Source organism: Algoriphagus faecimaris (assembly GCF_900101705.1).
GTDB lineage: Bacteria > Bacteroidota > Bacteroidia > Cytophagales > Cyclobacteriaceae > Algoriphagus > Algoriphagus faecimaris.
The window spans coordinates 1-57,671 of the sequence record NZ_FNAC01000009.1; the positions used below are offsets into that span (position 1 = coordinate 1).

At 41.7% G+C, this 57,671-nt stretch carries 53 protein-coding genes (1 of these 53 running past the window's edge); 32 read left to right on the forward strand and 21 right to left on the reverse strand.

Annotation, left to right across the window (positions count from 1 at the left end):
* Positions 1-289, reverse strand: a 289-nt coding sequence (locus tag BLQ57_RS06205) for a transposase family protein (protein WP_175444650.1), incomplete at its 3' end; no start/stop codon positions are given.
* 537 nt (positions 290-826) lie between these two features.
* Between BLQ57_RS06205 and BLQ57_RS06210 the strand changes: the two genes are divergently transcribed.
* From BLQ57_RS06210 to BLQ57_RS06245, 8 genes are all read left to right on the forward strand, one after another.
* Positions 827-2,569, forward strand: a complete 1,743-nt coding sequence (locus BLQ57_RS06210; protein WP_087938471.1) for a GMC family oxidoreductase — start codon at positions 827-829, stop codon at positions 2,567-2,569.
* A 3-nt stretch (positions 2,570-2,572) separates the two neighbouring features.
* Entirely contained in the window at positions 2,573-3,277 is a 705-nt protein-coding gene (locus BLQ57_RS06215) for a gluconate 2-dehydrogenase subunit 3 family protein (RefSeq protein WP_087938472.1), read from the forward strand.
* A gap of 75 nt (positions 3,278-3,352) precedes the next feature.
* A complete protein-coding gene (locus BLQ57_RS06220) occupies positions 3,353-4,408 on the forward strand; it encodes a DUF6340 family protein (RefSeq protein ID WP_240507756.1) in 1,056 nt (351 codons plus the stop codon).
* Between the two features lie 15 nt (positions 4,409-4,423).
* Positions 4,424-5,626 carry a DUF4221 family protein gene (locus BLQ57_RS06225; protein WP_087938473.1) on the forward strand — a complete coding sequence of 401 codons (1,203 nt, stop codon included), beginning with the start codon at positions 4,424-4,426 and terminating at the stop codon, positions 5,624-5,626.
* Positions 5,623-6,759 (forward strand): NHL repeat-containing protein, encoded by a 1,137-nt coding sequence (locus BLQ57_RS06230; RefSeq protein WP_087938474.1) that lies wholly within the window; start codon positions 5,623-5,625, stop codon positions 6,757-6,759. The genes BLQ57_RS06225 and BLQ57_RS06230 overlap by 4 nt, the downstream gene beginning before the upstream one ends.
* Positions 6,756-7,919, forward strand: coding sequence for a hypothetical protein (locus BLQ57_RS06235; protein WP_087938475.1), 1,164 nt, complete (start codon positions 6,756-6,758; stop codon positions 7,917-7,919). The genes BLQ57_RS06230 and BLQ57_RS06235 overlap by 4 nt, the downstream gene beginning before the upstream one ends.
* Positions 7,916-9,091, forward strand: a complete 1,176-nt coding sequence (locus BLQ57_RS06240) for a hypothetical protein (protein WP_087938476.1) — start codon at positions 7,916-7,918, stop codon at positions 9,089-9,091. The genes BLQ57_RS06235 and BLQ57_RS06240 overlap by 4 nt, the downstream gene beginning before the upstream one ends.
* A gap of 94 nt (positions 9,092-9,185) precedes the next feature.
* Complete coding sequence (locus BLQ57_RS06245; protein ID WP_087938575.1) at positions 9,186-11,690, forward strand: WD40/YVTN/BNR-like repeat-containing protein; 2,505 nt, start codon at positions 9,186-9,188, stop codon at positions 11,688-11,690.
* A gap of 66 nt (positions 11,691-11,756) precedes the next feature.
* Here the strand turns inward: BLQ57_RS06245 and BLQ57_RS06250 are convergent, their stop codons facing one another.
* The 11 genes from BLQ57_RS06250 to BLQ57_RS06300 all read right to left on the reverse strand — a co-directional run bounded on the left by BLQ57_RS06250 (position 11,757) and on the right by BLQ57_RS06300 (position 21,099).
* A complete protein-coding gene (locus BLQ57_RS06250; RefSeq protein WP_087938477.1) occupies positions 11,757-12,350 on the reverse strand; it encodes a porin family protein in 594 nt (197 codons plus the stop codon).
* Positions 12,351-12,426: 76 nt separating this feature from the next.
* On the reverse strand, positions 12,427-12,798 hold the full coding sequence (locus BLQ57_RS06255) for a response regulator (RefSeq protein WP_087938478.1): 372 nt from the start codon (positions 12,796-12,798) through the stop codon (positions 12,427-12,429).
* Positions 12,799-12,987: 189 nt separating this feature from the next.
* Positions 12,988-14,376, reverse strand: a complete 1,389-nt coding sequence (locus BLQ57_RS06260) for a sodium-dependent transporter (protein ID WP_087938479.1) — start codon at positions 14,374-14,376, stop codon at positions 12,988-12,990.
* A 39-nt stretch (positions 14,377-14,415) separates the two neighbouring features.
* Positions 14,416-15,333 carry an SDR family oxidoreductase gene (locus BLQ57_RS06265; protein ID WP_087938480.1) on the reverse strand — a complete coding sequence of 306 codons (918 nt, stop codon included), beginning with the start codon at positions 15,331-15,333 and terminating at the stop codon, positions 14,416-14,418.
* Entirely contained in the window at positions 15,323-16,168 is an 846-nt protein-coding gene (locus BLQ57_RS06270) for a peptidylprolyl isomerase (protein WP_087938481.1), read from the reverse strand. The genes BLQ57_RS06265 and BLQ57_RS06270 overlap by 11 nt, the downstream gene beginning before the upstream one ends.
* Positions 16,165-17,100, reverse strand: a complete 936-nt coding sequence (gene hemC, locus BLQ57_RS06275) for a hydroxymethylbilane synthase (RefSeq protein WP_087938482.1) — start codon at positions 17,098-17,100, stop codon at positions 16,165-16,167. Before hemC ends, BLQ57_RS06270 begins: the two co-directional genes overlap by 4 nt.
* Positions 17,097-18,005: a 30S ribosomal protein S6--L-glutamate ligase gene (gene rimK, locus BLQ57_RS06280; RefSeq protein ID WP_087938483.1), complete on the reverse strand. Its 909-nt coding sequence runs from the start codon at positions 18,003-18,005 to the stop codon at positions 17,097-17,099. Before rimK ends, hemC begins: the two co-directional genes overlap by 4 nt.
* A gap of 1 nt (position 18,006) precedes the next feature.
* The gene (locus tag BLQ57_RS06285) at positions 18,007-18,441 is read right to left on the reverse strand and encodes an ATP-dependent zinc protease family protein (RefSeq protein ID WP_087938484.1); all 435 of its coding nucleotides are present in this window, start codon (positions 18,439-18,441) and stop codon (positions 18,007-18,009) included.
* A complete protein-coding gene (locus BLQ57_RS06290; protein WP_087938485.1) occupies positions 18,434-19,582 on the reverse strand; it encodes a DNA polymerase III subunit in 1,149 nt (382 codons plus the stop codon). Before BLQ57_RS06290 ends, BLQ57_RS06285 begins: the two co-directional genes overlap by 8 nt.
* Positions 19,583-19,593: 11 nt before the next feature.
* Positions 19,594-20,787, reverse strand: coding sequence for a GlmU family protein (locus tag BLQ57_RS06295; protein ID WP_087938576.1), 1,194 nt, complete (start codon positions 20,785-20,787; stop codon positions 19,594-19,596).
* Between the two features lie 69 nt (positions 20,788-20,856).
* Positions 20,857-21,099, reverse strand: coding sequence for a type B 50S ribosomal protein L31 (locus BLQ57_RS06300; protein WP_087938486.1), 243 nt, complete (start codon positions 21,097-21,099; stop codon positions 20,857-20,859).
* A gap of 248 nt (positions 21,100-21,347) precedes the next feature.
* Here BLQ57_RS06300 and BLQ57_RS06305 point away from each other — a divergent pair, with 248 nt between their 5' ends.
* The 8 genes from BLQ57_RS06305 (at position 21,348) to BLQ57_RS06335 (ending at position 29,674) form a co-directional block, all read left to right on the forward strand.
* Positions 21,348-23,045 carry a hypothetical protein gene (locus tag BLQ57_RS06305; RefSeq protein ID WP_240507757.1) on the forward strand — a complete coding sequence of 566 codons (1,698 nt, stop codon included), beginning with the start codon at positions 21,348-21,350 and terminating at the stop codon, positions 23,043-23,045.
* A gap of 51 nt (positions 23,046-23,096) precedes the next feature.
* On the forward strand, positions 23,097-24,929 hold the full coding sequence (locus BLQ57_RS06310; RefSeq protein ID WP_087938487.1) for an ABC transporter ATP-binding protein: 1,833 nt from the start codon (positions 23,097-23,099) through the stop codon (positions 24,927-24,929).
* A 29-nt stretch (positions 24,930-24,958) separates the two neighbouring features.
* Positions 24,959-25,327, forward strand: a complete 369-nt coding sequence (locus tag BLQ57_RS06315; protein ID WP_087938488.1) for a SoxR reducing system RseC family protein — start codon at positions 24,959-24,961, stop codon at positions 25,325-25,327.
* A 59-nt stretch (positions 25,328-25,386) separates the two neighbouring features.
* Complete coding sequence (locus BLQ57_RS06320) at positions 25,387-26,925, forward strand: YifB family Mg chelatase-like AAA ATPase (protein WP_087938489.1); 1,539 nt, start codon at positions 25,387-25,389, stop codon at positions 26,923-26,925.
* A 17-nt stretch (positions 26,926-26,942) separates the two neighbouring features.
* Positions 26,943-27,836 carry an ORF6N domain-containing protein gene (locus BLQ57_RS06325; protein ID WP_087938490.1) on the forward strand — a complete coding sequence of 298 codons (894 nt, stop codon included), beginning with the start codon at positions 26,943-26,945 and terminating at the stop codon, positions 27,834-27,836.
* An 83-nt stretch (positions 27,837-27,919) separates the two neighbouring features.
* On the forward strand, positions 27,920-28,789 hold the full coding sequence (locus tag BLQ57_RS06330; RefSeq protein WP_175444651.1) for a restriction endonuclease: 870 nt from the start codon (positions 27,920-27,922) through the stop codon (positions 28,787-28,789).
* 13 nt (positions 28,790-28,802) lie between these two features.
* Complete coding sequence (locus BLQ57_RS21105; protein WP_169712722.1) at positions 28,803-28,958, forward strand: hypothetical protein; 156 nt, start codon at positions 28,803-28,805, stop codon at positions 28,956-28,958.
* Positions 28,959-28,966: 8 nt separating this feature from the next.
* Complete coding sequence (locus tag BLQ57_RS06335) at positions 28,967-29,674, forward strand: tetratricopeptide repeat protein (protein WP_087938492.1); 708 nt, start codon at positions 28,967-28,969, stop codon at positions 29,672-29,674.
* Positions 29,675-29,724: 50 nt separating this feature from the next.
* On the opposite strand, the gene BLQ57_RS06340 is transcribed toward BLQ57_RS06335, so the two are convergent.
* On the reverse strand, positions 29,725-30,138 hold the full coding sequence (locus BLQ57_RS06340) for a DUF2784 domain-containing protein (protein ID WP_240507758.1): 414 nt from the start codon (positions 30,136-30,138) through the stop codon (positions 29,725-29,727).
* A gap of 218 nt (positions 30,139-30,356) precedes the next feature.
* Between BLQ57_RS06340 and BLQ57_RS06345 the strand changes: the two genes are divergently transcribed.
* On the forward strand, positions 30,357-30,794 hold the full coding sequence (locus BLQ57_RS06345) for a DUF2214 family protein (RefSeq protein WP_087938493.1): 438 nt from the start codon (positions 30,357-30,359) through the stop codon (positions 30,792-30,794).
* Here the strand turns inward: BLQ57_RS06345 and BLQ57_RS06350 are convergent.
* On the reverse strand, positions 30,791-31,882 hold the full coding sequence (locus BLQ57_RS06350; RefSeq protein ID WP_087938494.1) for a 6-phosphofructokinase: 1,092 nt from the start codon (positions 31,880-31,882) through the stop codon (positions 30,791-30,793). The genes BLQ57_RS06345 and BLQ57_RS06350 overlap by 4 nt on opposite strands.
* Positions 31,883-31,997: 115 nt before the next feature.
* Here BLQ57_RS06350 and BLQ57_RS06355 point away from each other — a divergent pair, with 115 nt between their 5' ends.
* Positions 31,998-32,738 (forward strand): MBL fold metallo-hydrolase, encoded by a 741-nt coding sequence (locus BLQ57_RS06355; RefSeq protein ID WP_087938495.1) that lies wholly within the window; start codon positions 31,998-32,000, stop codon positions 32,736-32,738.
* A 158-nt stretch (positions 32,739-32,896) separates the two neighbouring features.
* Positions 32,897-33,331, forward strand: coding sequence for a rhodanese-like domain-containing protein (locus BLQ57_RS06360; RefSeq protein WP_087938496.1), 435 nt, complete (start codon positions 32,897-32,899; stop codon positions 33,329-33,331).
* Here BLQ57_RS06360 and BLQ57_RS06365 read toward each other — a convergent pair.
* Positions 33,328-34,437 carry a trans-sulfuration enzyme family protein gene (locus BLQ57_RS06365; protein WP_087938497.1) on the reverse strand — a complete coding sequence of 370 codons (1,110 nt, stop codon included), beginning with the start codon at positions 34,435-34,437 and terminating at the stop codon, positions 33,328-33,330. The genes BLQ57_RS06360 and BLQ57_RS06365 overlap by 4 nt on opposite strands.
* A gap of 126 nt (positions 34,438-34,563) precedes the next feature.
* Here BLQ57_RS06365 and BLQ57_RS06370 point away from each other — a divergent pair, with 126 nt between their 5' ends.
* From BLQ57_RS06370 to BLQ57_RS06380, 3 genes are read left to right on the forward strand one after another with little or no spacing between them, the layout of a single operon-like run.
* On the forward strand, positions 34,564-35,094 hold the full coding sequence (locus BLQ57_RS06370) for an RNA polymerase sigma factor (protein ID WP_087938498.1): 531 nt from the start codon (positions 34,564-34,566) through the stop codon (positions 35,092-35,094).
* On the forward strand, positions 35,091-35,783 hold the full coding sequence (locus BLQ57_RS06375) for a hypothetical protein (RefSeq protein WP_087938499.1): 693 nt from the start codon (positions 35,091-35,093) through the stop codon (positions 35,781-35,783). Before BLQ57_RS06370 ends, BLQ57_RS06375 begins: the two co-directional genes overlap by 4 nt.
* Before the next feature lie 23 nt (positions 35,784-35,806).
* Positions 35,807-36,565, forward strand: coding sequence for a hypothetical protein (locus tag BLQ57_RS06380; protein ID WP_087938500.1), 759 nt, complete (start codon positions 35,807-35,809; stop codon positions 36,563-36,565).
* Positions 36,566-36,614: 49 nt separating this feature from the next.
* Here the strand turns inward: BLQ57_RS06380 and BLQ57_RS06385 are convergent, their stop codons facing one another.
* A complete protein-coding gene (locus BLQ57_RS06385) occupies positions 36,615-37,097 on the reverse strand; it encodes a DUF4293 domain-containing protein (protein ID WP_087938501.1) in 483 nt (160 codons plus the stop codon).
* 117 nt (positions 37,098-37,214) lie between these two features.
* Here BLQ57_RS06385 and truA point away from each other — a divergent pair, with 117 nt between their 5' ends.
* The 7 genes from truA (at position 37,215) to BLQ57_RS06420 (ending at position 43,647) form a co-directional block, all read left to right on the forward strand.
* The gene (truA, locus tag BLQ57_RS06390) at positions 37,215-37,949 is read left to right on the forward strand and encodes a tRNA pseudouridine(38-40) synthase TruA (RefSeq protein ID WP_240507759.1); all 735 of its coding nucleotides are present in this window, start codon (positions 37,215-37,217) and stop codon (positions 37,947-37,949) included.
* A 6-nt stretch (positions 37,950-37,955) separates the two neighbouring features.
* Positions 37,956-39,728: an ABC transporter ATP-binding protein gene (locus BLQ57_RS06395; protein WP_087938502.1), complete on the forward strand. Its 1,773-nt coding sequence runs from the start codon at positions 37,956-37,958 to the stop codon at positions 39,726-39,728.
* Between the two features lie 45 nt (positions 39,729-39,773).
* Positions 39,774-40,361, forward strand: coding sequence for a hypothetical protein (locus BLQ57_RS06400; protein ID WP_087938503.1), 588 nt, complete (start codon positions 39,774-39,776; stop codon positions 40,359-40,361).
* Between the two features lie 2 nt (positions 40,362-40,363).
* A complete protein-coding gene (locus BLQ57_RS06405; protein WP_087938504.1) occupies positions 40,364-40,882 on the forward strand; it encodes a hypothetical protein in 519 nt (172 codons plus the stop codon).
* A 75-nt stretch (positions 40,883-40,957) separates the two neighbouring features.
* A complete protein-coding gene (locus BLQ57_RS06410; RefSeq protein WP_087938505.1) occupies positions 40,958-41,503 on the forward strand; it encodes a hypothetical protein in 546 nt (181 codons plus the stop codon).
* A 98-nt stretch (positions 41,504-41,601) separates the two neighbouring features.
* The gene (gene hemE / locus BLQ57_RS06415; RefSeq protein WP_087938506.1) at positions 41,602-42,624 is read left to right on the forward strand and encodes a uroporphyrinogen decarboxylase; all 1,023 of its coding nucleotides are present in this window, start codon (positions 41,602-41,604) and stop codon (positions 42,622-42,624) included.
* Between the two features lie 285 nt (positions 42,625-42,909).
* Positions 42,910-43,647, forward strand: coding sequence for a DUF6733 family protein (locus BLQ57_RS06420; protein ID WP_240507760.1), 738 nt, complete (start codon positions 42,910-42,912; stop codon positions 43,645-43,647).
* A gap of 48 nt (positions 43,648-43,695) precedes the next feature.
* Here BLQ57_RS06420 and BLQ57_RS06425 read toward each other — a convergent pair whose 3' ends face one another.
* Both BLQ57_RS06425 and BLQ57_RS06430 read right to left on the reverse strand, forming a co-directional pair.
* The gene (locus BLQ57_RS06425) at positions 43,696-44,514 is read right to left on the reverse strand and encodes an MOSC domain-containing protein (protein ID WP_087938581.1); all 819 of its coding nucleotides are present in this window, start codon (positions 44,512-44,514) and stop codon (positions 43,696-43,698) included.
* Between the two features lie 23 nt (positions 44,515-44,537).
* On the reverse strand, positions 44,538-44,858 hold the full coding sequence (locus BLQ57_RS06430; RefSeq protein WP_139162675.1) for a hypothetical protein: 321 nt from the start codon (positions 44,856-44,858) through the stop codon (positions 44,538-44,540).
* An 81-nt stretch (positions 44,859-44,939) separates the two neighbouring features.
* On the opposite strand from BLQ57_RS06430, the gene dnaK reads away from it, so the two are divergent.
* Together dnaK and BLQ57_RS06440 are read left to right on the forward strand one after the other, a co-directional pair.
* Positions 44,940-46,859: a molecular chaperone DnaK gene (dnaK, locus tag BLQ57_RS06435; RefSeq protein ID WP_087938508.1), complete on the forward strand. Its 1,920-nt coding sequence runs from the start codon at positions 44,940-44,942 to the stop codon at positions 46,857-46,859.
* Positions 46,860-46,982: 123 nt separating this feature from the next.
* Positions 46,983-47,357 carry a co-chaperone GroES gene (locus tag BLQ57_RS06440; RefSeq protein ID WP_087938509.1) on the forward strand — a complete coding sequence of 125 codons (375 nt, stop codon included), beginning with the start codon at positions 46,983-46,985 and terminating at the stop codon, positions 47,355-47,357.
* 36 nt (positions 47,358-47,393) lie between these two features.
* Here BLQ57_RS06440 and hemB read toward each other — a convergent pair whose 3' ends face one another.
* On the reverse strand, positions 47,394-48,368 hold the full coding sequence (gene hemB / locus BLQ57_RS06445; protein ID WP_087938510.1) for a porphobilinogen synthase: 975 nt from the start codon (positions 48,366-48,368) through the stop codon (positions 47,394-47,396).
* Positions 48,369-48,681: 313 nt separating this feature from the next.
* Between hemB and BLQ57_RS06450 the strand changes: the two genes are divergently transcribed.
* Positions 48,682-49,479, forward strand: coding sequence for a tRNA 2-selenouridine(34) synthase MnmH (locus BLQ57_RS06450; RefSeq protein ID WP_139162676.1), 798 nt, complete (start codon positions 48,682-48,684; stop codon positions 49,477-49,479).
* A gap of 187 nt (positions 49,480-49,666) precedes the next feature.
* On the opposite strand, the gene BLQ57_RS06455 is transcribed toward BLQ57_RS06450, so the two are convergent.
* Both BLQ57_RS06455 and BLQ57_RS06460 read right to left on the reverse strand, forming a co-directional pair.
* Positions 49,667-51,592: a hypothetical protein gene (locus BLQ57_RS06455; protein ID WP_087938512.1), complete on the reverse strand. Its 1,926-nt coding sequence runs from the start codon at positions 51,590-51,592 to the stop codon at positions 49,667-49,669.
* Positions 51,589-57,671: the 3' portion of a coiled-coil domain-containing protein gene (locus tag BLQ57_RS06460; RefSeq protein ID WP_139162677.1), read on the reverse strand. The gene runs 430 nt beyond the window's last position; only the last 6,083 of its 6,513 coding nucleotides appear in the window; the start codon falls outside the window, past its right edge; the stop codon is at positions 51,589-51,591. Before BLQ57_RS06460 ends, BLQ57_RS06455 begins: the two co-directional genes overlap by 4 nt.

Here is a 57,671-nt window from a genome sequence, read left to right on the forward strand (position 1 = left end):
CGGGCCTTGCCCAGGGGACTTTTACAGTTTCGGTCTTGCCATCAGCTGTTTGTACTCTGGGAACCCGTGCATGAAGGAAACATTTATGTTGGAAAAAATTGAGATGCTGCCAGGTCCTTTCGACCGTATCATGGGTCTTCCCGTTCGGGAATTTAAAACCCTTCTCGAAGTCAAGATATATATCGATCTGGCCGTGGTGCCCAGCCTCAGGCTTTGTCATTATTATCTCCTTTACATGCCATGGCTTCTCTAGACCTAGGGCCATCTCAAAAATCTGATTGCTGTTCATGAAACTAAAATAGATACTTTCCCTAAATCAGTTTCCAGTTACCCACTATAAATCATCTAGAGCCATATTCTATTTATTAGTGGAAAAACAAAAAGTTTTTTGGAGAGAATATTTTGAAAAACAGTTAATTTTTGGATTTAACTCTCTTTGGTAAAAACTAGAATTAATCAATGGAATTGATTCCCCCCTAAATCAAGTAAAAAGTAAGCTTATGAAGGGAAAGCCTTAGATGATAGCGGATGAAGCTCTCAAATTAATGATAATTGGATAACAAAGAGAAATGGACCGTTGTATATAGGCTGATTTTCATATTTAAAAAGTTAGTAATTCCTCTAAGACGTCAGAGTATGTCTCCATTAATATTGCTTTTCTCTCCTTTACAAACAGAACCACCCTAAAACTATCACTTAAAGAAAGTCTAAACCTGATCCCATTGAGTCACATTTTCAAAAACAAAAAAAATTAAGATGAATTACAAAGATTCCTTAATTTAAAAAAACCGTGTTATATTTTCGACTTCATTAAAATTTTTAAAAAATGAGCTTTCAAATCAAAGAAACTCCTGATAGCTATGACGTCATCATCGTAGGCTCAGGAGCAGGAGGTGGAATGGCCTCAAAAGTGCTTTCAGAAGCAGGTCTTTCTGTGGCTGTGGTTGAAGCAGGTGGGGATTTCGATCCTGCCAAAGAAGAAGATAGAACCCAGTTAAGACCACCTTGGGAATCCCCTAGAAGAGGCGCAGGCACCAGAATACGCCCCTTTGGGGATTTTGATGCTGCGATTGGGGGGTGGGATATCGAAGGTGAACCTTACACCCGAAAGAATGGGACTCAATTTGACTGGTTTAGGTCTAGAATGGTGGGTGGACGAACCAATCACTGGGGCAGAATTTCACTGCGCTTTGGCCCTAATGATTTCAAACGGGCAAGTATAGATGGCATGGGAGACGACTGGCCTATTGGCTACGATGATTTGAAGCCTTACTATGACCGAGTAGACAAATTAATCGGTGTATTTGGAACCAAAGAAGGTATTTATAACGAACCCGACGGTTTCTTCCTTCCTCCTCCGAAGCCTCGACTTCATGAACTTTTTATCAAAAAAGGGGCAGATAAGGCAGCCATTCCGATGATCCCCTCCCGCCTTTCAATGCTGACTAGACCGATCAACAACGAGCGTGGCGTCTGCTTTTTCTGTAATCAATGTAATCGAGCCTGTCAAGCCTATGCAGATTTCTCAGCGGGTACTTGCCTCGTACATCCTGCAATGAAAAAAGGGAAAGTGGACCTTTTCACACATTCTATGGTGCGCAAAGTTACTACCGACGATAAAGGGAAAGCCACGGGTGTATCTTTTGTCTCAAAAGTGGATATGAAGGAATATAAACTCCGGTCAAGAGTTGTCGTCTTAGGGGCCTCGGCATGTGAGTCTGCACGAATCATGATGAATTCCAAATCAAAGTCCCACCCCAATGGAATTGGCGGAGATTCAGACGCACTAGGAAGATATCTACATGATTCTACCGGAGCCGACCGGATGGGAATCATGCCAGATCTAATCGATCGGGAGCGATACAATGAAGACGGTGTAGGCGGAATGCATATGTACACGCCTTGGTGGTTGGACAACAAAAAGCTGGACTTTGCCCGAGGCTATCATATCGAATATTGGGGGGGAATGGGTCAGCCTGCATACGGCACAGGAATGAGTATGGATAGCATGCGGAAATACATCAAAGATGAATTTGGCACCCCTAGTCCTAATGGAGGCTATGGCGAAGGCTTGAAAAAAGACATTCGGAGAATTTACGGCTCTACACTGGGGATGTCTGGTCGAGGAGAAAGTATTCCTCGCCATGAAAATTATTGCGAGATCGACCCCAATGTCGTCGATAAATATGGAATACCGGTGCTTCGCTTTAATTACAACTGGAGCGATCAGGAAATCAAGCAGGCCAAGCACATGCAGGATACTTTCGAGGAGATCCTGACCAATGCCGGAGCTATTCTACTTGGAAGCAAGCCTGGGCCCGAGTCCAAATATGGTCTAGCTGCTCCAGGCCGAATTATCCACGAAGTAGGTACCACCCGGATGGGAAAGGACCCCAAATCCTCCGTGGTCAATTCCAACTGCCAAGCTCACGACTGTGACAATCTTTTCGTGGTAGATGCAGGACCATTTGTATCTCAAGCAGACAAAAATCCTACATGGACCATTTTGGCCTTATCTTGGAGAACATCAGATTACATCGTAGATCAATTGAAACAAAAAAACATTTAAGCCATGAACAGAAGAGAAAACCTCAAACTGCTATTCACTGGCTCAATTGGAGCAGGTTTACTACTCACTGGTTGTGAACCTGAGGAGCAAATAGTGACCGGTCAAGTCTTTGATGGAGGCACAAAAGGTGGCCGTACCGAGGAAGAGAAAATCAGAGATGCCAAGCTCCTTTCGGAAAGCTTTTTTACCGATGAGGAGCGAAAAAAACTGGACACCTTGGCGAATATCATTATGCCAGCCGATGGGGAATCTCCGGCTGCAACCGAGCTCAAGGTGACTGATTTTATCGATTTTATGATGGTGGACCAGCCTAGCTATCAGACTCCCATGCGGGGTGGATTGATGTGGCTAGACTTTGAAGCGGATGAGAAGTTTGGCAAACCATTCAATGATCTTTCCAAAGACCAAGTCATCGAAATCGTGGAATTAGTAGCCTGGCCAGACAAAGCCGAACCCGCCTACGAAGGGGGAGTCAAATGGTTTAATTTACTCAGAAACCTTACCTGCACAGGATACTTCACAACCGAAGCCGGCTGGAAATACATGGGATATCAAGGCAACAGACCCAATGTCTGGGATGGAATCCCTCAAGAAGTATTAGATAAGCATGGCTTGGCCAATCCAAGCCAATACGCAGACTTATACCTCAAACCGGAAGACCGGGCAAAAGTCGTCCAATGGGATGAAGAAGGAAATATTATCGGGTAAATTGTTCAAAAAAACCGCGGAAATCGAACCGCGGTTTTTTTATTTCGTAGTATTTTTCCTGTCTAAATCCACACTATGAAGAATCATTTATTAAAATCTCTTTTCCTTTTTGGAATACTATCTCTCACAGTAGCCTGCTCTAAAAATGTAACCATGACCCGGTTGATGCCCGCTGCGGTGACTGTACCCTCGGAAATTCAAAAAATAGTCATCCTGGATCGAACCAAACCTCAAAATGAAATGGTAAGCGTCATAGAAGGGTTAATTACTGGTGAGCTCCCTTTTGAAGTACGCAACGCTATAGAGGCGACACTTTCTTCCCTTCAGCAAACCCTAAATACCAGCCCAAGATATGAGGTAGTTCGAGCCAATCAACGCCTAACGGGTGGTATGTTTGGGCAAATTTTTCCAAGCCCCCTAGACTGGTATACTGTGGAGAGAATATGTCAAGAATACCAAGCAGATGCTGTTTTGGTTTTAGAAAACTTCAATTCTGATTTCGTCACCACTGACCGGGTTCAGATGATTAAAAAGACCGTAGGAGAAGGAAAAGAAGCCCGTACTGTAGAAGTAAAAGGAGTTTATATGGAAGGTTTGGCAGATGTTTCTGCAGGATTTCGACTTTATGACCCTATCGGAAAAAACATCATAGATCAACAGCGCTTCCAAAAAACCAATACCTGGTCCGCTGAAGCGGAAACCAAAACCCAAGCTTTGGCTCTACTCATCGCCAAAGCAGATGCAACCCGAATAGTGGGAGAATTGGCAGGCGCTGGTTATGCTGCTAAAATTGCTCCTATGTATGTCAATATCGACAGAGGCTTTTTTCCCAAATCGAAGACCCATCCAGCTGTGGCCGAAGGGGCTCGCTATGCCGAGGTGGACCAATGGGAGCAAGCCATCGAAACATGGGAATCTGCGATACCTGAGGCTGATCAAAAAACCGGGGGAATGCTTCTTTACAATATTGCTGTAGGGTATGAATTACTGGGAAGCCTAGACTTAGCCAAGGATTGGGCTGGCAAAGCCTACACCCAGTACGGGTTAAAAAAAGCAAAAAACTACGTGCGCACTTTGGATCAAGAAATTCAAAATGCGAATTTGTTGAATCATCAGATGACAAATAATTAATCTAAATCTATCCTTATGAAGCATTCTTTTTACAGCTTTTTATTGGTCATCCTATTTTCCTGCGGAAATGAAAAGTCTAATGAAGCTAATCAAAGCCTCGGAAACTCATCTTCTGAGACAAATCTTATCCTTCAGAAAGTGGATTCTGTAGATTACCAGATACTGGGTGACCCCATTCTTTCTGATGTAAGCGAAGAGGGTTCTCACATTCTATTTTACGATTATGCATCCAGCGAAATTATATCCATCGATCAAGATGGCCAGCTTTTAGGGAGATTTTCAAAGAAAGAAGATACTCCCGATGCCTATGGTTTTATGATGGAATTGCCCGGTTTCTTAGGGAATAATCAGGTAGCTTTAGCTGGGATGCGAGGAGTATTCATTTACAACCTTGAGGGAGATCTGGTGAAAAAAATCGATCATCCGGAGTCTGTAGGAGGAGCGGCCTTCATGCCGATTGCTGGGAAATCGATCGAAACTGTCCGCTGGAATGGGAAGGATTATTTATTACCAAAATCTGTCAGAGGTAGGGACACTTATCCGGGTGAGCAAGCATTTTACGACCGATTCAGAGCACTGGAATGGGTCGATGTAGCATCCGGAGAATCCCAGGAGATCATTCCTTTTGAGGAAGGGAGTTTGTTCAAAAACGGTTATGGCTACATCGTAAGTGACTACACCCCGGCTTTTGAATGGGTAGATGAGCGGCTTTATATTAGTTTGGGAGCAGATCCAAAGCTACATATTTATCAGTTTTCTGAAAATGAATTTAAGCGAGATACGACTATCCTCATGGATATACCGGGGTTTCAGGAATTAGTCCTCACAGAACGGAGCGAATTCCAAGAAGGGACAGTTTCACTTAATGGAAGCACGCCCGCCATCCGAAATATCCATCGAATTAATGATCTATTGGTCATTCATTACTTTGGCGGGTTGGATCCTGCCGCCACGGAAGAAGCCGAGCAGCTTTGGATGTCTGGAAATGAAGAAGAAGCAGAGTTGTTATTTGAAAAACTGGAGCGAGAAGCTTCCAAAGGTTTGTTGATTTTTGATCCTGAAACCCAAAAATTTCTAGCAAATCTACCTTTTCCACTAGGAGTAGATGAAGGGGGACTATCAGCGGGCGGAAATTTCCTTTGGTTTCAAAAAGCTCCTTCCGAGGAGGAGGAAGAAGACTTTGTACGATTTTATAAATACAAACTGGAGGGAATATGAGATTTACAATTACGTTTTTTCTTTGTTCAATTTTATTTTTTGGATGCAAGGATGATAGTGGGGAGTCAGAAAGCGATGAAAGCCTAAGTAATGAATGGGAGTTGGAGATTTTAGATTCGATTCAGGTGGATTACATGGGGAATATTTGGGATGCAACTTTTAAAAATGGGCATGGTTATCTAAGAGATATTTCAAGTAATTCTTTGGTGAAGTTTGATACCACGGGAGGAGTTGTGACTCAAAAAACCTATCCTAAGGAGGGGCCTGGCGCTGTGGATTGGTTTTCAAGTCTAGTAATTTCTGAAAAAGATGAATTATATGCTTCCACCTACGGTCAGAAAATCCATCACTTTGACAAAAATTTGAATTTGATCGAAAACTTAGAAATGCCTTTTATCTCCGAATCCAGAGGTGGGAGAAGAAATGCGAAGAATATTAGTTTTTGGCAGGATAAACTTTTACTCTGGTATCCAGGTAGAGATGGAATCAGCCCATACATTAATCACTTTTTTAGAGATCACCCCATTTTAGAGCTATTTGACCCTGAAAGTCAAAATTCCACAGCTATGATCCGAATCCCAGAAACTTCAAAATTTAATTCAGAATTATTCTTTGACCGACCCAATGTTCAGTTTTCCATTTCAGATGACACTTTATATTTTGCACTTTCTAATGAGGAGCTTATTCATATTTACTCCTTAGCGGATAGTGGAAAATGGGTGAGAAGTATCAATTTTGACCCTTCGGTTTTCCACCTTATCCCGGGTCAAAAAGAACCGGTTGGATATGTATCAGGGAATACTATGTATGAAGCAGAAATAGAAGGTATATATGCTTCAAAAGCAGGAGTAGTTATTAATTATCAAAGTGGAATACCCGAGGATATTTTTACCCAGTTTGAATTGAATAAACCCGAAAACTATTACCGATACCCTGAATTCAGAAAAAGCTTTTTACGGATCTACAATGAGGAAGAAGGACTTTCAAACGAACTGACTATTCCTGCCAAGATCGATTTTATTTTAAACATTGAGTCTCCCGAAAAGCCCTTTTACGCCCTCCGGAATGACGAATATCTAGGCGAAGAAAAAGAATTCTTGACCTTTTATAAACTCCAATTAAAGCGTAAATGAAAACCAAACTCATCCTTTTTTCAATCCTTTTAGCTGTGCTAGCTAGCTGTGGCAAAACCGAAAAGCCATTAGCACCACTAAGCGAACAGCATTTTAATTTTGAAATCTATGACTCGCTCGTGGTAGATTATTTAGGGAATTTATTTTTGGCAGACATTTCCGAAGATGAAAAGAAGTTTCTTTTGATTGATCAGCAGACCGATACAATATTTGTCACCAATGATGAGGGTAAAATCCTACACAAATACACACGAAAAGGGGATGGACCAGGCTACTATCAGCAGACAAGATTAGGCCCTCCTCAATTTTTAACTGATTCTGAAATCATCTTTCCTGCCTATGATGGTTTTCATGTTTATTCTTTGTCAGGTGAACCTGTAAAAACCTATTCTCCGGATTTCGATATTAGAGTTTCACTAATCAATCTATTCAAGAATAATTTGATCATTCAAGAGGAGCAAATTATTTTCCCTTTTGAGGGAAGAATAGCCGATGAGTATGGCGTGGAAGGAAGGGAATTCCAACAGAAAGTTAAAAAACTGGAAGTTGCGAATCTTATCTCTGGAGATTTTACTCCTGCACTCCCTTTTCCAAAAGCTTCTAAATTTAGCAGCGCTGAGAAAAGCCACCTTAATATCAATTACGCTTTAGCACTTTCAAAAAAAGATGACAGTTTATACGTGGCATTTCGAAATGAACCAGTTATTTACTCCTATCACCTTTCGGATTTAGACAGTCCAGCATCGATTTATAAAATCTCATTTCCCGAGTTCATTGAAAAAGAGCCAAAGGACGCAGATAAATTTGGGCAGTATGAAATGAAGGATGTCTATACAGGATCTTTGAATCAAGTATTCGCATTGGACAATAATCAATTCTTGGCAAACTACGCCAGAGGTTTGACTGATGAAGAATTTGAGCAGATCAGTTCAGAATTTTCAGATGACAACTCAAAACTTTTTGAAGAGTTAAGAAAGAAAAATACCACTGGCTGGGTACTTTATGATGGAAGCTCCGTTTCTAGAATAATCGAAGAACATCCCAATCTTGGCTTTATGGGGAAATTCATTTCCAAAGATAAAATCTGGTTTTCGCTTGATTTTCAAGAAGTGGAAAAAGACTATTCAATTTTTTATAAAACTAAAATACTATCCAAATGAAAAAAGTATCTCGATTCTACCTTATCGGTTTTATACTTTTCCTAGTATCCTGCTCAGGCGATAAGGAAGAAGCTAGATCGGCTGCACCACTTAGCGAACAAGCTTTAAAGTTCGAGATCTACGATTCTTTGGTCGTGGATTATTTGGGAAATTTACTATTGATGGACATCAGTCCTGATGGGGAAAATTACCTGATGATCGATCAAAATACAGACACCATTTTTGTAACGAATCCAGAAGGTGAAATTCAGGAAAAACTATTTTTGAAAGGAGAAGGACCTGGATTGTACAAAGATTCTCGATGGGGGCTTGCCAAGTATATCTCAAATCAGGAATTTATTTTATCTACAGGATCTTCTTTTTTTCGATTTACAAACACGGGAGAATTACAAGAGAAATATGAATTGGGTTTTTCGGTCTACTCTACCTTACAAATACCAAACGGAGATAATATTAAGGTTCAAGGAAACCAAATTTATGCAAATATTTCTGGTAGAGATATCGATGAGTGGGGAGCTGGTGGCACTGATTTTCAGCAAAATGCTCGACAAGTTGAAGTTTTAGATTTGACAACAGGTAAATTTGAACCAGCAATCAAATTTCCTAAATCATCAAAATTCAGCAGCACTGAAAAAGCCTATTTTGACCTTCTTTATTTTCGGCAATTAACGGTGACAAAAGATAGCCTTTTTTTGATATTCAGAAACGAGCCGAAAATTTTTGGCTACCCAATAAATGACCTAGGACAAGCTCCATCTGTAAAAACAATCCCCTTTAAAAATTTTATAGAAAATGAACCTAAAAGCGATAAAGTATCGGATTCATTTAATATAAGAGATCTTTTTGTAGGCACCATCAATGGGATTCACTACACAGAAGATCGGGATTTTTTAATTGATTATTTGTCTGGTTTAAGCGAAGAAGAATTCCAAAAAGCAAACTCAGAAACTGGCGGGAATTTCAGTAAGATTTTTGAAATCGCAGAAAAATTCAACGAAGGAGGCTTTGTGCTTTTTGATGGCTCCCAACTCAGCCCTATCATCGACAAACCGGAGATTATTGGGAACTTAACCAAGTACATATCCAAGGACGAGATCTGGTTTTCGCTTAATTTTTCTGAGGCTGAAAATGACTATTCAGTCATCTATAAGACCAAGCTAGTCAGACAATAAATACCATTTATCTACTTCCCCTTCCACTTGCGGGCAATTCCAATTCGGTTTTGCCCGCTTATGCTTATATTCCATCGTGATCAAATTAATCGATATGAAAAAATCATCTACCTACCTGATTTTGGCTGCTGCGGGAATGCTCTTGATGAGTACAGCTTCCGCTCAGCAAATCAAACCCACCACTGAAAAAGAACTGGTGGAAGCGGTCGAAAAACATCGGCAACTCTACGCCTCCACCCCACTCAAAGACTTCAAAGCGAGGAATATCGGCCCCACCAATATGTCAGGTCGTATCGTAGACCTTGAAGTAGCCCAAAATCCAAACACCTTTTACATTGCTGCCGCATCAGGTGGGGTATGGAAGACAGAGGATAATGGACAGTCATTCACCCCAATTTTTGATCATCAGAGTGCTTTAGGCATTGGTGATATGGCCTTATCTCCCTCGGACAACAATATCCTTTGGGTGGGGACAGGAGAAAATAACTCCAGTCGATCCACTTATGCAGGATCAGGTGTATACAAATCCACTGACGCCGGAGAAACTTGGCAATTCATGGGTTTACCCCATACTCAGCATATCGGCCAAATCCAAATTCACCCTACCAATCCTGAAATCGTTTGGGTTGGAGCGATGGGCGGACTCTATTCTCAAAATAAGGAACGAGGCCTTTACATGACCACCGACGGAGGAGCTTCTTGGAAGAAGGTACTTTACATCGATGACAATACAGGAATCATCGATATCAAAATTCATCCGAAAAACCCTGACATTCTCCTAGCTGCCTCGTGGGAGCGATTCCGCCAAGCTCACGATTTTATCGGAAACGGAAAAGGTTCTGCCATTTGGAGATCAGAGGATGGTGGGAAATCTTGGAAAAAAGCTGTAGAAGGATTCCCTCAAAATGAATTTGTAGGCCGGATAGGTTTCGATTTTGCACAAAGCAATCCCAATGTAGTTTATGCCCTTCACGACAATCAAGGCCCATCAGATAAGGAACCTCAGCAACCAAGAAGAAGAGGGCAAGAAGAGGAAAATCCTTTGACTTTTGAAGATTTTAAGTCCATGTCGATTGGGGACGCTTTAGGCTTAGAGGAAAAAAGGCTGAATACTTTCTTGCGAAGAAATCAATTTGCAAGTCACTACACTGCCGAAGAAATCAAACGTCAGCTTCGTACCGGTAAAATCACTACTTTACAGATTGCAGATTACAATAAGGATGCGAATGACGCCAACGCCGCACTGACTAATACCTCTATCATAGGAGCGGAAGTCTTTCGCTCTGAGGACGCTGGAAAATCCTGGAAAAAAGTATCAGAATCAGACTTAAGCAGATTATACAATACCTATGGCTATTATTTTGGTGAAGTCCGGGTCGGTACCGAAAATGAAGATGAAGTATTCGTTTTAGGAGTTCCGCTTTTGGTCTCGCGAGATGGGGGCAAAAACTTCACGCGTACCGACTCCATCGGCAGACCACACTCCGACCATCAATCCATGTGGATCAATCCAAAAGATGGCAAACACATTCTCCTCGGAAATGATGGTGGCCTATACCGCAGCTATGGCGGAGGCGCTCGTTGGGATCACTTGAATACACAGATGCCTATCTCCCAATTTTACTCTATCATGACTGATGATGCCACGCCTTACCATGTCTATGGAGGCATGCAGGATAATGGGGTCTGGTTTGGTAGCTCCAAAAATGATCCTGCTGATCGATGGGAGTCTCTCATGGGCGGTGATGGAATGGTGGTAGCTGTCGATACGAGAGACAATGACATTGTATACACGGGCTTTCAGTTTGGCAACTATTTCCGTATCGATAAGGCCTCAGGAGATCGAAGAAGAATCACTCCTGGTCATGAAATAGGAAATGATCCCAATCGCTGGAATTGGCGTACGCCTGCCCGGCTGAGCCATCACAATCAGGACATTATTTACATGGGTTCGCAGTACGTGTACCAAAGCCTGGATCAGGGAAGTACTTGGAGGACTATTTCTCCAGACTTGACCAAAAATGAAAAAAGTGGAAATGTTCCTTTCGCAACTTTGACGGTGGTTGAAGAATCTCCGTTTGAGTTCGGAACTTTATATGCAGGATCGGACGATGGAAACGTCTGGATCACCAGAAACAATGGAGGCAACTGGGAATCATTAAATGAAGGTTTACCCCAAAATCGATGGGTGAGTTCAATTGCTCCTTCCAAACATCAAGAAGGGCTTGTATACGTCACTTTAAATGGCTACAGAAATGACGATTTTAAAACCTACGTCTACATGAGTCTTGATTATGGTAAAAGCTGGAAGTCCATCAAAGCAAACTTACCTGAAGAATCCACGAATATCATTCTAGAAGATCACAGCAACCCTAGTATCCTATATCTAGGCACCGATCATGGACTTTACGTCACAATGGATGGGGGAAATACTTGGAATCTTTTCCAAGGAGAATTACCCAACGTAGCTATCTATGACATGGTCATCCAAGAGCGAGAAAATGACTTGGTCATTGGTACGCATGGACGAAGTGTTTATATCATAGAGCTTGAGCCAATCCATGAATTGGCAAAGCCAAATCAAAAAGTAATGGATTAATCAAAAGTATTTAATCTCAAAATTAAAGCCCGACTCCAAGAGTCGGGCTTTTTGTATTTCCGTCGCTTAAAAGATTCTAAAACCAACCGATAAGATCCACTGATTGATGCGATTATCGGTAGAGAATGACCGAACATTTTCAGTTACCTTACTCAAGCCACCTTCATACTTGGCATCTATAATCAAGTTCCCTATATCAAGTCCAATCCCCGCTTGGTAGCCTATTGTCGCTTGATTAAAATCTACATCACTTACCTCGCCCACCGGATCATCGAGGGTAGAATTAATATCAATACTGGCAATCGGTCCGGCCTGAATTCTCAAAAGCTTAAACATCTTAAATCCTAGCATCACAGGGATGTCTAGTCGGTTAAAATTAGCATCAAATCGAGTACCTTCATCCGGATTGGCTCCTGAAAAGGTAAATGACCCCGAAGTCTGTGTATAAAGCAACTCAGGCTGAACAAAAAAGCCTCCGGCATCGATTCGAGCAAACAACCCAACGTGGTACCCAAACTCCCCACTCCCCGATTCTACACTGTTATTTTTAAAATCAAGTTCTGTTTGACTTAAGCCTACTTTAGGGCCTATTCCAAATTTTTGTGCTTGACTAGCGTAAGCCAAGGTCAAAAGTGTAATTAAAAGAATTGTCTTTCTCATGGCAGTAAATTTTTAAAGTTGAATTACTATAACGAAGCTACTTCGATAAAATTTAGCAATTCTACTGCCAGAAAGATTAATTCAAGGTAGTATGGGCTTTTGCTTTTGCTAAATTATACAATTCCCAAAAATCAATAGGCTTAGGCACCAAAGTATCAAAAGGCACAGGAGTATGCTGACGATAGTAATCTACATCACCTGCGGTAAAACCAATTACCGGAATTTTATTGGTTGAAGTATCTTGTTTCACTTGACTCAAAAGCTCAATCCCGTCCATCTCCGGCATCATGATATCAGTCAAGATCACATGAAAAGCAGGATCCTTTTTCAATTCATCCAGTGCCTCTTTTCCATTATTGGCAATAACAACCGTAGCAGAGGATTTTTCAAAAATCTTCCGCAAAATCAATAAGTGAAGGGCATTGTCATCGACTACAAGTACTCTCATAATAGTATCAAAAACAGTTTAGAAAATCTGAAAAACATATAAATATACGTAAATGACTGAAAAATAGTTAACTAATCATGAAAATAAGATCAAAATCTACCCAGAATGAAAGTGTTGACTTTTTTAGTAAAAAAGAAAAAAAGACCGCCCCAAATCCAGAACGGTCTTTTTTTTAATCAGACTCGGCTATCAACCTCCTTCCATAGGATCTCCAAAGAGCCCTACAAGGTCAAGAACAACCAAACCAATGACAATAGGACAGACCCATTTAATGAAGAATATCCAAGCTTTTCTGGTAATTCCCTTAAACGCAGGAGACCCTTCAGCCAATTCATCAGCATAATCGGATATTTTACTTCCCCATCCTGTGTATAATGATAGCATTAAGCAAATAATAACCACTGCAAAGGTTCCGAATGTAAAATCCATAATGTCAAAGAAACCTACTTTAGTATTCCCTAACATTGACAATTCAATAGTTTTGAAAACAGAGCCGTCTATAAATGAAAGAGTGGAAGGTACAGAGAGAGCCATAGCAGCCAAACCAATCGTCCACGTTGCTCTTTTTCTTTTCCATTTCTTCTCATCAATCAGATATGAAACTGGCACTTCAAGCATGGAAATAGTGGAAGTCAATGCCGCTACCATCAACAGTACAAAGAACATGGCTCCTATAAAATTTCCGCCTGGCATAGCGTCAAAAACTTTTGGAAGCACATCGAAAACTAAAGCAGGACCTCCTGCTGGGTCTTTACCAGGGAGAAGGGCAAATAGCGCAGGAAACACCATCAAACCTCCCAAAAGTGCTACAATCGTATCCATACCGGCTATGAATCCCGAGGAACGGACAATGTTGGCATTTTTAGGAAGATAAGAACCAAAGGTGATCATCAATCCCCATCCTACTGACATAGAGAAGAAAGCCTGGCCCAAAGCAGCTAATGCTACTTTTGTATTAATTTTTGAAAAATCCGGGGAAAGGTAATATTCAATACCTGCCTGAGCCCCTTCCAAAGTAACCGAACGCCCGGCTATGAAGATAATGATGATGAATAAAATAGGCATCAAGAATTTAGCAGCCTTCTCTATACCCCCAGAAATACCCCCTAGGACAATCAAAATTGTCAATAAAATAAATGCAAAAGTAAGAGGGATGATATATTGTGGCGTTTGAACAAAAACTTCAAAATCTACTGGAATATTAATCAACTCAGTAAAAATGTATCCTAGCGTCCAACCAGCAATTACCGAATAGTAGCTAAACACACAAAAACAAACTAAAATACACAACACTCCGGCTATCTGCCAAAACTTATTTCCTCCAGTATCTCGAACTGCCCCAACGGGGTTTTTGCCTGATTTTCTTCCTAGCGCTATTTCATTCAATAACAAGGGGAGGCCAATCAAAAGCACACAGATCAAATACACGAAAACAAAGGCACCTCCTCCATTTTCTCCAGTGAGATAAGGGAATCTCCAAATATTTCCCAAGCCGACTGCAGAACCTGCTGCAGCCATAATGAAGCCGAGACTAGATCCCCATTGGCCTCTTTCTTCGGGGTTTGCGCTTACTGCCATAGATAATACTAAAGTTAATTAAAGGGTATAAACTGCTTTTTAAGAGCGGGCTAAGATAATTTGTTTTGACAAAATACCAATTGCCGTTCGGAAAGTTTTGGGATCGAAACCCAGCTCTTTTCGTGCTTTTTCTATATTAAAACCTGTTTTTAATGGTCTTTTTGCCGGTTGGGTAAACTTAAATGAATCCGTCTTTTTGATTAAGGATAGATCCAAGCCAAAAAACTCTGCCGTTATCACAGCCATCTGATAGGGTGTTAAAAAATCAGGACCTGAAATATTAAAGATTCCTTCTGCCCCCTTCTTGGCAATCAAAATACAGCCTTCTGCCAAATCCTCCGCCAATGTCGGCGTACGAAACTGATCATCCACCACTTGAATTTCTTTCCCTGACTCTAGGCTTTCTTTAACCCACAGCACAATATTACTTCTGCTTAGATCATGCGCTATTCCAAATACCAAAACAGTCCTCGCAATCGCCCATTTAAGTTTTGAACCCATCACTAGCTTTTCTGCTTCCAGCTTCGTTTGTCCGTAGTAGTTGACAGGATTGGGTAAAGCCTCCTCATCAAGCGGCCCCTCATTTCCTTTGAAAATAAAATCCGTTGACACAAAAATAAAATGAGCACCAATGGATTCTGAGGCTTTTATCAAGTAGGAAGTTGCCAGTACATTTGCGCTGTAGCAAGCCTCTTGATTGAGTTCGCAGGTATCTACATTGGTCATCGCAGCGCCATGAATCAGAGTATGAGGTCTCTCCTCGAGTAAAACCTTTTCAACAGCAGCTGCATTCTCCAAGTCTAGGGAAATGTATTTGAATCCCTTTCCAGGCAACCGGCAACTTCCTCTTCCAGTAGCGATTACTTCATATTCGCCTTCTCTTACCAACTGCTGGACGATTTTTTGTCCAAGTAGTCCATTGGCTCCCGTGATTAATATCTTTTTTTTATTTTCCATCAGGGTACTGATATCCAAATTGCTTTTCGATTTTGCTTTTGGCCATGTTTTCAACACTCACCTTCATGACTACTGGATTAACAGGCTTGTCTCTCGGACCTCGCTGCTCTTGGGCAATACGTTCAGCCACCTCTAGCCCCTGAATCACTTCTCCAAAAACCGTGTATTCATCATCCAAATGGGGCGTACCCCCAATAGACGTGTAAGCCTCCACTCGCTCATCAGAAATATCTTTGGTAAGTTTCATATTGAGCGATTGCTCTATCTCATCTCGCTTAGAAAGCACAAAACTGTTTAGAGAATCGTACTCACCAGCCTCATAAAGGCGAGAATAAGTATCTCTTAATTCCTTTTGACTTTCCAGCTGTACATATTGCATAAATGCCGCTTGAAGCTTGGGCACATCAGTGGTCAGCTCGAGTTCAGAATACACTTTTCCCAGCACGATATAAAACTGCGAACCACTGGACCTTCGTTCTGGATTGATATTGTTTCCTTGACGTGCGGCGGCTATCATTCCCTTTTTATGAAAAAACTGAGGCAAAATCTCTGCTGGTAAAGTGGGCCATTCCTCCGATGGCATCTCTTCCTTACCAAACACATCTCCGCCCTGCACCATAAAATCAGGGATCACACGATGAAACTCAGTGGAATCAAAACGACCTGACTCTACCAAATCAATGAAATTTGATTTGTGCACAGGGGTGTCATCAAACAGCACCGCTACAATTTGCCCATGCTTGGTGTCAATTTTCACCAATTGATCCTTTTGCCCGGCACAGGCAAAGAAAAGTAGTGCAAAAGCACCAGCTAACATCTGATTGACTATTTTCATTTATTTAAGGTGGATTTTATCTCGTCCAAAATTACTTTTCCTCCAGCAGCAAATACCTCCATGGCCAATCGCTGTCCTAGGAGTTCGGGTTGGTCGATCTCCCCATCAACTTGTAGGGAAATTCGTTCTTTGCCATTCAAGCTTACAATCCCTCCCTTCAAGCAGAGCATATTTTCTTCTAGCCTTCCCAAGGCAAATACTGGTATGCTACAGCCTCCTTCCAAAACTCTCAAGTAAGCCCGCTCTGCTCTTAGCTTTACCGAAGTTTCTTCATGGTTCAAGGCTTTGATCAATTCCTTCTTTAAGTCTTTATCCATCTGAGAGGCTACTTCTATTGCTACCGAGCCTTGTCCCACGGCAGGAGTAAACTCCTCTAAAGAAAGCTCTTGGACGATCATCTCATCATAACCCATCCGATGAACTCCGGCATAGGCTAAAAGTAAGGCATCGCATAGCCCTTCTTCCATTTTTCTAATTCGAGTTTGGAGATTTCCTCTGACTTCTACGGTTTTGACATGGGGATAAAAGTGACGAAGCGTAGCTACTCTCCTAGTGGAAGAAGTCCCTAAAAGAAGTGGCTTCGTTGTATCCGCTAACTCAATTGTGCCTTTATGAGAAAGAATCACGTCATTCTCTTTTTCTCGCTCAGTGAAGGCGATGATTTCAAAACCCTCTGGAAGATTAGACTGCATATCTTTTGCAGAATGCACCGCAATATCAATCCGACCATCCAAAAGCTGATCTTCCAGTTCTTGGGTAAATACTCCTTTACTCCCAATTTTAGCTATGGAAACATCTAAAATTTGATCCCCCTTGGTATCAATAATAACGATTTCAGCCTCTATCCCTGCTTTTTCAAGCAAAGCCTCTACATGATAAGCTTGCCAGAGCGCTAATTTACTCCCTCTAGTGCCAATCTTGATTTTTTTCATTGTTCTGCAGCTCGTTTTGGAGATTTCTTCTGTACTCCTTCTTCTATAAATTTGATAATTTCTGCCGCGATATCGATTCCTGTAGCCTTCTCAATCCCCTCTAATCCAGGAGAACTATTCACCTCTAAAATTAAGGGGCCTCGAGCAGATTGCAGCATATCCACACCGGCGATGTCCAGTCCCAGTGCCTTGGCTGCACCTAATGCCGCCTGACGCTCGGCTCGACTTAATTTAATGATGGTTGCTTTTCCACCTCGATGAAGATTAGAGCGAAACTCTCCCTCAGCTCCCTGACGCTTCATGGCGCCGACTACTTTTCCATTGACCACGAAGGCACGGATATCAGCCCCTTTGGCTTCTTTGATGAATTCCTGTACTATTATTCTGGCCCTCAATCCATGAAAAGCCTCAATTACCGATTGCCCTGCTTTTTTAGTTTCTGCCAACACAACTCCCAGTCCTTGTGTACCCTCGAGTAACTTAATGATCAGCGGAGCTCCACCTACATGCTCTATTAATTGCTTTTCACCACCTTTAGAAAAATTGGTGAATGCAGTTTTAGGCATTCCAAGACCTGCTTTTGATAGAATCTGAAGACTTCTCAACTTATCTCTACTTCTGACAATAGCCTGGGAGTTGACAGCAGAAAATGTCCCCATCAATTCAAATTGCCTCACCACCGCAGTGCCATAGAAGGTGACAGAGGCGCCTACTCTAGGAATGATGGCATCGACATTGGTCAGCTTTTCACCTTTATAAATGATGGACGGACCCTCCTGCTCGATGATCAAGTCACAGACACTATGATTGACAATCAAGGCCTCGTGACCTGCAGCCTGAATGGCTTGATACAATCTCTTGGTAGAATATAAATTGGGGTTCCTCGAAAGGATAGCTATTTTCATTTTACTTACGGTATGCTTTGGCAAGATTGATTCCTGATACATCCACCAGAAATCGGTTCCTGAGGATTTTCCTACCTAATAGGATTGCATTTTTCATGCTAGACCTATCGGTTAATGTGATTTCGGCGGTAAACTTCTCACCCGCCAATTCCATGATTGTTTCTATCAAATAACGCACTTCTGCTTGTCCAAAAGAATTTTTTACTTTCTTTTCTCTGTAGTTTTCAAAAACCACTTGCCTACCGGTAAAACCTTTATGGCCTGGGAGTAGAGCTTCGAAAACCAGCACTTTTTTTCCTTCTCGGACCTCTTCTCTTATGTTTTCGGCATGTACAGAACTGGTATAAGCCCCTGTGTCCACTTTGGCCCAAATCAATTTTAGACCTAGTTCGGGAAGGGAAATACGTTCCTTTCTTCCTATGATTTTCTTATCCATTTCTATCTATCTTGGCCATTAAAACGGCTATTTCCATTGATAAATCCGTAAAAATCAACTTTGCATTCCCATTCCTTTCCAAATGATAATGGGCTTTGTTAAAGAGTTCGTAAAGAATAGGCACATGGTCTTCCTGAAGAATCTTACCGCTGATTTTATTAATAAATTCTCGGTCCTCTCCTTTAGTCCGCAGAAGCGTATCCACGGATACATTTCTAAGCAAAATCTCACGTAAAACATTCATGCCTGTCTGCAAAATAGATTTTTGAGCTTCCTTATCGTATTTATGATAGGCATCAGAGAGCGTAAAAAGGTCCTTGAAATTTCTCCCATGGCAAAGTCGAAACCATTTTCTAATCCAAGCCACTTGCTGATCTTCCATCTGATTGACGAGACGTACCGCCTCTCGGAGATCTCCGTCAGCGATCATGGAAATTTGCTCGGCCGTCTGATCATCAGAAAGTCCGGCATTTACCAGGTAATCGCGAACCTCTTGATCTGAGAAAGCCCGAATCATGACCTTTTGGGTACGTGAAAGAATGGTAGTCAAGAGTTGCTCAGGCTGGGAGGTGATCAGTATGAAGATGGTCTTAGGCTGAGGCTCTTCTAAAATCTTCAGCAGGGCATTTGCTGCTTGCTGATTAAGAAATTCCGCCCCCCAAATCATCATGATTTTATATCCTCCTTCGAAGGAAACGAGGGAAAGCGTCTGAATAATCTGACGAGCAGCTCCTACCGAAATATTAAGCTGTTTTTTTTCAAAACCATTATGATAGATGTAGTCATGAACATTACCATAGGGCTGCTCGAGAGCAAATTTTCGGAAATTCGCTAAATGATCTACCTTATCTTCCTTTTCCTCTTTTTTATCTTCTTTATTCTTGGAGACTAGGGGAAAAGCAAAATTCAAATCAGGCATTACCAATTTGGCCATGCGCTGACAAGGAGCGCAGGTACCACAGGAATCTTCCTCTCCGGGATTTTGGCAATACAGATAGGTGGTTAGGGCTAAGGCCATAGTCAAACTGGCGGAACCCTCGGGCCCATGGAATAATAAAGCATGCGCCAGGTGATTATTTTTCACCGCATTGATCAGGTGCTTTTTAGTCTCGGGCAAACCCGGTATTTCGGCAAATTGCATGTGTCAGAGGATCAGGCGTGTTTTTCCCAGATTCGATAATTCTTCGTCAATTCAAAGATTTTTTTGTAAAGCTCAGACTCCGATTGGGACCATTCCATTTTTCTTCTAGAAAGGACCACTTTGGCTGTCTCTTCAAATTTTGGGAACTGAAAGGTAGAAAAACCAGCCGCTCCCCCCCAAGCAAATGAGGGAATAAAGTTGCGAGGAAACCCATCCCCAAAAATATTGGCTCCTACACCTACTACCGTCCCGGTATTAAACATGGTATTGATGCCGCATTTGGAGTGGTCTCCCATCATCAGCCCACAAAATTGCAGTCCTGTGGAGACAAAACCTCCTTTGACATAGCTCCAAAGTTTTACTGGAGCATAATTATTTTTCAAATTAGAAGTATTGGTATCTGCTCCTAGATTACACCATTCTCCGATGACGGAGTTTCCAAGGAATCCATCATGACCTTTATTGGAGTAGCCAAAAAACACAGAGTTTGAGATTTCACCCCCGACTTTGGATTGTGGTCCTACTGTGATATCCCCCCGCATTTTTGCTCCCATATTTACAGTAGACCCTTCACACAGCGCAAAGGGCCCTCGTATCAAGGCTCCTTCCTGAATCTCTGTATTTTTACCTATATAAATCGGCCCATTTTCAGCATTTAATACGGCTGCTTTGATGACAGCTCCTTCTTCGATGAAAATATCCTGACCATAGGTTTGAGTATAAGGGTCTGTGAGGGTCTGACTTTTCCGCCCAGCCGTGATCCGCTCAAAGTCACTGATGATCTCCTCTCCGTTTAGGGAGAAAATATCCCATGGGTTTTGCAAAAGTTGGGGTTCTTTGGGGATTTGTACAATTTCTTTGGAGGATGCTTTGCTGAGGTTTTTCTCCGTCTCACCGATATAGGTTGCTATCAGGGTCTTTCCGTGGTATAGGGACTGGTCTTTTTTCAGCTTTTTCAGAAAAAGAATCGTTTCGCCAGTCGGAAGCAGGGAAGCGTTGACCGCAAGGTGAACCCCTTTATTTCTCGGGAATCTATCTTGTAGGTAGTCTTGAGTCAAAAATGAAACAGGTTTTCCGCTGATTAATTCCCACTTTTCGGAAATTTTCAAGATACCCACCCGAATGTCTCCTACAGGCCTGGTAAAGGTAAATGGCAATAAAGCGCCTCTGATAGAGGGATCGTCAAACAATAGTAGCTGCTCCATAGGGCAAAAATAAAAAAGTCTCCCGGAATCCATGCTCCGGAAGACTTTTTCGCTGAAAGTACTGGAATATTACTTCTTGTATCTTCTGTTGAATTTCTCCACTCGACCAGCTGTATCGAGCAACATTTTCTTACCTGTGTAGAAAGGATGAGACTCAGAGCTCACTTCTATTTTGTATACAGGGTATTGCTTGCCATCTTCCCACTCGATTGTCTCGGAGGTTTCGATGGTAGATTTGGTCATAAATTTAAACTCAGAAGATGTGTCATAAAATACGACGTCTCTGTAGTTTGGATGAATATCAGCTTTCATATCACTAGTATTTTTGGAGTACCTTTTTCAAATGAGGCACAAAGTTATTCTTTTTCACAAAAACCACCAAATCTTTACTCAAAATTTCCTTGAGTTAACCTGGATTCAACTCTACTTCAAAGGTAATGAGTCTTAGGATTTTCCGGCCAGGTCCAATAAAAATTTGATAAAAATATCAGGATCTCTCCGAAAACTGTATTTTCGGGTTGAAAAGCATCCATTTTTATGCATTTCCCAAATCTTATTCCATGCAAAACTCCCTTCTTTCACCAGTGAGCTACAGTCTGCTTCTTGGAGTGGCCTTACTTCTAGTTTCTTCTTCACTTTTTGCGCAAGGTAGCTACATCCCCTATGAGCGAGACTACTATCACAAGATCGAGCGATATGAAATCTTACAAGGTGCGAATAACCCCTTTTTTCAGACAGGATTCAAACCTTTCAGAAGAGACATCTTAGGACATTATCTAGATAGTCTGCAGAATGACCCCGTCATCCGCTCGTCCTCGGATCGATTTAACCTAGCTTATCTAGCGCAGGATAATTGGGAGTTTGTCCAGCAGGAAACCCCGGAATCAGAAAACCCTTTTCTAAAAAAAATTTACCGCAGACCCGGTGATTTTGCCCACTACTACGATGAAGATTTTGACATTCATCTCAGTCCTGTGATTTACCTGAGCGGAGCCCTAGAAAGCGATCAAGACCGGAAGCCTGCCCAATTGAGCCGCGGTGTTGTCGTCCGAGGCGCCATTGACAAAAAAGTGAGTTTCTATACTTATCTGACTACCTCGGAGGTTTTTCTTCCCTCTTGGACAAAGGCCTACGCCTCAAATAATCTTGCCGTACCGGGTGAAGGGTTTTGGAAAGAATATCAAGGTGATGGGTATAGCTATTTTTCAGCTCGGGGGCATGTCAATTTTCACCTGACCAAAAGTATCCAAGCCCAAGTAGGACATGATCGGAATTTTGTCGGAGAGGGCTACCGATCTTTTCTTCTTTCAGATTTTTCAAACCCCTACATGTTTGTCAAGCTGAATACTAAAGTCTGGAAGTTTCAACTCACCAACCTCTGGACTCAAATGACCGCGGATGTCTTTTATAATAGAAGAAGGCCCACAGACGGTCGCTATACCCAGAAGTTTTTCTCCATGCACCGACTCAGTTTCAATGTGGGTAAAAAGCTCAATCTTGGATTTTTTGAATCCGTAATGACTGATCAGATCAATTTTAATTATTTCAATCCCGTGGTGTTTTTCCGCTGGGTAGAGCAGCAGCTAGGCACTCCGGACAAAGTCATGCTGGGCATGGATGCCAAATGGAATTTTCGGCCGGGCATGCAGCTTTATGGGCAATTTGCATTGGATGAATTTGTGTTTGGAGAGTTTTTTGGAATTGATGGCAAAGGCTCAAAGCGTAATAAATACGGCGTGCAAGCAGGCTATAAATACATCGATGCCTTTGAGGTGTCAAATTTAGACTTGCAGATCGAGTTTAATACAGCACGGCCTTACACCTTTCAAGAAAAAATCGATTACCAATCCTACTCCAATTGGCGAACTCCACTCACCCATCCCCTAGGGGCTAATTTTCGAGAATTTATCGGGATTTTGCGCTATCAGCCGCTTCCAAGGTTAAATGTCACTGCTTTGGGTATGTATCAATTTTTTGGATCTGACCCGGATCCAGAGACCAATTGGGGTGGAAATGTATTGAAAAATCGATTGGATGGAAGTCCAACTGGACTATTTGGAAATACTATAGGTCAAGGCATCGAAAATACCGTTTTTCAATCTAATCTGACTGCGAGCTACATGCTGAAGCATAATTTCTTCATTGATGCATCCCATACCTTCAGACATCAGCGGATCGAAGGCTCTGATCATCAGCGATCACAAATGCTGCAAGTAGGGATTAGATGGAACTTTATCCGTCCCGAATTCAATTTCTAGTCAGAATGCTATTTTCCGTAACTTGCGGGCTCAATTGCTGAACCAATTTTCATGAAGACTTATTTGCGGATTCTCTCTTATGCCAGACCCTATGGCAAGTTTGTTCCGACATATATATTATACACCCTCTTTTCTATCATTTTTGGATTGATCAATTTCACCCTGCTCAAGCCCCTATTTGATGTGATTTTCGAGCAAGTCGATCCAGAGACGTTGAAGCAATACGAAGAACTTCCCCCTTTCAATCCCTCTATCGACTACTTCACCGGGCTTTTCAATCATTATTTTCTCAGTGTAGAGGCTGATTATGGCAAGGTTGGCACTTTGATGTTTGTCTGCATTATCATCGTGATATCAGTCTTCCTTTCCAATTTATTCACCTACCTCTCTGGAGTAGTCTTGGCTAAAGTTCGCGCCGTTGTCATCAAACGGATGAGGATGGATATTTTTGGAAAAGTAAGTAGCCTGCACATCGGCTATTTCTCCGATGAGCGCAAAGGCGACCTCATGTCCAAAATGACCAATGATGTACAAGAGGTAGAAAACACCATCGTCCAATCATTACGAGTAGTCTTTCGAGAGCCAGCGACAATCATTCTATATTTTGCGGTCTTGTTTTTTATGTCGGTCAAGCTGACTCTGTTTACGATTCTAATCATTCCTATATCAGGTGCTATCATTGGAGGAATCACCCGTAGATTAAAAAAACGAGCCGTACAGAGCCAGCAATCCTTGGGTAGAATTGTTAATATTCTCGATGAAACTCTGAGCGGAATGCGCGTCATCAAGGCCTTCAATGCGGAGCGGTTCATGTTTAGAAAATTTGATACTGAAACAGACCACTATGCTGCGGTCAATGTTAATATGGCCCGTAAGAATGAATTAGCTTCACCAATTTCCCAATTTTTGGGAGTCAGCGTAGTCGCCGGAATATTGGTCTATGGCGGAAGCCTGGTCCTAAGCGGAAATTCAGACCTGAGTGCCTCGGATTTCATCACATACATCATCATCTTCACTCAAGTACTCAATCCTGCCAAAGAGATTTCAAGAGCAGTTTCTAGCATTCAACGGGGAATTGCCTCTGCTGAGCGGATTTTTGAAGTGGTAGACACGGATTCAAAAATCAAAAATCCCACTCGGACTATTGCTATCCATCAATTCAACAGCGGAATCAAATTTGAACACGTGAGTTTTGCTTATGAAGAGCAACTGATTTTACAAGACATTAACTTCACTCTTAAAAAAGGTAAAACCATTGCTCTTGTCGGGCCTTCGGGTGGAGGAAAATCCACAATGGCTGATTTGGTCCCGCGCTTTTATGATCCCTCAAAAGGAAAAATCACATTGGATGGAAATGATCTCCGTGACCTAAAGCTGGAAGAACTCCGCAAACTCATGGGGATAGTCACGCAGGAATCCATCCTATTCAATGATACTGTATTTAACAACATCGCTTTTGGAATCGAAGAAGTTACTGAGGACCAGGTCATTGAATCCGCTAAAATCGCCAACGCCCATGAATTTATCATCAAGATGGAGGAGGGCTACCAAACTTCCATCGGAGAGCGTGGTAGTAAACTTTCCGGAGGACAGCGACAGCGACTGAGTATCGCGAGAGCTGTTTTGAAAAATCCGCCGATTCTTATCCTCGATGAAGCGACTTCTGCACTAGACTCAGAATCTGAAAAACTGGTACAAGAGGCCCTGACCCACTTAATGAAAAATCGGACGACATTGGTGATCGCGCATCGACTAAGCACCATTCAGCATGCCGATGAGATTTTGGTAATCGAGCGTGGGCAAATCGTACAGCGAGGCAATCACCAGGAGCTGATAAACCAAAAAGGCTTGTATCAAAAGCTTTCGAGTATTCAGTCCGTTTAGTATATTAGAGCTATTAATTTCAAAATATCATGAAGAAAACTCACCAAGTTTTACAAATCATCCTCTTAGCTTATTTTGGCTTATTTTTAATCTTTTTCATCGCCTTTGACACGTTGGGAGGCCTCTTTGGAATGCAGGAGGTCAGCTCTGACGACATGGTGAAAATCATCCTGTTGGGCTTTATCCTATTCCTCATTTCTTGGCTTATCGGTAGGACAGTGAGAGCTTCTTTGGAGAAGAAAATCAAAAACATGGAAACTGAGATGAATGGGTTAAAAGCCAAAATCTACGACATGGAGCATCCAAAATCCGCTGAAAAAGCCAAAATCAAACCCTCTCCTTCTGAAGAGACAGAATCGAGTAATTTACCTCCGAGACAAAATTTCACTGAGGAATAAGGAGTTAATTTTCAGAAAACTGTATATTAAGGAAACCAAAACCGGTTTCCTTTTTTATTATGGTAGCAAAAACTTTTGGAAGTGCAGTATCTGGCGTAGATGCCAACTTGATCACCATTGAAGTCAATGTGGGTCAGGGGACAAGTTTCTATATGGTAGGATTACCTGATTCTGCCGTAAAAGAATCCCAACAGCGGGTAGAGTCAGCCCTCAAGTATTTTGGCTTTCGGATGCCTCGGCAAAAGGTGGTGATCAACCTAGCCCCTGCCGATATTCGAAAAGAAGGCTCAGCCTATGACCTGCCCATTGCGATGGGAATATTGCAGGCCTCTGAGCAGGTGGAATTTCCCGAACTGGATCGCTACGTGATCATGGGTGAACTTTCTCTAGACGGGAAACTTCGTCCGATCAAAGGAGTCTTACCTATCGCCATTGAGGCGAGAAAACAAGGTTTTAAAGGATTCATCCTCCCGCTCGTTAATGCCAAAGAAGCCTCTATCGTCAATAATCTGGATATCATTGGCGTGGAAAATTTACAGCAGGCAGCAGATTTTCTGATGGGTGATCTACAGATTGAGCCTTTGGTGACAGATACCCGTGAGATTTTTTACCATTCCCTCGATGACGTAGAATTTGACTTTGCGGATGTCCAAGGTCAGGAAAATATCAAGCGAGCCATGGAAATCGCCGCCGCTGGAGGGCACAATGTCATCATGATAGGACCTCCCGGTGCAGGAAAAACCATGCTGGCCAAAAGATTACCTTCGATACTTCCTCCACTTTCCCTGCAGGAAGCCCTAGAAGCGACTAAAATCCACTCCGTGGCTGGAAAGCTAGGAAACAATGCTTCACTGCTGGCCAATCGGCCTTTTCGAAGTCCTCACCATACGATTTCGGACGTTGCTTTGGTCGGCGGAGGAGGGAATCCACAACCTGGGGAAATTTCACTGGCGCATAATGGAGTGCTTTTCCTCGATGAATTGCCTGAATTCAAGCGAACCGTACTCGAAGTCATGCGCCAACCTCTGGAAGAGCGAAAAGTCACCATTTCAAGAGCCAAAATTTCAGTCGATTACCCGGCTAATTTTATGCTAATCGCCAGTATGAACCCCTGTCCCTGCGGCTATTACAACCATCCGGAAAAGGAATGTGTCTGCGGACCGGGTATCGTACAGCGCTATTTAAATAAGGTCAGTGGACCACTTCTCGATCGAATTGACCTTCACGTGGAAGTGACTCCAGTGAAATTTGACGAGATGACCTCCACTCGAAAGAGTGAATCCAGCAAAGCCATTCGAGAGCGAGTCATCAAAGGGAGGGAAAAACAAAAAGAGCGATTCCAGAGCAATCCCGAAGTCTATTGCAATGCGATGATGCCTTCACATATGGTCAAGGAAGTCTGCCAAATCAATGAGGCTGGTAAAGCCTTACTCAAAACTGCTATGGAACGCTTGGGTCTCTCCGCCCGGGCTTATGACCGCATCCTCAAAGTTGCCCGCACCATCGCCGATATTGCAGATAGTTCTGATATCAAGGTGGAGCATCTGGCAGAAGCGATTCAGTATAGAAGTCTGGACCGTGAAGGCTGGGCAGGGTGATTTTCAATCGATGAAAGATGAATCAGCTAACAAGCCAAGAAATAGAAAACCAAATTCACAACATCCGTGGGCAACAAGTGATGCTGGATAGTGACTTGGCAGCTTTGTATGGAACAGAGACCAAGTACATTAATCGGGCTGTTTCCAGAAATCCAGAAAGATTCCCAAGATCATTTTCATTTGAACTTGAGCAGGAAGAGTGGAATTTTTTAAGGTTCCAAGTTGGAACCTTAAATGTAAATCATGGAAGAGGTAGACATAGGAAGTATCTTCCTAGAGTCTTTACCGAGCAAGGGGTCGCTATGCTTTCAGCTGTCCTGAAAACAGAAACAGCAATCCAAGTAAGTATTCAGATCATACAGGCATTTGTTGAAATGAGAAGATTTTTAGGAAACAATGGAGGGCTTTTTCAACGGATAAACCAATTGGAGAACAAGCAGATTGAAAATGATAAAAAGTTTGATCAGTTGTTCCAAGCTTTTGAAAAGAATCAATTAAATCCGGAAAAGGGGGTGTTCTTTAATGGGCAGATTTTTGATGCTTATGTCTTTGTCACAAACCTGATAAAAAGTGCCAAAGAAGAAATAATACTGATTGACAACTACCTGGACGAGTCTATTTTAGTCTTATTGAGCAAGTGCTCCTCAAGGGTATCAATTTCCTTATATACCAAGGAAATTAGCAGGAAGCTTAAGCTGGATTTTGAAAAATTCATACAGCAATACCCAAATGCCAATCTGAAGACATTTTCAAAAAGTCATGATCGTTTTTTAATTCTTGATAAATCAATACTCTATCATTTTGGAGCATCACTCAAAGATCTTGGAAAAAAGTGGTTTGCTTTTTCAAGGATGGATGATTTTACTGATCTTATATTGAATGAACTCAAAAGAGGAGAAATGAAAAATTAATTTTTCAAACAATTTGAATGGAGGATTTATAGAGAAGGATAGGCGGGATGAATAATTTGGAATTAAAAATTTAAAATTGAATAATGAAAAAAAGAAAGGGTCAAGCTGAATTCGTACAATGGTTTGGGCCATTATTAGATGCACTTAGAGAACTTGGATATTCTGGTAAACCACGAGAAGTATCTGAAAGGATCGCCCAAAATCTTGAATTGAAAGATGATTTTTTAGATGAGACTTTAAAGTCAGGAGGGAATAGGTTTCACAATCAGGTGGCTTGGGCTAGACAATACCTCATTTGGGAAGGACTATTAGATTCCTCTGAAAGAGGAACTTGGAAACTCACCGAAAAAGGCAAAAACACACATTTAACATCTGATGAATCAAGGCAGATATTCTTAAAATGGGTAGAGATCAATCAAAAAATTAGAAAAGAAAAATCGAGAAAAGAGATTATTGAAGACCAAGAGGAAGAAGAACCTGAGACAGTAGAAGTAACTGCTGAAAACAACCTACTTTCCGTTCTGAAATCTCTTTCACCTTCAGGATTTGAAAATGTATGTAAAGAGTTACTGAGAGAGCATGGCTTTGAAAATGTGGAAGTCACAGGAAAATCTCATGATGGGGGAATTGATGGTTTTGGGGTTTTAGAGTTAAACCCTTTTGTAAGTTTTAAAGTGATTTTCCAATGTAAAAGATATGAAGGATCTGTCTCCAGAGCACAAGTTGGCGATTTTCGAAATGCGATGTTAGGCCGAGCGGAAAAGGGAATCATTCTAACAACAGGCTCCTTTTCTCGCGATGCTGAAAAAGAGGCATCTCGAGACGGAGCACCTCCCATTGAATTGGTAGACGGTAAAAAGCTCATCCAAATGTTTGAAATGGTGAAATTAGGACTAAAGCCCAAAACGGTTTACGATGTTGACTTAAATTATTTTCAGAAATTCAAAGAATAAAGACTCTATCAAAATGAAAAAAATAACCAAAAGAGAAATCATCGCATTTATCCTAGGCCTATTTACTTTTATAGTCTTGGATACTGCATTGAACTGGGAGGAAGCCAAAGAAGCCATGCGGAAAGGATACGAGGACGGGCGTAAATATGAAATGGAGTCTGTGAAATAAAGGCAAAAATGGCCCACCCCAACGAATTTTTCTCCCAAGAATATATCCTAAAACTTTATCGTGAGCTGGATAATGCAGCTACAGAAACAAAAGTCCAATTCACGCTGGATTATATTGATACCATCAAAGAAGACTATCCCCTTGAGCTGGTTGAGTATATGACAAAGACTCAACTTGCTAATATCTATTTCGACCAAGAGGAGTACGAAAAGGCCCTTCCTATCCTAGAAGAAATCAAGACTCTAAAATCTCCCGAAGGTACTGGAGGAAAACACCTATACATCCTCCTCCTTATTCGGACTCATCGGCTTCTTGGAAACTTCGAAATGGCAATCTCCCTTTTGGAGCGAAATTTACTTTCTGAAGGAAATCCTGATAAAGGTTTCGATACTTTAGATTTTTTGAAAGAGCACGCAAAGCTTTGTCAAGATGCCGGATTGGAATTTGATCCAAGATTCAAGGGTAAAATTGATTTTGTTGTTGAAAGTTTGGGATTTGAAGACAAAGACCTCCAATCGCTAGAAATGATTGACTATTTAACCAAAACGAATACAGATTGGAATATCCGCATGGGTAAGATCATTTTGAAAAAGGATATTTCGGGAGAAGAAAAGACTCAAATATTAGAAGATTTCTTGAAGGAATGTCCAATCAGATGGTATAGAGATTATGTAATTGAAATGATCAATCATTACAGAAGTCGAAATCAGGATTAATTTATAGAAGAGTCATTTAACCACCCTAATTCATTCGGAATAAACTTTTATCATTCAGAAACCTTAGCTTTAGATCCCTTTTTTCTAAAATTCACCCAAATCGACATCCCAAAGGCCAAAAGTGTGAAGCCCAGGGTCCCCGCATCCACCCATTTTTGATCAGGTCGCCAGCCAAAAATCCTATCGAGAAGGTAGCTGATATAGGAGTTGGGCAGGTTTGGAGTGCCGAGTTTCTCCAGGACTTGCCAGTGCCAATCCGTCAAAGGGCAATATCCCCAACCATACCAAATGCCCAAAAACCCCCAGGAAAGTAGGGTTAAGCTGATGGTAATCAGGTGAGCTTTTCGTGTCTTTCTCCAGATCCATCCCAAAAGGTTGAAAAGGATCAAGGCAGAGTGAAAAATCACAAAAAACCAATCGGCAATAATGAGTAACGTATCTGTTGACAACATTGAAAGCACCATTTTTGGGATTTTCCTACAAGATAGCAAAGTGCCAGTTTTTCCTAATTTTTGAAAAACCAAGTCTATAGGAAAGCAAAAGTTCTTCGGTTATTTCGAAGAGTATTTTAGTAATTTGATTAGCGTTTTTGACTATTTTCAATCTATCAAAATGAAAAAATACCGTAACTTTTCTGGAAAAACGAACTGTCAAACACCTGTCTAAATATTTTTCTCCCCATATGGAAATTCTGCTTCGTTATCTTCACTTCATCTCCGTCATTACACTTTCCGGATCCTTGATCGCAGAGTTTTTTATTCTAGAAAAAACCCTTCAAAGAAAAACCATCAAACACTTAGGCCAAATCGATGCCATCTATGGGATTTCGGCCTTGGTTCTGCTCGGTGCAGGGTTGACGCTTTGGCTAGGTGAATTCGGTAAACCTGCTGAATTCTACAATCAAAACCCCACTTTTCATCTGAAGCTCGTTTTTTTTATTTTGATAGGTTTACTATCCATCTATCCCACCATCTTTTTTATCAAAACAGGAAAAGGAGAAGCCGAGGACCAAGTAGAAATTCCTCTATTAATTAGATGGTCTTTAAGGGCAGAACTACTTCTACTAGTAAGCATCCCCTTATTGGCAGGACTAATGGCGAAAGGAATCCAAATTATTTAATCCCCAAAACTAATTCCCATGCCTTTTGCTGCTTGTACCAAAGTCCCTTTCGGATCAACGTAATTATAAGCCGAAATCGCTTTTTTGATAGGAACAGATGTGTATTGATTATTGAGTAAAACGACTAATTCACCAAATTCCCCCTCCAAGACGAGTTCAAAAGCTTTTACACCAAAAACTGAAGCAATCACCCGATCAAAGGCAATCGGCGTGCCTCCACGTTGCGTATGACCCAAAACGGTTTCACGAATATCCGCATCCAGACCCGCAGCTTTCAATTGTTCACTTAATGTATACGCTACTCCACCCAGGCGGACTGCAATTCTTCCTTCCTCTCCTTTGCTTGAAGTCACTGTTCCTTCCTTGGCATGAGCGCCTTCTGCGATGACAATATTGACAAATCCGCGACCATTGGCATAGCGGGATTCTATGCGCTTTACCACTTCATTGAGATCATAGGGGATTTCTGGGATGAGGCAGATTTCTGCTCCACCTGCAATCGCCGTATAAAGTGCAATCCAGCCGGCATTTCTTCCCATCACTTCCATGATCATCACACGATGATGACTCGCTGCGGTGGTCACTAATCGATCAAAAGAATCGGTAGCAATCTGTACGGCCGTCTGAAACCCAAAAGTAAAATCAGTTGAAGACAGGTCATTGTCAATAGTCTTAGGTACACCAACGACCGGCATTCCTGCTTCGAACATCGCCTGAGAAATCTCCTGAGAGCCATCTCCTCCGATGTTAATCACGGCATCGAATCCTTTTTTCTTGAGATCAGCTACCAATTCTGGGATTTTATTAATGATTTTCACCGAGCCATCAGCCTGCTTTTCCGAAAATCTAAGTGGATTTCCCTTGTTCGTGGTTCCCAGCATCGTCCCCCCGATCACATGGATTCCTGCGGTGTTTTGCTCATCCAATTTGATGATTCGGGGAGGATTTTCCATTACCCCGTTAAAGGCTTCAAAACTCCCCCACACTTCCCACTCTCCTGAAAGAGCTGCGCGTTTGGTAATCCCTCTGATGACCGCATTGAGTCCGGGGCAATCACCACCGCCGGTAGAAACTAACAATTTTTTCATATCTTCTGGAAAATAATGAAGGGAATCCCTGTCATCTTAAAGATCAAGGCCCTCCGAGGTTACTATTTTAAAACAGATTTTAATTAGTGGAGTTAACCATCAAAGCATTTAACCTATGAAAAAATTCACCTTTCTCCTAGTATTTATCTCCTATTTCAGTTTTGGGCAGGATCAAATACCCGCTCAAAACGGAGCAATACAAATCAACCCCATCCTTCATGGTTCTTTAGTGATTGAATATCAAGACCTGACCATCTATGTGGATCCATACGGTGGTGCAGAGCGGTTTGCTGGACAAAAGCCTGCAGACCTTGTTTTGATTACTGATATTCACGGTGATCATCACAATCAGGAAACACTCGATGGTTTAGACTTGAGCAAAGCTACGATTGTCGCTCCTGCTGCCGTGGCTGAGAAACTTCCAAAAGACAAGTATGCAAAAGTCGAAGTCATCGGAAATGGAGAACAAAAATCAATTTCCGAAGCTGATATTCGTGCCATTCCTATGTACAACCTTCCAGAAACAGCGGATAGCAGACATCCCAAAGGAAGGGGAAATGGCTATATCGTAACCTTGGGAGGAAAGCAAATTTACCTTTCAGGAGACACCGAAGACATTCCAGAAATGAGAGCGCTCAAAGGAATAGACGTGGCTTTTGTCTGTATGAACCTTCCCTACACCATGGATGTCAATCAAGCTGCTAGTGCAGTTTCTGCATTTAAACCTGCCATTGTTTATCCTTATCATTTTCGCGGTGGAGACGGACTAGCTGATGTGAATCACTTCAAAAGCCTAGTCAATCAGTCTGCTCCTCAGGTAGAAGTAAGATTGAGAAACTGGTACCCAGAAAATTAAGATTCCAAATTCAAATGAATGGATTGAAAGCAGCTTAAAGGGCTGCTTTTTGCTTTTAAACTGAAAGATTAAATCTTCAATTTCACACTACTTTTGTGCGTAGAGTCACAAATAAAAAATAGGTGAATTAACTACTTTTAGCTTCTCAAATCCCGACTATGAAAAATCTGTTTTTTGTCCTATCACTAGTTCTTCTTTTGGGAGGCTGCTCTGGTGCTGATCAGCAACAAAACAACTCTCAATCCACAACCAAGGAAAGCCAACAAGCGAGAGTAATCACGCTTAACTCAAAGGATTTTCAGTCAAAATTTCAAACTGGAAAAGGGATTTTGCTAGACGTCCGCACACCTGCTGAGATCAATCAAGGCATTTTGTCAAAAGACGCCACTGTAATTGATATCTATTCCAGTGATTTTGCCAAGCGCGTGCTGGAGCTGCCCAAAGATGAGGAAATTTACATCTACTGCAGTGCAGGTGTCAGAAGCGAGCAGGCGGCTAATTTCCTGATTGAAAACGGATACACTCAGGTTTTTCACTTGAGAGGTGGTCTTGGAGATTGGGCAAGAAACGGCCTTCCCCTCGAGCGTCTTTAAATCTTCGAAAAGGCTAGGTCCAAATCCTCCAGCAAATCATCACTATGCTCTAGTCCTACCGAGACCCGAATGAGGTTTGGAGGAGTCAGCGTATCGGGACCCTCCACGGCAGCTCTTCGCTCTATGATACTTTCTACCCCTCCAAGACTTGTAGCATTGACAAAAAGATGAAGATCTTTTATCAGTCGATCGGCAGCATCTGCACCGCCCTTGACTTCAAAAGAAACTACGCCACCAAATCCCGTCATCTGACCTGCTGCAACCTCATGTCCGGGGTGATTTTTTAGTCCTGGATAGTGTACTTTCTCTACTTTGGGATGGTTCAAAAAGTACTCGGCTAGCACCATGGCATTCTGAGCATGACCGCGCATTCGATAAGCCAGCGTTCGGATGCTTCGACTTAGCCAGTAGCAATCTGCTGCTGCAGGTACAGCTCCACCTACTCTCTGCACAGTTCTGATTTTTGCCCAAAACTCGTTGTCTTCTTTTCCCACCAAAATACCACCCAAGATATCACTGTGTCCCCCAAAGTACTTGGTACTGCTATGCATCACGATATCTGCACCTAGTGCCAATGGATTTTGGAATACTGGCGTAGCGAAGGTGTTGTCGCAAGCCAAAATAGCTTTTTGGTTTTTGGCGATTTCAGCAATTTTTCGGACATCACTGATTTTCAGTAAAGGGTTTGACGGCGTCTCTATCCAAAAAAGCCGGGTATTGGGACGGATCGCTTTTTTTACTTCCTCAGGATCTGCCATGTTCACAAAACTCACCTCGTGAATCCCTTTGAAAAGAATGCTCATGGAATTATGCAAGCCATGATACATATCATCAGGCGCAATGATATGAGAGCCCGGCTCCAGCGCTTGAAAAACAGCTGTACCCGCTGCATTCCCAGAAGAAAAAGCCGCAGCGACCTTTCCTCCTTCCAGTGAAGCCACCAGCTCCTCTAGGGCCAATCTATTGGGATTTCCTGCGCGAGTGTAGAGCATCCCTGCTTCATTTTCATGCTCAAAAGTCGTACTCAATGTGATCGGCTGAACCACCGGCCGGTTGGTATCGGTGATATGATTTCCTTTATGAATGGATCGGGTTTCGAATTTCATAACTTGATTAATTTTTGGGAAATTAAGAAAGTAAATCCAAAGGCAAGATGAGAAAAATCACATAAATGAAGTTTACTTTCCAACCTTTTCTTCACGAGATGACTCTTACTCCTAGAAAAGCATCCGATGAATCAAATCCAACTTAACAAAGAACTAATCAAACAAATCATAGCTCAAGATCGAAAAGCTCAATTTCAGCTTTTTGAACTTACAAAAAGGATGGTTTACTCTCTTGCTTTTCGGATGCTAAATAATGAAGATCTTGCGCACGATGTACTTCAAGAAACTTATGTTGAAGTTTTTCAACAAATAAAAAACCTGAAACACCCGGAGGCTTTGGTCTCTTGGATGAAAACAATTACAGCTCGAAAAGCAATCAAAGCAGGCAAAAAGCAATTTGAGTTTGATCAACTTGATCAGCATCCCGACCCTATCGATAATCAATTTGATTCCTGGTTTGACGGGGAAATATTAGATCAAGCAATAAGGGAGCTACCTCCTGGTGCAAGGGCAGTATTCATGTTGGTAGCAGTAGAAGGGTATACTCACAAGGAAACGGCAAATCTTCTTGGAATCACTGAAAGTACTTCAAAATCCCAATTAAACTATGCCAAAAAACTGCTGAAAACACGAATTAAAAACTTAATCAACGCATGAAAGACCTACCTGAACACGAACCGAGAAGCGATAGCTGGGAAAGAATCATGCTTAAAAAGAATTTTGATTCCCAATTGATCAAAAACCTAGGAGAACTCCCAGCCTATGATCCATCAGATACAGCATGGAGTAGTATTGAAAAAAGGCTTGACAATACCAAAAGAAGAATCATCTGGAGACCAATTGGGATCGCCGCTTCTATCTTCGGATTGCTCATTTTGGCTTTCTTCCTAGTGCGGCAGGAAAATGTGAAAGTTGATTCTCAACAACCAAAAATTGCATGGACTTCAAAAACCTCCTTGCCAACAGCTTCCATTGAGCAAGAAGAAAGAACGGATTCTTTGAATGAAACGATTACCGCAACCACTGATAAAAAACCTACGCCCGAAATTATCACCAAATCATCACGGAGAAGTGAATTTGTGCCAACTATCTCCACTCGACCTCCGATATCGATAAGCGATGACTTGACTGTAAAAGGAATGGACCTTGAAGTAAGGGGGAAATATGACCCTAATGTTCAAAATACAAATGAGACTTACCATTTGGTCGCTATCTCCTGGGGTCTTGATAAAATTAAGTTTCAAGTCAAAACAAATTTTGGGGCTCAAGACCCGATTTTATTAGAATCCATCAGCAATGAGAAGGGAGATTTTCAAGCCCGAATCATACTCAACCGGAAAAAATAAACTAGACAAAACGTACTAAAACAATGAAACGATTTCTAATTATCGCACTATTCCTATGCCTTGCCAATACTCTTAGCTTTGCCCAGGAGCTACAAAACAGACTCCCAAAAAACCATCAGGCATGGGCTGATAGAAGCTTTCCAGTTACTGACACTTTGGCTTTTGATTTTCCTAATGAGGGTAAACTTCTCATCCTGTTCAATCGGGAGGAGTTTACTCCTGAATTACTCGAAGAAGAATTTCGACCCTTATTGGAGCAGGCAACCCAATTCCCTGCTTTTGAAACGCATGTTTACCGTGTATGCCAAAACTTTTTCCCCACAAGGGTGAGCCAAGTAAAAAATAAAATTCAAAAAAAATACTGGAAAACCCTCACCTCCATTGAATTGGGCTTTCCGGTGGGCCTAGATTTTACAGCAGGAAAATTTACTCCCGAAATTGGTTTTCAGGCAGCATTAAGTTTACCTGGATTTCAAATAGGCGGTTCTATTACCAATACGGTCTATTTCCCTGAATCAGATTCTGGGTTTTCTGTCAACAGCAATTGGTTTGTCAATGCGGAGTATCATTGGAAGCCGGGTAGCCTTTACGCCAATCAGCACCAGACCGTACAAGTTGGATACCTACTCAATAATTCTAACAACCTGCTTTTTGAAGGCACTACGATGCGCGCAACTTATAAACAAACGTTGAGCAGACACATGAGCGTACAAGCTGGGATAATTGGTACAAAAAACCTAACTACATTCTATCCAGTAGTCGGGTTCAGGATTAGATTCTAAGACTTTTAAAACAAAAAGAGCCAGAAATTTCCGGCTCTTTTTGTTTAATTCATCTGATCCGATCAACCGACCTGACGAGCGCTTCATCTTTTTTGATAAATCGATTAGCGAGCATATTGCACACCATCGCAGCTAAAATCACCCAAAAACCAAAGTGATAGGTTCCCCCGCTCGAGGCATTGAGCTCTGTATTAATTCCATTGGTAGTGAGAAAAACGGCTACTACCAAAGACACCATCACCAAACTATTAATCATATTAAATAGCATTTGCTTAGCTCGGCTTTTGTATTGAAAAATAGAGATCAGTGCCAAAAACCCAGCAAAAGCGGCCAAAGCAGAAAGATACCATTTGGATGAAGATTGAATCACCTCTCCATTGGCGTCCAAATTACTTAGCATAAATGCGGTCAATTCCCAAGAATCTCCCGTGCCGCTCCCTGTCTCTGTTTGACTCCAAAGCGATGTACCTACAGTAATCCCCATCGCTACCACTACCAAAAAGAGAAAGATGGTCTGAACTCGTTGAATCATAATTTCTATTTTTTTGCAAAGAAAAGTCCAAATCCCCGCTTTACCAAAGAAAGCTCAAATCAGAATCAGGTAGGAATTGTATCTTTGCGAACGATGAATAGTTCAAATAGGTATTTCATGGAGCTTAGCTATCACGGGGGAGACTTTCATGGCTGGCAGACCCAGCCCAATGCTTCTTCTGTACAAGCTACAATCGAACTAGCGCTATCAACTTATTTTCGTCAACCGATCGCTATCATGGGCAGTGGAAGAACGGATACCGGAGTACATGCGGCTATGCAAGTTTGTCATTTTGACTTTGAAGGCAGGATCGATCGGGACCGTCTACTCAAGGCACTCAACGGTATTTTACCAAAAAGTATTGCCATTCATCAGATTCGTCCCGTAAAACCCGATGCACATGCCCGGTTTGACGCAGTGGAGCGATCCTATTTCTACCGAGTGATCCCTCGCAAGAATCCGTTTTTGGAAGATTTTGCATGGCTTTGTTATCAATCTCCTGAGCCACATCGGATGAATACAGCCTCGAAAATCCTTTTGGAATATGAGGACTTTGAATGCTTCAGCAAGGTACACACAGAAGTCAATCACTTTCGTTGTCAAATTAAGTCCGCCTATTGGGAACAAAAAGAAGGGGAATTGTTATTCCATATAACCGCTAATCGCTTTTTGCGTGGTATGGTAAGAGCGATTGTCGGAACTTTGATGGAAATTGGCTTGGGAAAACGCCAACCTGAAGACTTGTCCCTGATTATTGAATCCCGAGACAGATCGAAAGCTGGAAAAGCAGCCCCTGCAAAAGGACTGTTTCTCAGCAAAATAACTTACCCAAACGACATCTATTTAGACTAGCAGACCTTGAGCTTAGAAAAAGAGAAACAATCATCTGGAGAAATCGTCGACACCCGAGTATTGCGGCAGCTCTATCGCTATGTACAGCCGTACAGGCCTCAGTTTTATTTTCTGATTTTTCTGACTATTTCGCTTGCTTTGCTGGCGCCTACCCGACCTTATTTTATTCAAGTGGCTATCGACGATTATGTAGCGATAGGAGATAGTCAAGGGCTGGTACGGATGATTTATATTTTAGTGGGATTGATGCTACTTCAAGCGGGAGTGCAGTGGGCTCACACTTATTATTCTGGTTGGATAGGACAAGTGATTATCAGGGACATCAGGATCAGACTGTTCAAGCATCTGCTCAAACTGAAACTCAAGTTTTTTGATAATACGCCAATCGGAAGGCTGGTCACCCGCAACATCTCTGACGTAGAAACATTAGCCGATGTGTTTAGCGAAGGCTTGGCTGCTATCATTGGAGATTTGCTACAGCTAGTCACGATTTTATCTGTGATGTTTTACATCGATTGGAAACTGACACTAGTGAGTTTGTGTACCCTTCCTCTGATGATTATTTCCACTTACATTTTCAAGGAAAAAATCAAAGTCACTTTCAATGATGTAAGAAATGCAGTGTCCAACCTCAACTCCTTCCTTCAGGAACACATCACTGGTATGAACATCGTCCAAATCTTCAATCGGGAAGATAGGGAGTTTGAAAAATTTAAAGAAATCAATCGAGAGCATCGCAAGGCACACATTAGATCAGTGCTATATTATTCCATCTATTTCCCTGTGGCAGAAATTATTCAGGCTATTGGGATCGGTCTGGTCGTTTGGTATGGGGCAGTAGGCGTACTGGGAATGGAACTTCAGATAGGGGTATTGATTTCCTTTATCATGTATTTGCAGCTGTTTTTCAGACCGATCCGAATGATTGCTGATCGATTTAATACACTTCAGATGGGGGTGGTAAGCTCTTCTCGGATTTTCAAGCTATTGGACAGCAAAGAACACATTGCCAATGAAGGGTCTTTTAAGCCTGAAAAGATCCAAGGAAACCTCTCTGTTCGCGATCTTTGGTTTGCCTATATTGATGAGGATTATGTCCTTAAAAACATCAATTTCGAGGTCAAAAGGGGGCAAACTGTAGCTCTGGTAGGCGCCACTGGTGCAGGGAAATCCTCCATTATCAATCTACTTTCGAGATTTTATGAGATCAACAAAGGAGTGATAGAAATCGACGGTACGGATATCCGACAATTTGAACTGGACACTTTACGAAAGCATATTGGAGTGGTCCTTCAGGATGTTTTCTTGTTTTCGAATACGATCTATTACAATATCACCCTGGGCAATCCATCCATCACCAAAGAGCAAGTCATGGATGCCGCCGAAATGGTAGGTGCACGAAAATTCATCGAGCGGCTTCCGGGCGGTTTGGACTATAATGTCATGGAGCGTGGATCCACGCTTTCTGTAGGACAGCGACAGTTAATTTCTTTTGTCCGTGCTATGGTTTATAACCCCGAAATCATCATTCTCGATGAGGCTACCTCATCCGTAGATACAGAAACAGAAGAGCTGATTCAGGACTCCATTGATAAGATGATGAAGGGTAGGACTTCAATCGTGATCGCTCACAGACTATCTACCATTCAAAAAGCAGATCAGATAATCGTGCTTCATAAAGGGGAGATTGTAGAGCAAGGAGACCACGATAATCTTTTGGAAAAGGGTGGTTTTTATACCCAACTGCATCAAATGCAACTTAAATCTATGGCAATCTAGCCTGGAATTTGCTCCCTAAAACAAGAAAACTAAACCAACAATATCGTGAAATACATAATTATCGCTGTTTTTGCTTTGATTCCATTTTTAAGCAATGCGCAAGAAAGAGGTGCCGGAGTACGAATCGGTGAACCCTTCACACTGACTTACAAGGATTTTATCGATGATTACTTTTCCTACGAAGTCATGCTTGGGAGTGGAGGGATCAATAGCGACAGTTATTTCCAAAGAGATTTTGATAGCAACCCACCTGCGTCTAATGCCTTTTATGTAGGCCATAGCGCCAGAAAAGGTGTATCAATTCACGCAAGAATGGCTTATCATGAGGACATTACGGATATGTTTGACATAGACCAAGGCTACCTCTTGGCCTACGGGGGTGTGGGTGCGCAGCTGAGAACTACTAGAGTGAACTACACCTATACGGAAGGACAGGTAGGAACTGGAATCGTCCCCGCAAGGGAAGAGCGAACAAACGCGGATTTCGGCCCGGAGGTTTTTGTCGGAACAGAATATTATTTTGATGAACTACCCATAGCAGTTTTTGCTGAATTAGGTATGTTTTTAGAACTTTTGGATAGAGTGGGTCATATCAAAGGCCAGGGCGGAATCGGTATCAGGTATCTATTCTAGGCATGAAAAATAAGCTCATCATTGCTTCAGTTTTACTTATCGTTTTGATTGGAGTGGGCTACTGGGTTTTTGACCAGCTAGGAGGCAACAATCCCATCCTTATTTCTAAAGTCAACAAGCAACCAGACCCGCTTTCAGGATTTTATTTTGTAGGAATACCTCAAGATGAAAGATTAGGAAAAGCATTTGAGGCTATAGAAATTCAGAAAAGCCTACACCCAGGCTCTCATTTACATACAATATACGAAGTAGAGCCGGCAGGGAAATTAGACACTATGAGGGTCTTTGTAGGTCTCAATGCGCTAGTTTCCGCTGACAGTATTTCCTTCAGGCAGTTTGAAGAAAAGGGATATTTGGTAGCAAAAATCTCCGGGAGCAAGTGGGTTATGCCCAGTCCCAAGACAGTCAAAAAGGAACTAAAAGCCTATGCAGACTCAGCTGAGCTTACACTGTCAGAGATTTTTATAGACAAAATCATCTCGGAACAAGAAGTTCATGTAATCGCTCCTATCAAGGACTAAAGTAGTTTTACATTTTTTAACCAAGCTTGGCATCTTTTTAGTGCAGGGAATGCTATCACTTTCAATCAAAAGAATATGAAAAGACTTAGTTTTGTTTTTAGCTTATTTGCTCTGGTTTTGTTCCAAGCTTGCGAAGGACCTCCAGGGCCTCAAGGCCCTCCCGGACTTGACGGTCTGGATGCTGTGAATATCGTGGCCACCACCTATGAGGTAAGTGTAGATTTCACAGGAGAAGAAAACTATGAAGCCATTTTTGACTGGCCGGAGGAGCTTGTCGAAAGTGATGTGGTACAGACCTATATCCAATGGGAAGTAGACAATAATGGCAACTCCATCTGGAGAGCTCTTCCTCAGACCGTATTTCTTCAAGAAGGCCCACTTGTATACAATTATGATTTTACTGTTTTTGATATTAGACTATTTCTTGATGGAGCTATCAACCCTTCAATTCTGGGCCCCGAATGGACAGATAATCAAGTTTTCCGAATTGTAGTCATACCATCTGATTTTCCTGACGCAAGACTGGACTTAACTGATTATGAAGCCGTAACCGAGTTTCTTGGTGTCACGGAAGAAGATTTCAAAAACAATACCTTACAGAGGAAAAAAAGCAACAACTAAACCAACTAAGACAAACAGGATTGAGGCATTGCAGCAATCCTGTTTTTTATTGCCTGATTTTTCTGCCCCAAATATTATTTGCTTCCTATCTTTGCAGGATGCAACTCCAAAACGATCTGCTGCTTCGGGCAGCCACAGGACAAAAAGTAGAACGCACTCCCGTATGGCTGATGAGACAAGCCGGGAGAATTCTTCCCGAATATAGAGCTGTACGAGAATCTGTTTCGGGTTTTATTGAATTAGCCCAGACACCTGAATTGGCGGCTGAAGTCACTATCCAACCTGTAGACTTACTTGGAGTGGATGCTGCCATTATTTTTTCGGATATTTTGGTGATCCCTGAGGCCATGGGTTTGCCCTATGAAATGGTCGAAAAACGAGGGCCTTGGTTTCCCCAAACCGTCCAATCTGAATCAGACTTAAAAAAATTGCGTATCGCCGATGGTGCCAATGACCTTTCCTATGTCATCAAAGCCATTGAGATTACGAAAAAAGAATTGGCAGGACGTGTTCCGCTGATCGGATTTGCCGGTGCACCTTGGACTATTTTTGCCTATATGATTGAGGGTAGCGGCAGCAAGACCTTTTCAAAAGCCCGCGCAATGCTATACACGCAGCCTGAGTTTTCGCATCGCTTGTTGCAGATGATTACCGACTCCACCATCAATTACCTGAAAGCTCAGATTAAAGCTGGTGTGGATTTGGTGCAAATTTTTGACAGCTGGGCAGGTATTTTGGGACCGGTACAATACCAGGAATTTTCGATGAAATACATCTCACAGATTTGCGGTGCTATCGACGAGGTGCCCAAAACTGTTTTTGCCAAAGGAGCATTTTTTGCGCGTGAGGAAATGGCAACATTAAACTGTGAAACCATTGGCCTAGACTGGAACATGGGTATAGCAGAATCCCGAAAATTAATCGGAGCAGAAAAAACACTTCAAGGCAATCTCGACCCAGCGGCGCTTTATGGTAATCCTGACCAAGTCAGAAAAGCTACCCGAGAAATGATGGAGCAATTTAAAGGATCACGGCATATTGCCAACTTGGGCCATGGTGTCTATCCAGACATCGATCCCGAGATGGTCAAAGTGTTTATCGAAACGGTGAAAGCATTTTAATACTCCCCTTTCAAAAAATTACTATTGAAGGTAGGACGTTTCCGTTCTACCTTTTTTTATTCTTTTCAAGGCAAAGAGGAAAGTGACCTTACCATTTCCGCAACAAAAAGAGCTCAAAATTGTATTATCCTAAACATTAGAGTCAATTTTTAACCTATATTTTATTAAAAAACTTGTTTTATTGTTTTTTTGGAATAATTTTAAACCAATTATCTGATAAAAATCATTGATTTTGATTTTTAAGGATAAAATTCAAACCTATTTTATACTCAAACCTATTTACACATGAAGAACAAGTTACAGTTCCGACCAGCCTCGGCATGCTTTCTCCTTTTAGCATTCCTTTCATTGGCTCAAATCAATCCCAGTCAGGCACAGGAAAAGGAGTTTAATTTCAGCGCTAGCCTTAATTCTGATCAGTTTTTTGGCTTTTATCCCACATTCGCAGGTTCTTACGGTTTTTCTGACAAAACCAGTTTCACTTTCTACGGCATTCTTTGGTCAGGAGGCACAGGTGGGAACTGGGGAAACTGGACTGAATTTGGAATAGGAGCCAACTTCGCAGCTGGAGAAGGGATAGATATCAATCCTCAGATCGGAGTTTTGGGTGGGAATCTCCTAAGTTCTGGAACCGTAGGTCCCTCTGTTTTCGGAGATGGCATTGTGCCTAATTTGACCATCAATCTGAATAAGGCAAAAACAGAAGGACAGCTCTATTTCGGTTATTATGCCCCCTTGAAAGACGAGACCTTTGCCGACGGCACTACACTAGCTTACATTCACTATTGGGTTAATTATGGATTTAAAGCCAGCCCCTTTTTCTCATTGGGAGCTCATTATGAGCATTTAATCAACTCCGGCGGATCCAATGTTGCTACCTCAACCGACGTCTATCAATGGCTAGGCCCTTATGTGCAATTTTCTGATCCTAATGGTGGTCCTTTTGCACGGTTTTCATTTGGAACCGACTTGGTGGATGGCAATGATTCCTTCTTTAAGTTGACTACAGGCTTTTCCTTCTAAAAAAAATCACTTCCGATCAAAGGCTGTCTACTAAAAGGACAGCCTTTTTCAATCTTTATAGGCTATCACCTTAATGAGATCCCCCACTTTTATCACACCCTCGGCTAAGGCAACCATATTTTGACCAAAAAGTACCTTGTGGTTAAATGATCGATAAGCTGCCAACGTTCTGAGCGGCTCTCTTCCAGCTTCTCCACTCTGCTGATCCACTGTTATCATGACGCATCGAGCACAGGGCTTGACGATTTGAAAAGACACTTCACCAAGTTGAATCTGCTTGAGCCCATCCTCTTCAAAAGCTCCCCCGCCGGAAAAGACGATATTCGGTCTAAAACGATCCATCTTCACAGGGGATTCCAGCCGAGAATTCAACTCATCTAGCGAAGCCTGCCCGATAATCAAATAAGGCATCCCATCGGCAAAACTGACAGACTCTTGATTAACTGCATATTTTGGACTGACTTGACGTCGGGTTTGATCAGTCATTTTCACCAAAAAAACCTCAAAACCCAAATAATCAGAAAACCATTGATCGTATTCTTCACCAACTCGCCGAGCCATCATTTGATCATCCCAAACTGTCACGGAAATCTCATCGGCAGTAACTTGGTCAAAGGGGATTAAAATAGAATTATCAGTCGCAGATTTCTCCGAGACAAACAAGGCCTGTCCCTTCAACTCCACTTGAAGCAAGGCTAATTTGGGATGCTTTCTCTGAGAAACAAACATACCGTCGGGGGTCACTAGCATCCACCTCCTGTCATGAAGAAAGCCCCTTTCACACACCTCGGCCTCTGTTAACCGAATGCCTCCTAAAGACTTGATTGGATAAATAAAAATATCTTGGACCCTAAGCTCTTTTGTCATATTTCCTGTATTCTCATTCAATATTAAACTTCCTGCAGGAATTCCCCGCAGGTATTCTCAAGAATTTTTGATAAATCAAAGCTCTCCAGCTCTCTAATGTTTACACTATTTTTACTCAAAATAAACAGGGATAAAATAACCAAGGCGAGCAGCCAGCGTAGCTTTTCTTTTAGAACACTTTTTGAATTTGCTTTCATCTCATGGACAAGATGAAGATCCAGTGGCATAGGTTGCATCGACTTAAAGCAAAAAACTGTCAAAATCACGACAACATTCCGTAGGACTGTGTCAAAACTAGCCGGATAAACTAAAAATCTGCCAACTTCTCTGACAATCTGACACAAAAATTTATTGAAAATGAGATGGCACAAGCCTTGAAGCAGGAGAGGCATATCGAATAAGCAACTAAAATAAAATTCATAATCATGGGAAAAATTATAGGCATTGACTTGGGTACCACCAACTCCTGCGTAGCAGTAATGGAGGGTAATGAACCTGTAGTCATCCAAAACAGTGAGGGAAGAAGAACCACTCCATCAATTGTGGCTTTTCTTGATAATGGAAATGGAGAAAGAAAAGTAGGTGATCCTGCTAAACGTCAGGCTATCACCAACCCTGCCAATACCATTTCATCCGTAAAGCGGTTTATGGGTAAAAAATTCTCTGAGGTTTCTGATGAGAAAAAACATGCCTCCTACAAAGTGGAGCAAGGACCCAACGATACCGTTGCAGTGAAAATAGGAGATCGATCCTACACTCCTCAAGAGCTTTCAGCTATGATTCTTCAGAAAATGAAGAGCACAGCTGAGGATTTCTTGGGACAAGAAGTAACAGAAGCAGTGATTACTGTTCCTGCATATTTCAATGACTCTGAGCGCCAAGCTACCAAAGAAGCTGGACAGATCGCGGGACTTGAAGTGAAGCGAATCATCAATGAGCCTACTGCCGCAGCTTTAGCTTACGGTATGGACAAGAAAAACCAAGATATGAAAATCGCGGTGTATGACCTTGGCGGTGGTACATTTGATATTTCTGTATTGGAATTGGGCGACGGGGTTTTTGAAGTAAAGTCTACAAATGGTGATGTTCATTTGGGTGGTGACGACTTTGATCAAGTGATCATTGACTGGCTAGCTGATGAATTTAAATCGCAAGAGGACATTGATCTGAAACAAGATCCTATGGCTCTTCAAAGATTGAAAGAAGCTGCTGAAAAGGCCAAAATCGAACTTTCTAGTTCGTCTTCCACAGAGATCAACCTGCCTTATATCACGGCTACTCAATCCGGTCCAAAGCACCTAGTAACCAATCTGAGCAGATCAAAATTTGAGCAATTGTCTGAGAATCTGGTCAAGAGATCAATGGATCCTTGCAAGAAGGCTTTGGCAGATGCCGGAATGAATCCATCTGACATAGATGAGGTAATTTTGGTAGGCGGATCTACACGAATCCCAAAAATTCAGGAAGAAGTTGAAAAATTCTTCGGCAAAAAGCCTTCTAAAGGTGTAAACCCGGATGAAGTAGTGGCCATCGGTGCTGCTATCCAAGGTGGTGTATTGACTGGAGAAGTGAAGGATGTACTTCTATTAGACGTTACCCCTCTTTCTCTAGGTATCGAAACTATGGGTGGGGTCTTCACTAAGCTGATCGAGTCTAATACGACCATTCCTACCAAGAAGTCTGAGGTGTTCTCCACCGCCGCTGATAATCAGCCTGCAGTAGACATTCACGTGCTTCAAGGTGAACGCTCCATGGCCAAGGATAACAGAACCATCGGAAGATTCCAGCTTTCAGACATTCCGCCAGCACCAAGGGGGGTACCTCAAATCGAAGTAACCTTTGACATTGATGCCAACGGTATCCTGAATGTATCAGCAAAAGATAAAGGAACTGGAAAAGAGCAAAAAATCAAGATCGAAGCTTCTTCAGGACTTTCTCAGGAAGAAATTGACCGAATGAAGAAAGAAGCGGAAGCTAATGCAGCTACAGACAAAGCAGAGAAAGAAAAAATCGATAAGCTGAATTCTGCAGATAGCTTGGTTTTCCAAACTGAAAAGCAGCTGAAAGAATACGGTGACAAGCTTTCAGAAGGAAATAAAACAGCCATAACAGGCGCCTTGGAAACGCTTAAATCAGCTCATCAATCTCAAGATCTAGCAGGAATCGACACTGCCATGGAAGGCTTGAATAAAGCTTGGGAAGCAGCTTCCCAAGAAATTTACAATGCCACCCAAGGTGCGGGAGCACAACCTGGAGCAGATGCGGGCGCAAGTGCTGAAAGCAACGAATCAGGCGACGGAGTTTCTGACGTGGATTACGAAGAAGTAAACGAAGACAAAAAGTAAGAATACTAAACCAACAGATAGATTACAGTCTGCTGACAGTAATCTACTTAAAATAGAGAGCCAAGAGTCAAGATGAAAATCTAGAATCTTGGCTCTTACTTCTTAACGCTAGATAATTAACTCATGAAGCTGACAGCAGATAATAAATTGACAAAATTGATTGTAGTAGGTGATCGGGTTTTGATCCGATTAAAAAAGCCTAATGAAAAAACCGGGTCAGGGCTATATCTTCCTCCAGGAGTCCAAGAAAAGGAAAAAGTTCAGCAAGGGTATATCATTAAAGCCGGTCCCGGATACCCCATTCCCATGCCTGTAGAAGATCATGAGCCATGGATGGATAATGAAGAAAAAGTCAGGTATGTGCCACTACAAGCCAAAGAAGGAGATTTAGCAATATTCCTGCTCTCCGGAGCTCATGAAGTGATTTATGAAGGAGAAAAGTACTTTATTGTTTCTCAGGGAGCTATTTTGATGCTTGAGCGAGAGCAAGACCTTTAACTCTACCCTATCACATTTCTACCAAAAGCGCTTTTTTTATTTCCCAATTACCAACTGAGCATATTCCTTAGCAAAGTAGGTTAGGATAATTTTTGCTCCGGCACGCTTGATACTGGTGAGCATTTCTACCATTGCCCGATCATTTTCTAACCAACCTCGCTCTACAGATGCCTTCAACATAGAATATTCACCGGAAACATTGTAAGCCGCTATGGGCAAAGGAAAATTAGTATGCAAAAGCTGAATAATATCCAAATAGGCCAAGGCTGGCTTTACCATCAAAAAATCTGCTCCTTCTTGCGTATCAAGTTCAGCTTCAATTAGGGCTTCCTGACTATTGGCAGGATTCATCTGATAGGTTTTTTTATCTCCAAATTTAGGCGCAGAGTCCAAGGCATCGCGGAAAGGTCCGTAAAAAGCACTGGCATATTTAGCTGTGTATGACATAATCGACGTTTCGGTAAACCCATTTTCGTCCAAAATTTGACGAATATAGCCTACCCTTCCATCCATCATATCGGATGGGCCCAAGATATCCACTCCTGCTTCAGCTTGCGCTAACGACATCCTTCCCAAAATCTCCAATGTCTCATCGTTGAGAATTTTCCCATCCTTTACCAATCCATCATGACCATCACTACTGTAAGGGTCCATGGCTACATCAGACATCAGGCAGATTTCAGGAAATTCTTTTTTTATTTCACGAAGGCCTTTGAGGTAAAATGTCTCCGGATTATAGCTTTCTGTGGCTGTAGTGTTTTTTAACTCTTCTGGATATGCAGGAAAAACATCAATTGCTTCAATCCCCAACTTCATGCAGGACTCTATTTCCCTGAGCATAGTATCAATGGAAAACCGATAAATCCCTGGCATCGAGTCCACAGCAATTTTCTTACCCGAACCTTGTACCAAAAACATTGGGAAAATAAGATCCTTCACAGATAGTGAAGTTTCTTCTACCAAATTGCGAATTGCTTGGGACTTTCGATTTCTACGGGGACGGATGTTCATGGTGTTTAAAATTCTTTCCTCAAAGGTACAATCAAAGCTTCCTTTCTTAAAATCCTGAAGAAAGATTCCTAATGATCTATAAGAGAAATTGATAATTGATTAAATTATCCAAAAGTATTCCTGAATGAAACAAGTTAAATACATCGATTCGATAATTGGACAAAGTCAAAATTTTCACTGTCTAGACACCCGAGATCAAGAGTCTATTCAAGCTATCCCCAACCCACTTTTTAAACCCATATTTTTTTTAACCAAATCAGAACTACTGCAACTTAAGCGAAAAGGATTTCAATCCAACATTGGTCAAGAACTAATGAAAAAGGTGATTAATCTTGAAAAAGATATGAATTCCAACAAACCCTTACTTTTATTTGATGAGGCTCCCCACCTTGTGAGTCAAGCTATTTGGCAACATTTTCGGCCGAATCATCCAATTTTTATTTATAAAGGAGGAGTAAAAAAGCTTCTCAATGAAGCAAAGGCAATCTTTGATCAACCATTTAATTTTGTCGTCTTATATGGAAAGACAGGTGTAGGAAAAAGTGATGTTTTGTCCGAATTAAAAACTAAAGGAAAGCAAGTACTAAATTTAGAACAAGTAGCCAATCACCGAGGCTCTACTTTCGGAAATCTATATCAGCTCAAGCAAACCCCTCAAGAGAGCTTTGAGATAAAACTTGCAGCAATTTTAAGCCGCTTTAATCCTTCCCACCCCATTTTCACTGAATTTGAACTGCCGAGTTTGGGGAAAAATATAATCCCTTTAGGAATTATGAATCAAATGGAAAATTCAAAAAAAGTATTAATCACACTTTCTAAAGCAAAACGAATAAATCGCCTTGTAAATGATTATGCCGGAGTAAATGACAGGGAATTAGGCCGAGGTATAGAAAGCCTCAAATCAAGACTAGGTAAAGATAAATCCTTGGAAATAAAGCGGGATTTAGACAAAAAACAATATGCCAAAGTCGCCGAAGGCCTACTGGAATATTTTGACAATTCAATTTCCTATCAAAGTACTTCAAATGAGGACTTACTGTACCAAATAGAAAACGATGCAGTTTCTGAAACAGCAGAAAAACTCTTGAATTTATTTAAAACAACTGACTAAAGGATAAAATAAATGCGTCTCCCGTAGAAGACGCTACTGTGCCAAAGAGATTCATTGCATTACTCGTTGTTATGCTGTTATCAGACTTCAATTTTCCGTTTTCTTCTCTTAATTGCTCAGATTCCGACACCGAAGTGCGTTTATTTTTACTAAAGTTTAGTTTCTCAATTTTCTCTAATTTAATACTTTATGAATTGTTTTCCAAGACCAAATCAAATCTTAAACCGCTGCTACCCTCTCCTCTTCCTGTTCGCTTTCTTCTACCATACCAGGTCACTATTTTACCTTGATACCATCTAGTTCTTTGATAGGTAGCGGTCAGTTTCACGCCGGCCCTCGGGACTTCTTCCTCATTTATAAAAAGTGCTGAATTTTGGTCATCTAGCTCATTAATTCCAGCCCTTAATAATTCCGTCCTGGGACGGATGGCATGAGGTGCGAAAAGCTCATGAATTCGTGGCATGGAGGCCCTTTGAAAATGAATTTCACGATTAGAGCCTGCTTGATGAACAGGTATAAAAGGAATCCAGTTTTCACTCACGCTATTACCCAACTGATATTTCAATGCTGACTTATAAGTCGATGCCTTGTTATAGATGGTTTCTAAATTGACTTCTGGTAAATTTATTTCATCTGGAACAGCTGCTTTTTCTTTCATTTTTTCAAATAATCCAGCCAAATTCCCTGCTGCTTCGTATCCATCTAAAGCTTCTCCAAGCCCATCAGGCACTCTGGTCTCAATCGCCCAGACCAAATTTGCCATCTCATCCCTGATAAATTTAATTTCCTCCAAAGAATCACTTTCAAGGGTTCTCGCTATGGCAGGTGGGAGCAATATTCGCTTATCAAATTCAGGTATCTCAAATTCTCCCTTCTCGACAGTCAGCGAATACATGTTCCAGTCATTCCAGTCATTCCCTGCTTGATGTGCCGGTTCTACAAAATAATTTAACCCAAAGGTGTCTCGCACGAGCACTCCCTCCACCTCTGCAAAACTTCCAGTCGGAACATCATAAGGTATGGAAAGCCAATCATTGCTGTATTGAAGGGCATATTGAGTTACTAAAATTTTTGCAATATCCGTGTCAGATGCTTTGAGATTACCCAGATCAATAGAACCATCTTCCATTTCCCACCATCTCGAGGCCGGCATTCCGGCAAAAGAAGCTTCGGTTGGAATCATGGTAAGTACTTCTCGTTTTTTTATATTTTGATCAAAAGTTTTTCTCTGGCTAGAGTTCTTTTTACTGATATCAAAAGAATACCAATCCAAATGCCCTTGAAAATACTCTTCCGCATTCAGTTCTGTTTCGCCATCATTGCCTTCATCGACATATGTTTTAAAGCTGTATTCCAGACGCTCAGGGTACCAGCAGTTTTCTTCCTTACTTTCTGGTAAATTCAGTTCCTTACGCACAAAGGCTATCCATCTTTTAGCGGCTTCTTGAGCAATATTTTTGTGTTTTAATGCAATAAATTTATCCGTGGTAGCTGTCTGATTAGCGGAAAGAACTAGGCTACTCACCTTAGAAAAATCCCCAGAAAGAAAATCCCATAAGCGCGCGCCATTGAGTGCTCTTCCTGCCACGGAGCGCAAAAACGAAGTAGCTTGTTGTAAGCTTAATACTCGCGCTTTTGCTGTCGTTTCAGAAGCATTCTCTTGATGTGAAATCTCTGGAACAGAGAATGGGAATTTATCAATCAATGCTTTTCGATATTCGCCCTGAGCGTAGCTTTGAGATTGAGGAGCTTTGCTTCCTTCATTATCTAAAATCTGAAGGAATTTTCTTCCCAATTGAGTCGCTTTTTTTAAATCAATGGTAGGAATCAGTCGCTCAACACGGGTCTCTAATGGTATATCCTCTGAATAGGCTTGTTTTGGACCGTTAGCTTTCGAAAAGCCAGTCATCCGCACGGTATTAATTGCCACCTTAGCAAAAATGGCTGAACCTGCATCCTCCCCTTTTAGCTCTCCAAACTGATATTGTCTAGCTAACATCCAGAGGGGATCATGAACTTTGGCCGCTAAAGCATCTTCTAGTTCTTCTTCCCTAGGCCTTCCTTCTAGTCGATTATATGCCCTAAAGGGCTCACAAGGATCGTATTTTATCATGATTCTTCGGGTTCAAATCCATCATTGACACTGGTAAAGTCTATATAAAAACCGAGCTTTTGCTCGTCACCTTGCTGTGAATTATTGCTGCTGTCCTCATCTGATTCGGCCAGCTTCCTTGCAAATTCATCATCTCCAAATGCCAATGCCGATGTAGCGGGTAAAAGCTGTGAATACATGGACTCCTCTACATGGTCAGGCTCAATGGACCTTAATTTACTCAAATTAAAGGCCTCTTCGACACACAAGGCCAACTCCTCAAAGTCCCACTTCCCCTTTTTCTCAGGAGGCACTGCCAATAACAAACTTTGAGGAGCACGAGAATCCGGTTGGTTGAAATGAAAGGCCAGACCGGTCGTTTGCTTCTGGTCGGGGATTATCTCGGTCCACTCATCCAAAAACAGGGCACAAGATTTTTGCTGCAAAGCTTCATACCCAAAAATCAACAAAGACAGTCTATCTCCATTAGGTTCAAAATCTTGCGGGTACTCTGCACCCAACCAATACTCTCGATCAGAAACCTGCGGAAGATTGTTCATATCAAATGGTAACTGCACGGGTTTAAAACTGATAGAATTTCCATGTAAAACTTCATCAAGCATAGAAGCCGTCTCCAAATGAGAAAGCCGGTTTCGGACATGGGAAATCTCAGACCACCAATCTTCAAGAAACAATTCACTTTCTTGATTTCTAAATGGCCCTTCAGAAAGTGGCAAAGTCAACTGAGCAGAGATATCACTTTCATTGCTGACGGTAATTTCAGGCAGCATTTTAAACCCACTCCCGAAGAATTTCTTACAAAACTCAACACTAAACTCCAGCCACTTGGACTGATCCGCTTCTAATTCGAATTCTGCAAATTTCGTGTCTGCGAAAGCTAAATTTTCTAACATTTTAGCTTTTGCAGATACTAATCGTTGTGCCATTACTAAAATATCTTCCTCCGGGTCTGAGGGATAAAATCCAGAAAAACCAAATACACTAAGTGTCTTTAAGGAATTAAAGGCTACTTCTTTTTCAGCAGGGCTATAACTTGTCTTACCTGATTCAAATGGCGATATCACATCCAACAAATCCCTGTAATCCGCATAGGTTTTTTTCATCCTCTCTAAAAGATTCTGCGTATCCACACCGGCTGATTCCATACCAAAATTGATTTCCTCTTCCGGCACTCTATAGTCTCTGGCATCAGCAGAACGAGATGCACCGATTATCTTTCCTAAATGCTGAAGTAAAGAAACTACTTCTCCGAAACTCAAATCTGAAGGGGCAGCCGGAGCATTGAAAAGCAATTCGATCTCGAGGTCTACCTTGATCCCTGAATCTCTCAAAAAATCTAAACACCTCGCTTTTAACTCCTGCTGACTATCTTCTCCGCCAGTCACAATAAGTAATACCAAATCTATGGGTTGAAGATCTAGATCCAATAAATTCATTTCAGATTCGACTCCATCAATTTTTACCTTCCACGTAATCTTAGTAGGATCTCCAATTTTGGAAGCAAGCCAATGATTAATGGATGGCTCGGCTTTACCCCTAGGACTTAAAGTCACCCCAGACCAAGGAGAATTCGTGGTCTTAACAAGGGGTATTTGAACTAGAGCACGATGTGTTACCATGACACCTTGTCTCATACTCCTGATAATATCGGGATCCAGGTTAACCTTTCCTTCAGCTATGGCATCTAGCACGGCACTTGCCTTTACATGATTCCCTCGCACCAATTGATAAACTCCCTCTGCGGTCATCAGGTCCCCCAGTGCATCAAATGCATCCGCCATATTATCCAGCTCATGAATAATAGCTTTGAGTTTTTTACGCTCTAATGCTGGAGTGGAGCCAGCGCCGGGGTTACTAGGGTTTGGAACTTGGCTAGCTAGATTCCATGGATATCCTCTGAAACCTGTAGGGTTTACTCCCTCATTGATAATATTATCCACCAAAGTTTTATTGGGATCCAAAAGACCTGATTTACCCAAGAATTCTTCAAAATGATCAATCAATGCTAACCCATCCACCACATTTGCCGCTTTGAGGGATTCTGTCTGAGTAGTATCTTGGGGATCTACAGAGTCATCCGAATAGGTTGGAAATTTTCGTCTTAATCGATAAATGTATTTATCCATTTCCAAGGGTTTACCTTGGCCATCTTTGTATTTTTCATGTAGGGCTCGTTCAAACATGTACCCTAGAAGTGCCCCTATTTCTTGGCCATTTCCGACACCCTCTAAAAGATGAAGTGCCTTTCGGATTCTGCTTGATGTAAGATTGATGGCTAGCGCATTATTAGTATCCCCTTTGGCTTTTATTGAATTATAACCCGCTCTCAATACAGCCGCTGTTACAGCATGATTCATACTTGGACCATGAATAAATCCCTGACTATCCGGCAGCCGAGTGACTGGTTGTCCATTTGAAGATTCTAGGCCCTCGGGCAAAGCAGAGACGACTTCATGTGGGGATTTCTCTCTTCTCAAATCATGGACAAAACCATACGCACCAAGGTAGGTCCCCGAAGACTTCACTTTTCTCAACTCCCTTAATCGGAAATCAGACAATCCTGTCAACCAAGCATCAAGTCTATAACTCACCAAGTCAATATGAGAAGCCAAAAGACGCTCCAAAGTCCCTACATCCAAGTCCTTCAAAACATCCATAGCATTAGTAGCATAAGTAGACCGATCATAGACCAATGCCCCACGTAACAAGGCCATTAAAACAGAATACTGGACTTGTGTTTCACCTTCTACTTCCACCTTGGGCAAATCAGAATACTTCAGTTGGGTAATTTGATTTAAAACCGGTGCTTGGGTTAACCATTCTATGTAGTTAAACTCCTTGTCAGTCTGCGCAAGATTATTCCCTAATCTTGGATCTTGTACCAAATGTCCCAATATAAAATTGCCCTCTGAGAATCTGTTTTTATAAATCGGGGATTTTGAAATCGCATTATTACGGAGATTAGTCGAGGTATGTCCTAAGCCTTGAAGAAGCTGACTGTAGGTATTGGCAACCTTACTTGGACCAAAAGCATCATGAGTTAGGTCCCAGTTTACGGTAAACCCCAGGCCCTCTCCTCCATCTGGATCCTGCCACCTATTGGCTGCATTGACGCCAAATCGGAAGAAAAACTCTTTCGAAAAAGGCTCCAAGCCCAGTATTTTCATAAACTGGCCCTGCGGATTGCTACTGTATTCAGAACTATTGATCGTGATAGGACGATGGGGGAAATTTTCAAAAGCCACTTTGGTCTGCTTTAAGAACAAGGTCAGATTCTTGATATAATTTGATTCTGTTCCTTTTTTCAATGCCCCTTGAGATTTAAAAAGCTTCACCGGACTCACAGGTATCACTCCATAAGGCTGATTATCCACTCTGAAAACAGGAAGCGTTCCGATAGCGGAAACATGATGAAGCATAAAGAGCATCGTCTGGTTGATATCATAATTCTCCAGAAGATTATTCACCATTACCCTAAAATAATATTTAAGTGTAGATCCAAATAGTGCTCGATTCATTGCTCTGCCATGGCAAATATCCTTCTTATCATAATTTCGGATAAGATTTGTCAAATCGATAGGCAACCCCAATGCTTCCTGAAAAAACTGACCATCAGAAATCGACAACTCGTTTGCATCATCGAAGCTACTGGGATATACTTCTGGCTTATCCCCAAAAAACACCTCATAAGCAGCATCAAAATCATTATCCAGCGCACGATAAGGAGATTTCACTTTTTCCGTATTATTGGTTGCCGTGCCCAGCGGAAGATATTCAAATCCACCCTCAGAGTAGAGATGATTAGTAAAAAGCTGATTAATTAGATCTTGACTTTTCTTAGCATCCTTATTTTGGACACCATAGGCCATCACTAGATCAAACCCTTCGTCAAAGTCTGTTTTGTCCAAGGGTATCTTCACACCCATACCCGCCTCTACCGCTGCTTCAAAATCAAACATCCAGCTGAGTTCCTTAGGCACTTCCAAGTCTCCATTAGCCAAATGATTAAATTGTTCAAACTGATTACCACTCGGGTCAAGGCTCAAGGGTAGCGGATTCGGAATGGTTTTACCTGTGACGATATGTTGATAATCATTCCCTCTTTTGGTCACTACTACAAATCGGTCAGGCATCGCCTTTGTCATTCCTGCCCGATCCCAGCTTTTATCTTTTTTCTCTACTTTAGGAAAAGTGAGATTGGGCCGGAAGGGCTCATTCAGTGACATTAAGTTTGACTTATAAAACTCATAAACAATTTTTCCCGATTCATTTATATAGACTGCTAGCTGCTTCAAACTCGCTTTTTGTTCAGCTGAAGAGCGAGTAGTTACCCAACTTCCAATCAAATCGATCAACTCCTTGAAATAAGATAAAGCTTCGTCTAAGGTCTTCTTATTTTCACTACAGACTGTAAATCTTTGGGGTGATAAAAATTTCTTGATCTCCCTTGGAGCACCTTTAAATGAATCCAGAAGCGTTCCGATTTTAGCCTCTGACTTGGTCCTAGTCAAGACATTATCTCGATACCCCAATTCCTTTTTCAAATATGCATCAAACTGATTAATGACCTGCTCTACATCATTTTTCGAAACTTCTTCGGGCCTAAGGGTTTTGATCGCGTAGGCAGCACGACGCACACCTAAGCTCGATGCCGCAGCTCGCCAAGCCCCCTTCTCAGCCTCCTTCCTAAATGACTCTGCTTTACTGTATACTTCGTAGTAAAAATCTTGAGCTACTATAATTTCATCATCTGTAAAGCGCTCATCGTGATTATCAACCGCTATATCGTCGGGAAATATTCTAACCCATAGCTCCATTACTTCGGTGGAAGGAACTCTGAAAATTACCCGGTCCTTATGGGCTTCATAAAATCGGTCTCTTGGATCATTGATGTCCACTAGCTGATCCAGAATATGATTCTCTATAGCCACAAGAGAAGCATCCGCTGCCACTCTGCTTTCTTCTGATTCAGGAAGTGGATTGGCCTTGAGTACATTATTGACTTGATCCCTTAGGCTAAAGTAGGCGCTCTTCAACTGATTATATTCGCTGCGTGGAAGCAGAATAGTATTCGATGCTGAGATTTTAATCTTTTCCTGAAGTTCTATAAGCTGTGTATTCAAGACTTCCAGCTGCTTTTTAGGAGCATTCGTGGCAGAATGTCGGATTACATCACGGGCATTAAGCACACTGTGGCGAGTAGTGAGTGCTGAATATGAACTTAGCCTGATTTTATCTTCAGCAAGAATCTGGTTCTCAATTTTTTTAACTTTCGGATCAAGCTCTTTGAGATCGTTCAGATAAGCACTCAGCTGTTTATTGATTTTGGTTAAGGATGCTTTTTGGGCAGGGTTGATCACTCGTATCCTTGTTATATTCCTTTGATAGGTGATCAGTTGTGATTTTAATTTTGAATAATTTGACTTTAATTCCTTCACTTCTTCCAGCGAGCCTTCAAGAGGAATTTTAGCATTCGTATGGATGGTTTTGAGCTGGGTTCCCAGTTCTTTTTGTACTGATGACAAAGAACTATAAGATTTGATCCCCAAGCGATTTTGTCTCATCAAGAAAAAGTTGGCTTTGACGATCTGAGCATTCAGTTGTTTCACCGGATAGGTCTTTAGCTTCTCTTTGACCTTTACCACAGGGACATGTTCTTTTTCAATACGGGTTTTTAAATCATTGATTTTTTTTCGAAGCTCATATTCCTCCCGTTTTAAATCCTTGGTCCCAGTATAGCCTATTTTAAAATTAGTGAGACGCACATTTCCGCTTTTATGCTGTCTTTTGATATGGGAAATCTTACTTTGGATTTGTTTGATCATTTCCTCAGTGGCTGCAAAATCGGGAGCATCTGCCAAGGAGTCCAATTGATCAATCTGTTGATCAATGTTTTTTAACTCAGCATCTAATTTTGCAGCATTGATCTTATTGGAGACGAAAATCGCGTCAATACTTTTATTCAATTTTTCTAGGGCGCTGAGGTATTTTTTCCCTTTTTCAAAAATTATTCGAGAAGGAGTCTTGATGCGATTGATGGACTTTAGAAGCTCCTCTGCAGCATCTGATAGAACATTGA

What these genes read in the sequence shown, in the direction of transcription:
- BLQ57_RS06210 (WP_087938471.1), top strand. Translation starts at nt 827, where the DNA reads ATGAGCTTTCAAATCAAAGAAACTCCTGATAGCTATGACGTCATCATC.
- BLQ57_RS06215 (WP_087938472.1), top strand. Translation starts at nt 2,573, where the DNA reads ATGAACAGAAGAGAAAACCTCAAACTGCTATTCACTGGCTCAATTGGA.
- BLQ57_RS06220 (WP_240507756.1), top strand. Translation starts at nt 3,353, where the DNA reads ATGAAGAATCATTTATTAAAATCTCTTTTCCTTTTTGGAATACTATCT.
- BLQ57_RS06225 (WP_087938473.1), top strand. Translation starts at nt 4,424, where the DNA reads ATGAAGCATTCTTTTTACAGCTTTTTATTGGTCATCCTATTTTCCTGC.
- BLQ57_RS06230 (WP_087938474.1), top strand. Translation starts at nt 5,623, where the DNA reads ATGAGATTTACAATTACGTTTTTTCTTTGTTCAATTTTATTTTTTGGA.
- BLQ57_RS06235 (WP_087938475.1), top strand. Translation starts at nt 6,756, where the DNA reads ATGAAAACCAAACTCATCCTTTTTTCAATCCTTTTAGCTGTGCTAGCT.
- BLQ57_RS06240 (WP_087938476.1), top strand. Translation starts at nt 7,916, where the DNA reads ATGAAAAAAGTATCTCGATTCTACCTTATCGGTTTTATACTTTTCCTA.
- BLQ57_RS06245 (WP_087938575.1), top strand. Translation starts at nt 9,186, where the DNA reads ATGAAAAAATCATCTACCTACCTGATTTTGGCTGCTGCGGGAATGCTC.
- BLQ57_RS06250 (WP_087938477.1), bottom strand. Translation starts at nt 12,350, where the DNA reads ATGAGAAAGACAATTCTTTTAATTACACTTTTGACCTTGGCTTACGCT.
- BLQ57_RS06255 (WP_087938478.1), bottom strand. Translation starts at nt 12,798, where the DNA reads ATGAGAGTACTTGTAGTCGATGACAATGCCCTTCACTTATTGATTTTG.
- BLQ57_RS06260 (WP_087938479.1), bottom strand. Translation starts at nt 14,376, where the DNA reads ATGGCAGTAAGCGCAAACCCCGAAGAAAGAGGCCAATGGGGATCTAGT.
- BLQ57_RS06265 (WP_087938480.1), bottom strand. Translation starts at nt 15,333, where the DNA reads ATGGAAAATAAAAAAAAGATATTAATCACGGGAGCCAATGGACTACTT.
- BLQ57_RS06270 (WP_087938481.1), bottom strand. Translation starts at nt 16,168, where the DNA reads ATGAAAATAGTCAATCAGATGTTAGCTGGTGCTTTTGCACTACTTTTC.
- hemC (WP_087938482.1), bottom strand. Translation starts at nt 17,100, where the DNA reads ATGAAAAAAATCAAGATTGGCACTAGAGGGAGTAAATTAGCGCTCTGG.
- rimK (WP_087938483.1), bottom strand. Translation starts at nt 18,005, where the DNA reads ATGAAAATAGCTATCCTTTCGAGGAACCCCAATTTATATTCTACCAAG.
- BLQ57_RS06285 (WP_087938484.1), bottom strand. Translation starts at nt 18,441, where the DNA reads ATGGATAAGAAAATCATAGGAAGAAAGGAACGTATTTCCCTTCCCGAA.
- BLQ57_RS06290 (WP_087938485.1), bottom strand. Translation starts at nt 19,582, where the DNA reads ATGCAATTTGCCGAAATACCGGGTTTGCCCGAGACTAAAAAGCACCTG.
- BLQ57_RS06295 (WP_087938576.1), bottom strand. Translation starts at nt 20,787, where the DNA reads ATGGAGCAGCTACTATTGTTTGACGATCCCTCTATCAGAGGCGCTTTA.
- BLQ57_RS06300 (WP_087938486.1), bottom strand. Translation starts at nt 21,099, where the DNA reads ATGAAAGCTGATATTCATCCAAACTACAGAGACGTCGTATTTTATGAC.
- BLQ57_RS06305 (WP_240507757.1), top strand. Translation starts at nt 21,348, where the DNA reads ATGCAAAACTCCCTTCTTTCACCAGTGAGCTACAGTCTGCTTCTTGGA.
- BLQ57_RS06310 (WP_087938487.1), top strand. Translation starts at nt 23,097, where the DNA reads ATGAAGACTTATTTGCGGATTCTCTCTTATGCCAGACCCTATGGCAAG.
- BLQ57_RS06315 (WP_087938488.1), top strand. Translation starts at nt 24,959, where the DNA reads ATGAAGAAAACTCACCAAGTTTTACAAATCATCCTCTTAGCTTATTTT.
- BLQ57_RS06320 (WP_087938489.1), top strand. Translation starts at nt 25,387, where the DNA reads ATGGTAGCAAAAACTTTTGGAAGTGCAGTATCTGGCGTAGATGCCAAC.
- BLQ57_RS06325 (WP_087938490.1), top strand. Translation starts at nt 26,943, where the DNA reads ATGAATCAGCTAACAAGCCAAGAAATAGAAAACCAAATTCACAACATC.
- BLQ57_RS06330 (WP_175444651.1), top strand. Translation starts at nt 27,920, where the DNA reads ATGAAAAAAAGAAAGGGTCAAGCTGAATTCGTACAATGGTTTGGGCCA.
- BLQ57_RS21105 (WP_169712722.1), top strand. Translation starts at nt 28,803, where the DNA reads ATGAAAAAAATAACCAAAAGAGAAATCATCGCATTTATCCTAGGCCTA.
- BLQ57_RS06335 (WP_087938492.1), top strand. Translation starts at nt 28,967, where the DNA reads ATGGCCCACCCCAACGAATTTTTCTCCCAAGAATATATCCTAAAACTT.
- BLQ57_RS06340 (WP_240507758.1), bottom strand. Translation starts at nt 30,138, where the DNA reads ATGGTGCTTTCAATGTTGTCAACAGATACGTTACTCATTATTGCCGAT.
- BLQ57_RS06345 (WP_087938493.1), top strand. Translation starts at nt 30,357, where the DNA reads ATGGAAATTCTGCTTCGTTATCTTCACTTCATCTCCGTCATTACACTT.
- BLQ57_RS06350 (WP_087938494.1), bottom strand. Translation starts at nt 31,882, where the DNA reads ATGAAAAAATTGTTAGTTTCTACCGGCGGTGGTGATTGCCCCGGACTC.
- BLQ57_RS06355 (WP_087938495.1), top strand. Translation starts at nt 31,998, where the DNA reads ATGAAAAAATTCACCTTTCTCCTAGTATTTATCTCCTATTTCAGTTTT.
- BLQ57_RS06360 (WP_087938496.1), top strand. Translation starts at nt 32,897, where the DNA reads ATGAAAAATCTGTTTTTTGTCCTATCACTAGTTCTTCTTTTGGGAGGC.
- BLQ57_RS06365 (WP_087938497.1), bottom strand. Translation starts at nt 34,437, where the DNA reads ATGAAATTCGAAACCCGATCCATTCATAAAGGAAATCATATCACCGAT.
- BLQ57_RS06370 (WP_087938498.1), top strand. Translation starts at nt 34,564, where the DNA reads ATGAATCAAATCCAACTTAACAAAGAACTAATCAAACAAATCATAGCT.
- BLQ57_RS06375 (WP_087938499.1), top strand. Translation starts at nt 35,091, where the DNA reads ATGAAAGACCTACCTGAACACGAACCGAGAAGCGATAGCTGGGAAAGA.
- BLQ57_RS06380 (WP_087938500.1), top strand. Translation starts at nt 35,807, where the DNA reads ATGAAACGATTTCTAATTATCGCACTATTCCTATGCCTTGCCAATACT.
- BLQ57_RS06385 (WP_087938501.1), bottom strand. Translation starts at nt 37,097, where the DNA reads ATGATTCAACGAGTTCAGACCATCTTTCTCTTTTTGGTAGTGGTAGCG.
- truA (WP_240507759.1), top strand. Translation starts at nt 37,215, where the DNA reads ATGGAGCTTAGCTATCACGGGGGAGACTTTCATGGCTGGCAGACCCAG.
- BLQ57_RS06405 (WP_087938504.1), top strand. Translation starts at nt 40,364, where the DNA reads ATGAAAAATAAGCTCATCATTGCTTCAGTTTTACTTATCGTTTTGATT.
- BLQ57_RS06410 (WP_087938505.1), top strand. Translation starts at nt 40,958, where the DNA reads ATGAAAAGACTTAGTTTTGTTTTTAGCTTATTTGCTCTGGTTTTGTTC.
- hemE (WP_087938506.1), top strand. Translation starts at nt 41,602, where the DNA reads ATGCAACTCCAAAACGATCTGCTGCTTCGGGCAGCCACAGGACAAAAA.
- BLQ57_RS06420 (WP_240507760.1), top strand. Translation starts at nt 42,910, where the DNA reads ATGAAGAACAAGTTACAGTTCCGACCAGCCTCGGCATGCTTTCTCCTT.
- BLQ57_RS06425 (WP_087938581.1), bottom strand. Translation starts at nt 44,514, where the DNA reads ATGACAAAAGAGCTTAGGGTCCAAGATATTTTTATTTATCCAATCAAG.
- dnaK (WP_087938508.1), top strand. Translation starts at nt 44,940, where the DNA reads ATGGGAAAAATTATAGGCATTGACTTGGGTACCACCAACTCCTGCGTA.
- BLQ57_RS06440 (WP_087938509.1), top strand. Translation starts at nt 46,983, where the DNA reads ATGAAGCTGACAGCAGATAATAAATTGACAAAATTGATTGTAGTAGGT.
- hemB (WP_087938510.1), bottom strand. Translation starts at nt 48,368, where the DNA reads ATGAACATCCGTCCCCGTAGAAATCGAAAGTCCCAAGCAATTCGCAAT.
- BLQ57_RS06450 (WP_139162676.1), top strand. Translation starts at nt 48,682, where the DNA reads ATGAAAAAGGTGATTAATCTTGAAAAAGATATGAATTCCAACAAACCC.
- BLQ57_RS06455 (WP_087938512.1), bottom strand. Translation starts at nt 51,592, where the DNA reads ATGATAAAATACGATCCTTGTGAGCCCTTTAGGGCATATAATCGACTA.